We start from the raw sequence: 55,707 nt of genomic DNA on the forward strand, positions 1-55,707 counted from the left end.
CCCACCCAACCCGCGCCGCCACCCACCCCCCCCGCCCCCCGCCCCCCCCCCCCCCCCCCCCCCCCCCCCCCCCCCCCCCCCCCCCCCCCCCCCCCCCCCCCCCCCCGGGGCCGGGGGGGGTGTCCGGCCGGTGCTCGTGCTCTGCGTGCCCGGTGCACGCAGGGCACGAGCACGCGCAGGGGACCACGTCACCCGGCGGCGCCGGGGACCTCTCTCAGCCGGCGGCGCCGGGGGCCCCCGCGAAGCGGACCTCGACCTGTTCGACCCCCAACGACTGCGCCAGGGTGGTCAGCATGCTGCGGGTGTTGTCCTCCGCGCGGGCGACGAGGTCGCTGGCGGCGGCGGCTCCGGCCAGCTGGTCCTCGGCCAGGGCGTACAGCTCCGTGTCGTCCACCGGGTCGTCACCGATCGCGTCCCCGACCCGGTCCAGCAGCCCGCGGTCGCGGTCGAGCACCCGGCTCTGCGCCGGGTCGATCCGCACCTCGTCGATCGTCGGGGCGGGCAGCTCGATGGTGGCCGAGGTCCCGTCCGGGGAGAGCTCGACCCGGCCGGCGTCCAGCCCGGTGAAGTCGACGGAGGCGTCCGCGGTGCCCGTGGCCAGGAAGCTGACCCGCTCGCCGCTGATCACCGACGGGACGTACCGGGTGTCGACCTCCCGGTCCACCACCACCTGGAAGGTGCCGGTGGCCGCGTGGTACTCGTGCAGGTCGTCCAGAGCCAGCAGCAGCGGCGTCGTGCTGCGGTCGACCACCTCCTGCTCCAGGGGGTCGCCCGGCAGCCAGTCGCGCACCTGCGCGGCGACGGGGACCAGCACGGCCACGCCGACCCCCGCGACGACCAGTCGGCGGAGGAGCCGCCGGCGGCGGCGCGGCGTCCCCTCCGTCGCGGCGGGCGTGGGGCGGTGCTGCAGCAGTGCGGGCATGCGCGACCTCTCACGTTCGGGGGGGGGGTGCCCCGTCCAGCGACGGCCGCGGGCGACCCATTCCCGACACGCCGGCCGGCGTGGAGGTCAGCGGGCCGGCCGGCGCTCGTAGTCCCGTCGCCCCCACAGGTAGCCGACCAGCGCGATGGCGGCGCACCAGCCGACCGAGACCAGCGCGCTGGACCCGATCGCCGTCCCGGTGAGCAGCCCGCGCAGCGTCTCGATCAGCGGCGTGAAGGGCTGGTGCTCGGCGAACCAGCGCAGGCCGGCCGGCATCGACTCCACCGGCACGAACCCGCTGCCGAAGGACGGCAGGAGCATCGGCGGGGTACCGGCAGTGGCCATGAGAGCTGTCGGAGTGACCGAGTACGGAGGCCCGGAGGCCCTGCACGTCGTCGACGTCCCCGCGGAGCCGCTGGGGGCGGGGCAGGTCCGGCTGCGGGTGACCGCCGCGACGGTCAACCCCACGGACACCTACGTCCGCAACGGCGTCTACGCCGACCGCGACCCGGTGGCTGAGATGCCCAAGGTGCCGGGGATGGACGCCGCCGGCGTGCTCGCCGAGATCGGCCCGGGGGTGGACACCGACCTGCAGGTCGGCGACCGGGTGATGGCGATCGTCCTGCCCTCGGGCGCGCACGGGGGCTACCGCGAGGACCTCGTCGTCCCGGTCGGGTCGGTCGCCCGCTCGCCGAAGGACAGCACCGACGCCGAGGCCGCGACGCTGCCGATGAACGGGCTCACCGCCCGGCTGGCCCTCGACCGCATGGCGCTGCAGCCGGGACAGGTGCTCGCCGTCACCGGGGCCGCCGGCGCGTTCGGCGGCTACGTGGTCCAGCTGGCCAGGCACGAGGGGCTGACCGTCGTCGCCGATGCGTCCGAGGACGACGAGCAGCTGGTCCGCGACCTCGGCGCCGACGTCGTCGTCCGGCGCGGGGACGACGTCGCCGACCGGATCCGCGAGCGGTACCCCGACGGGGTCGACGGCCTGGCCGACGGGTCGGTGCAGGACGAGCGGGTGCTGCCCGCGGTGCGCGACGGCGGCACGGTGGCCACGGTCCGCGGCTACCGGGGGGACGGGCAGCGGGGGCTGCGGGTGCACCCGGTGCTGGTCCGGACCTACGCCGAGGAGCAGGCGCGCCTCGACGGGCTGCGCGAGCTGGCCGAGCAGGGGGTCGTGTCGCTGCGGGTGGCGCGCACGTTCCCCGCCGAGCAGGGCGCCGAGGCCCACCGGCTGCTCGAGGGCGGCGGCATCCGCGGCCGGCTGGTCATCACGTTCTAGAGGTCGCGGGAGTGGCCCCGCTCCTGCCAGGGTGGGGGCCACTCCCGGGCAGCGGGGCCCGGGCCGGATGGAGGTGTCCAGATGGTGCACAGGCTCGTGGTCAGCTACGGACAGCCCGAGGACCCGGGGGCGTTCGACGAGTACTACCGCGACACCCACGTCCCGCTGGCGATGGAGATGCCGGGCGTGCTCAAGTTCACCGTCGGCCACGCCCAGGGGATGGACCCCTCGCAGCAGGCGCCCTACCTCGTCGCCGAGCTGGACTTCGAGTCCGAGGAGGCGATGGGCAAGGCGTTCGCCTCCCCCGAGGGCAAGTCCGCCGCCGCCGACGTCGCCAACTTCGCCACCGGGGGCGCGACGATGGCGCACTTCGAGGTGCGCGAGATCCAGGCCGGTATGCCGAACCTGCCGTGACCGTCGCGCAGCGGGGTCGTGCGGGGCGGGTCCGGTGAACGGCGCCCAGGCGCTCATCCGCACGCTCGTCGGGGCCGGGGTCGACGTCTGCTTCGCCAACCCCGGCACCTCCGAGATGCACTTCGTCGCGGCCCTGGACGACGTGCCGGAGATGCGCGGCGTGCTGACCCTCTTCGAGGGGGTGGCCACCGGTGCGGCCGACGGCTACGCCCGGATGGCCGGCCGCCCCGCGGCGACCCTGCTGCACCTCGGGCCGGGCCTGGGCAACGGCCTGGCCAACCTGCACAACGCGCGGCGCGGGGGCGCGCCGGTGGTGAACGTCGTCGGCGACCACGCCCGCTCGCACAAGCGGCTGGACGCGCCGCTGGAGTCCGACGTCGACGCGCTGGCCGGGGTGGTGTCGGGGTGGGTGCGCCGCTCGCTGTCCCCGGCCGACGTCGCCGCCGACGCGGCCGAGGCGGTCGCCGCGGCGGCCCGCGGGGCGGTCGCCACGCTCGTCCTCCCCGCCGACGTCTCCTGGGAGGAGGGCGCGACGCCGGCCGACCCGGTGCGGGTGCGGCCGGCGCCGCAGGTGCCCGCCGCCGTGGTGTCCGACGTGGCCGCCGCGCTGGCCACCGGGGAACCCACGGTCCTGCTCCTCGGCGGCGACGTCGTGGCGAGCGAGGACGGGCTGCTGGCCGCGGGGCAGGTCGCCGCCGGCACCGGCGCGCGGCTGCTGGCCGAGACGTTCCCCACCCGGATGGTCCGCGGGGCAGGCCTGCCCGACGTCGGCCGGCTGCCCTACCCGCCGGAGATGGCGATGGCCGCGCTGGCCGGGACGGCACACCTCGTGCTGGCCGGGGCGACCGCCCCGGTGCACTTCTTCGGCTACCCCGGGGTCCCGGGGACCCCGGTGCCGCAGGACTGCACGGTGCACGTGCTCTCGGCGCGCGGTGAGGACGGCGTGTCGGCGCTGCAGGCCCTGGCCGAGCTCGCCGCGCCGGACGCCAAGCCGGACCTGCTGGAGGCCTCCCGCCCCGAGCTCCCGTCGGGCGAGCTGACCCCGCGGTCGATGGCCGCGGTGGTCGGGGCGCTGCTGCCGGACGGGGCGGTCGTGGTCGACGAGGCGCTGACCTCCGGCGTGGGCCTGGCCGAGCTGACCTCGGGGGCGCCGCGGCACGACTGGCTCTCGCTCACCGGCGGCGCCATCGGTGACGGGCTGCCCATGGCGGTCGGTGCGGCGGTGGCCTGCCCGGACCGGCCGGTGCTCGCCCTGCAGGCCGACGGCAGCGCGATGTACACGATCCAGGCGCTGTGGACGATGGCCCGCGAGCGGCTCGACGTCACGGTCGTCGTCTGCGACAACGGCTCCTACGCGATCCTCGAGAACGAGCTGTCCCGCGTGGGCGCGCGGGGCGACGGCGAGCGGGCCGGGCAGCTGCTGCACCTGGGCGGCCCGGGCCTGGACTTCGTCGCCCTGGCCACCGGCATGGGCGTGCCGGCCACCCGGGCGACGACGGCCGAGGAGCTGGCCGACCGGCTGCGCGCGGCGCTGTCCGAGCCGGGCCCGCACCTGGTCGATGCCGTCCTGCCCGGCCGCCGCTGACCGACACCAGTGGTCGACCAGTGGTGACACGCGCACGCCGTGAGACGGAACGCGGCGGTTCCGTACTGCCGGGTCCCGGATGGGGGCCGGGTGTGGGCGCCGTGTCTAGGCTGCGCCGCGCACGGGGGCATCCGGAGAGGTGTGGTCCGCGTGCGACGAACCTGGGTCGGGGCGGTGACGACGGTTCTGGTGCTGACGACGGGTGGAGGTGCCTCCGCGACGGAGGAGCCCGACCCCGCCGACGGCGGCTGGGAGCCCGTGCCCGAGGAGTACTACGCGCCTGTCGACGTCGCGGCCTGCGGGTCGGTGGTGACGCTCTCCTCAGGTGACGTGCGGGAGGTGGAGCAGCGGGAGCGGACCCTCTCCGACGGCAGCCGGCACGTCGAGGTGCGCGGGAACCAGACCGTCGACCTCGCCCGTCAGTCGGACGGCGCCACCATCGACGAGCTCGACATCTCCGGGCCCGGGTGGGACCTGCTGTCGGCCGACGGCTCGGAGGACGTCTTCCAGTGGGAGGGACCCTCCATCTTCCTGCCCTACGACGCCGTGGACAGAGAGGCCTTCCTCCGGGCCGGGCTGCCCGAGCTGTTCTTCTACGAGGAGGGTGTCGTCCTGGGGCGGGTCGTCTTCGACCCGGCGACCCAGGCCGTCGTCGCTTCCGACATCCTGAGCGCCGAGGTCGACGCGGTGGACCTCTGCGCCGTGCTCGACGACGCCGCGGAGGCGGAGTCCGGGGACGACGGCTGACGGCAGCGGGCGGCGTGCCGGGAGACGGTCGGACAGGTACCGCGGTCGTCGGCTCCATCCGGAGGGAGCGGTGCGTGCACTCCTGCGGGCCGGGGTGGTCGTCCTCGCGGTGCTGGCCGTGCTGACCGGTCTGCTGTGGGGGCTGCAGCGCCGGCTGGTCTACCTCCCCGACGACGGTCCCCTGCCGGCCGCCGCCGCGGTCCTGCCCGGCGCGCGGGACGTCGTCCTGACCACCGCAGACGGGCTGGCGCTGGGCGCCTGGTTCGTGCCCGGCCCCGACCCGGCCGCGCCCGCGGTGCTGGTCGCCAACGGCAACGGCGGGCACCGCGGGCTGCGCGCCCCCCTCGCCCGGGCGCTGCACGACCGCGGGCTGGCCGTGCTGCTGTTCGACTACCGCGGCTACGGCGGGAACCCGGGCAGCCCCAGCGAGGAGGGCCTGGCCGCCGACGTCCGCGCCGCCCGCGCGTACCTGGTCGAGGAGGCCGAGGTCCCGCCGGAGCGGCTGCTGTACCTGGGGGAGAGCCTGGGTGCCGCGGTGGTCACCGAGCTCGCGACCGAGCACCCGCCGGCGGGCCTGGTGCTGCGCTCCCCGTTCGTGGACCTCGCCGCCGTCGGCAGCGTGCACTACCCCTTCCTGCCGGTGCGGGCGCTGCTGCGCGACCGCTACCCGCTGGCCGAGCAGATCGCCGCGGTGCGGGTGCCGACGACGGTCGTGCTCGGGGACGCCGACTCGATCGTGCCGCCGCAGCAGAGCCGCGCCGTCGCCGCCGCGGCGGCCGGCCTGCACCGGCTGGTGGAGGTGCCCGGGGCCGACCACAACGACCGGGTGCTGCTGGACGGCGACGCGCTGGTCGACGCGGTCGCGGAGCTGGCCGGCTGACCGGCGCCCGGGCTCAGGCGGTCGCGCGGTAGACGGCGAACCGGCCGATCCGGCGGTGCTCGCCCGAGCCGGTCTCGGCGACGTCGGTGAAGCCGGCCCGCCGGAGGAGGTCCGGGATGCCGTCGACCGCGTGCGGCCCGGCGTGCTCGTGCCGGTGCCCGCGGTGGGCGCGCCGACCCTCGGCGGGCGTGACCCCACCGGCGACGTCGAGCAGGTGCAGGGCGCCGCCGGGCCGCAGCACGCGCAGCACCTCCCGCATCGCGGGCTCCCGCTGGTCGTCGGGGAGGTGGTGGAGCATGAACGACGAGAGGACGGCGTCCACGCTGTCGTTGCCGTAGGGCAGCTCGTCGGCGTAGCCGCGGTCGAGCTGGACGGCCAGCCCCCGGCGGCGGGCCTTGCGGCGGGCCCGGGCCAGCGAGCCCAGGTCCGGGTCGAGCCCGACGAGGACGGCCGCGGGCTCGGCCCGCTTCGCGGCGAGCAGCAGGTTGCCGGTGCCGCACCCGATCTCGAGCACCCGCTGCCCGGGGCGCAGGCCGGCCTGGTCGACCAGCCGCCGGTGCAGCCGGTCGACGCCGAACAGCCGGGTCATCGGGTCGTAGAGGGGGAGCAGCCACTCCCGGGCCATCCCGGGGAGGAAGGCGCGCTCCTCGCCGGTCACCGCGGTCCGGGTGCTGACCTCGCTCATGGGGTGCCTCCTCGGCGGTCGGCCCGCCACCGCGGACGGGACCATCTTCGGGATCCTCTCCGCTACCCTCGGCCGCTCAGGACGTGCGGACAAGGGCGGGACCTCGGGCGGTATGGGACGTTCTTCCGACGATCCGGCGCCGGTCGGCCGGGTGCTGCAGGGCCGGCAGGTCGACGGCGCACCGGTCTACGGCTACGCGCGCGAGGCGGGCGCTCCGCCGGTGACCGTCTCCCGGTTCGAGGGCGCCCACGCGCCCGCGGGTGCCCCGCCCTCCCATCCGCACGCGCACGACTTCCTCGTCCTCAGCTACGTCGAGCGGGGCGCCGGCCGGCTGCGGGTCGACGCCCGGACGTGGGAGGTCGGGGCCGGGGACCTGTTCGTGGTGGCCCCCGGGGAGGTGGTCGTCCCGGAGCTCTCGGCCCACCTCGCCGACGCCGTGGTGTGGTCGGTCTACTTCCCGCCGGACGCCGTCGAGCGGCGCAGCCCCGGCAGCTTCGGGTCCTGGCGGGCGCACCCGCTGCTGTTCCCCTTCGTCGGCGGCCGGGCCGGCGGCGTGCAGCGGCTGAGCGTGCCGGAGCCGGAGCGGACGGCGTGGTCGCGCCGGCTGGCCGACCTCGAGCGCGAGCTCCGGGAGCGGCGGGAGGGGTACGCGGAGGCGGCGCTGGCCATCCTGACGCTGCTGCTGGTCGACCTGGCCCGGCTGGCCGCCGGCGTCCCCGGGCACCTGCGGCTGCGGGACGAGCCGCTGCTGGCCGCGGTCTTCGACGTCGTCGAGCGGCGCTTCGCCGAGCCGATGTCGCTGCGCGAGGTGGCCGACGCCGTCGGGCTCTCCCCAGGCCACCTGACCACGGTGGTCGGCCGGCGCACCGGGCGGACCGTGCAGCAGTGGATCACCGAGCGCCGGCTCGCCGAGGCCCGGCGGCTGCTCGCGGAGACCGACCTCACCGTGTCGGCCGTGGCCGGCCGGGTCGGGTACGCCGACGCCGGCTACCTGATCCGGCGGTTCCGCGCCGCGCACGGCGTCCCGCCGCAGGAGTGGCGCCGTGCGAGCCGGGGGCGCTGACCAGCAACCCTGCGGCTCGTCGGCGGCCCGGCGGTTCACGACACGATCGCCCTCCATCTGGTTGCGTGAGACACATCTGGGCGGGGTAGGGCGGCGGGGTCCCTCAGCGGTGCTGGGCAGGAGGCGCCCCGGCCGTGACCCGTTCGACCCATCGGAGCTCACCCGGATGCGCAGACTGTCCCGTCTCGTCCTCCTCCCGGCGGCGGTGCTCGGCACCCTCGTCCTGACCTCCACCCCCGCCCTGGCCGCACCGTCGGACCAGGACGTCACCTGGATGCAGGCCGCCCACCAGAGCAACCTCGCCGAGATCGCCGCCGGCAACGCCGCGCAGCAGTCGGCGACCACCCCCGAGGTGCGGGACCTCGGGGCGATGTTCGTGCAGATGCACACCCAGCTCGACCAGCAGCTCACCCAGGCCGCGCAGCAGTTCGGCGTCGAGCTGCCCGGCGGGCCGACCGCCGAGCAACAGCAGCAGCTGGCCGCGGTGCAGCAGAACTCCGGGCAGGCGTTCGACACCGCCTGGATCGCCCAGCAGATCGGGTCGCACTCGACCACGCTGGCCGCCACGCAGCGCGAGCTGCAGAACGGCTCCGACCAGACGGTGCTCCAGCTGGCGAACGCGGCCACCCCGGTCGTCGAGCAGCACCTGTCCGAGCTGCGGGCCGCGGCCCAGCAGTACGGCGTCCCGACGTCGGTGCCCGGTGGGACCGGCGGCCAGGCGGCCGACGACGGCCTGGGCGCCACCGGCTGGGCGCTGACCGGCATGGGCGCGCTGGCGCTCGTGGCGGGGGCCGTCGGGCTGGCCCGCCGCCGGGCGACCGCCGCGTGAGAGGCCCGCGGCTCCGGCACCTGGTGCTGGTCGTCGCGGGCGTGGTGCTCGTCGGCTCGGGGCTCGCGCTGACCCGCGTGCAGCCCCGGGCCGACGCGCCCGACATCGGGCCGCCGGTGGCGGCCGTGGCCCCGGCGCCGGGAACACCGCCGCCGGCCGTCCCGTCCCCGCCGCCGGCCACGCCCACCGTGCCGCCGGCCTCCCCGGCGCCGGTGGCGCTGTCCCTGCCGTCGGCCACGACCCCGGACCCGGTGTCGCTGGTGCCGGTCGGGGTGCTGGCCTCCGGTGCGTTGCAGCTGCCCGAGCGGCCGACGGTGCTCGGCTGGTACGCCGGGGGAGCGGTGCCCGGGGACGCGGCGGGGACGGCGGTCGTCGCCGGGCACGTCGACTCGGCTCGCTACGGCGCCGGCCCACTGGAGGGGCTGCTGTCCCTGCGCGAGGGGGACGTCGTCGAGGTGGCCGACGCAGCCGGCGGCAGGCACCGGTACGCGGTGGCCTCGCGGACGTCGATCCCGAAGTCGGCCCTGCCGCCGGAGCTGTTCCGCACCGACGGGCCGCCCCAGCTGGCGCTGGTCACCTGCGGCGGGGCCTTCGACGAGCGCACCGGCAACTACGCGGACAACGTCGTGGTGGTGGCCGTCCCCGTCCCCTGACCCCGGGTCTCGTCTCCCGAGCCGGGGGGCCGCCCCGTGACCCCGGGCGCCGTCCCCGGACCCGGGCGAGGCAGGTCGCTCTGCGGGTGCTCGTGCTCTGCGTACCGCGGGGATGCAGAGCACGAGCACCCGCCGGCACACCCTCCCCGCGGGGTCGCTCCACGGCGTGACCGTCGGCGGCGGGTGACACCCGACCGGGTGCCGTTCCAGCGGCGTCGTCCACAGACCGTCTCTCACGCGCCCCGCGGACGGTTGCGTTCTCCTACAGTCCGTCGTCCTGAGATCCGGAACCGGACAGGCCGACGGGGGTGGGCGTGCCGACTGCGACCAGTGCGCTGGAGGTCGTCGACGGCGAGGTGCGCGAGCTCATCCGCCGTCGCGGGCTGGACCCGTTCATCGACCCGGCGCCGGTACGGGTGCTGGTGCGCGACGTCGTCGCCGACTACTCCGAGCGCTCGCTGACCTCGGCACTGCCGCCGATCGTCGACCCGGAGTCGGTGGTCCGGGACGTGCTGGACCGGGTGGCCGGGTTCGGCCCGCTGCAGCGCCACCTCGACGACCCGGAGGTCGAGGAGATCTGGGTCAACGAGCCCGGGCGGGTGTTCGTCGCCCGTCGCGGCCGGTCGGAGCTGACCACGACGATCCTGGGCGCGGGCGAGCTGGCCGACCTGGTGGAGCGGATGCTGCGCACCTCGGGACGGCGGATCGACATGTCGACCCCGTTCGTGGACGCGACCATGCCCGACGGGTCACGGCTGCACGTGGTCATCCCGGACATCACCCGCCGGCACATGGCGGTCAACATCCGCAAGTTCGTGCTGCAGGCGCACTCGCTCGACGAGCTGGTCGGGTTGGGCACCCTGACCGGGCAGGCGGCGCGGTTCCTCGAGGCGGCGGTCGCTGCCGGGCTCAACATCCTCGTCGCCGGGGGCACGCAGGCGGGGAAGACGACGCTCCACATCTGTGTGATCCGACATGGGTTGGCTGCACGGGACCGTTGGTGAGGCCACCCTCCTGAGGCCGACAGCCGCGGCTGGTCCGGTTCCTTCTGGGATGGGCGCCATTCTGGGTGCGGTGGTCGTGGTTGGTGGTGACGCGTTGGTGACGGGTGGGCTGTCAGGCTGACCTTCGATCTGTGCGCAGGCGTGGGGAGGGCGGCCGTGGTGGATCCGTTGTCGCTGGGTGCGCTGGGTGGGGCGGCGTTGACCGGGGGAATCACGTTCCTCTATGGGCAGGTCACCGAGCTGCTCAAGCGCCGGCGGGACCGGGCCGAGCAGGCCGCGGCGGCGCCGCCGACGGTGCCGACCGGGCCGGTCGAGGTGCTGGACGGGTCGCTGGTGGAGCGGCCGGTGGACCTGGACGTGGTGGCCGGCAACGAGGCGCGGCTGCTGGAGCTGCGCCGGGAGCTGACCGACTACGCCGACGGGCTGACACGGCCGGATCCGGCCGATGGGCGGCTGCTGGAGCAGGTGGCGGCGCTGCGCGGGCTGCTGGAGCTGGCGTACGGGCAGCACGTGACCTTCCGCGGCGAGCAGCGCCCGGCGACCGGCAGCCCACTGGAAGCGGGGGCGTCGACGGCGGTGGGCAGCTACGTGGCCACGGTGACCGCCAGCGGGCCGGGCGCGGTCGCGGTCGGTCGGGACAACACCGGCAGCATCAGCACCACGACCTACGCGCCGGCGCCGTCGCCCGCGCCGGGTGCGCCGCCGGGAAGCTGAGCCGCCCGTGATCGGGCACGTGCAGGTCACCGCCGTCGGTGCGGGCGCGGTCGCGATCGGCCGGGACAACTTCGGGACCGTCACCACCCACGTCAGCTATGCGGGGCGGCCGCCGGTGTCGTGGCCGCATCGGGTGGGCGTGGTGCCGCCGGTGGCCGCCGGCTACCTGCCGCGGACCGACCCGGGCGTGGATCTGGACCGGGTGCTGAGGGAGGCGTCGGGGACGGCGGTGCTGACCGGGGTGGTGTCGGGGATGGGCGGGGTCGGCAAAACGCAGTTGGCCGCCGCCTACGCCCACCGGCTGTGGGACGCCCATCAGCTGGATCTGCTGATGTGGTTGACCGCCACGAGTCGCGACGCGATCGTCACCGGCTATGCACAGGCCGGCGAGGACGTGGCGCACCCAGTCGAGGGGGATGACACCGAGCAGGTCGCCGCCCGCTTCCTGGCCTGGCTGGCGGCCACGGATAAGCGGTGGATGGTGGTCCTCGACGACCTGGTCAATCCCGCCGACCTGCGCGGCCTGTGGCCGCAGGGCCGCACCGGGCGGGTGCTGGTGACCACCCGCCGCCGGGACGCCGCACTGGCGGACCGCGGCACCATCATCGACGTCGACCTGTTCACAGAAGCCGAGGCGACGGCCTACTTGACCGGCCGGCTGAACGCCGACGGCCGGCATCCCGAGCGGCTGGCGGAGGCCGGCGAACTGGCCGAGGACCTGGGCCGGCTGCCGCTGGCGCTGGCCCACGCCGCCGCCTACATCCTCGACCAGCAGCCGCTGACCTGCGCCGGCTATCGCAAGCTGCTGGCCGAACAGCAACTGAAGACCGCGCTGCCAGCCACCTCCGGCAACGACTACGCCAGCACGGTGGCCGTTACCTGGGCGTTGTCAGTTGCGCTGGCTAGCAGGCTGCCTCCGACCGGGCTGGCCGGGGCGCTGCTGACGCTGGCCGCCGTACTGGACCCGCACGGCATCCCCACCGGCCTGTTTACCACCAAAGCCGCCCGCGCCTACCTGTCCGTCGCCCGGGGCCCGGCGGGTGCCACGCTCGCCGTGAGCGGCCATCGGACGGCGCAGCGTGCCGAGGTCATGTCGACGGTCCCGCGTCGCGGCGGGCTGCTGCGCCGGCTGCTGCATCGCTCGTCAGCGCCGGTCTTCCCACCATCCGACGTAGCGGCCCCGATGGCAGTCGAGGACGTCGAGTTCGGGCTGCGCAACCTGCACCGCCTCAGCCTGGTCACCTTGACTTGGGACCAAGAGAAGGCCGGCGCGGGCTCGGTGCTCGTCCACGCCCTAGTTATGCGGGCCACCCGGGAACAGGCCCGTCCGCCTAACCTCGAGGCGGTGGCCCGGACCGCGGCGGACGCACTGCTTCAGGCATGGCCCGAACAGGACTACCAGCCCGAGCACGCGCTGCTGACTCAGAGCCTGCGCGACAACACCGACGTCCTGGCTCGCGCCGCCACTACCCCGCTGTGGTGCCCCGGTGCCCACCAAGTGCTGTTCCGCGCCGGCCGCAGCCGCACCGATGGCGGGCTGATCGCTCAGGCCGTCGCCTACTGGGCCACCCTGACCGCCACCGCCGAACGGATCCTCGGCCCGGAGCATCCCGACACCCTCGCCAGCCGGAGTGCCCTCGCCGGTGCCTACCGGGACGCGGGGCGGCTGGCGGAGGCGGTGCCGCTGTTCGAGCGCACCCTCGCCGACCGCGAGCGCCTCCTGGGCGCCGACCATCCCGACACCCTGACCAGCCGCAACAACCTGGCCTACGCCTATCGGGCGGCTGGGCGGCTGGTGGAGGCGGTGCCGCTGTATGAGAGCACCCTCGCCGACCGCCAGCGGATTCTGGGCGCCGACCATCCCGACACCCTGACCAGCCGGGCCGGCCTAGCCGGTGCCTACCAGGACGCGGGGCGCCTGGCGGAGGCGGTGCGACTGCACGAGCGCACCCTCGCCGACCGCGAGCGCCTCCTGGGCGCCGACCATCCCGACACCCTGACCAGCCGCAACAACCTGGCCTACGCCTATCGGGCGGCTGGGCGGCTGGTGGAGGCGGTGCCGCTGTATGAGAGCACCCTCGCCGACCGCCAGCGGATTCTCGGCCCTGACCATCCCCATACCCTGGGCAGCCGCAACAACCTCGCCGACGCCTATCAGGCGGCCGGGCGGCTTGTCGAGGCGCTGCGACTGCACGAGCGCACCCTCGCCGACCGCGAGCGCCTCATGGGCGCCGACCATCCCGCCACCCTCGCCAGCCGCAATAATTTGGCTGACGCCTATCGGGCGGCCGGGCGGCTGGCGGAGGCGGTGCCGCTGTATGAGAGCACCCTCGCCGACGCGGAGCGGCTGCTCGGCCTCGAGCATCCCGACACCCTCACTATCCGGAACAACGTGGCCTACGCCTATCGGCTGGCTGGGCGGCTGGCGGAGGCGGTGCCGCTGTTCGAGTGCACCCTCGCCGGCCGCGAGCGCCTCCTGGGCGCCGACCATCCCGACACCCTGGCCAGCCGGGCCAACCTGGCCGACGCCTACCGGGCGGCTGGGCGGCCGGCCGAGGCGGTGCCGCTGTTCGAGCGCAGCCTCGCCGGCCGCGAGCGCCTCCTGGGCGCCGACCATCCCGACACCTTGGCCAGCAGGGCCCACCTGGCCGACGCCTACCGGGCGGCTGGGCGGCCGGCCGAGGCGGTGCGACAGTTCGAGCGCACCCTCGCCGACGCGGAGCGGCTGCTCGGCCTGGACCATCCCGCCACCCTGACCAGCCGCAATAATTTGGCTGACGCCTATCGGGCGGCTGGGCGGCTGGCGGAGGCGGTGCCGCTGTACGAGCGCACGGTCGGCGACGCCGAGCGGCTGCTGGGCCCCGCGCATCCACAGCTGGCCCTGGCTCTGTGTCGACTCGGCCAGGCGCAGGCCAAGCTGGGGAACCTAGCCTCGGCGGCGGCTGCGTTCGGTCGTGCGGTGGAGGTCGACACCGCCGCCTACGGGCCGCAACACCCAGAGATCGCCCCTAACCTCGAGGCTCTCGCGGCAGTGCTCGAGCAGCAGGGGCAGCCTAAAGAGGGGGCGGCGGCTCGGGCGCGGGCACAGCGCATCCGCGACCTGGAACAGCGGTATGGACCAGACGCGGAAGAAGCAGGCTCCTCACATCCCGGGACTGAGCCTCGGTGATCGAGCAGCCGGAGGTCAACGCAACCGGGACCGGAGCCGTCGCGTCGGGGCGGGACAACCTCGGGATCATCGCCACCGGGCTGGGCGCGCAGATTCACCAGGTCATCAACTATTCGGAGCGGCCGCCGGTGTCGTGGCCGCATCGGGTGGGCGTGGTGCCGCCGGTGGCCGCCGGCTACCTGCCGCGGACCGACTTTGCGGTCGATCTTGAGCGGGTGTTCGGGGTGGCGTCGGGGACGGCGGTGCTGACCGGGGTGGTGTCGGGGATGGGCGGGGTCGGCAAAACGCAGTTGGCCGCCGCCTACGCCCACCGGCTGTGGGACGCCCATCAGCTGGATCTGCTGATGTGGTTGACCGCCACGAGTCGCGACGCGATCGTCACCGGCTACGCGCAGGCCGGCGCGGATGTGGCGTCCCCGCCGGCGGGGGAGGACACCGAGCAGGTCGCCGCCCGCTTCCTGGCCTGGCTCGCCGAGACGGACAAGCGGTGGTTGGTGGTGCTCGACGGCCTGACCGACCCGGCCGACCTGAAAGGCCTGTGGCCGGAGGGTCGCACCGGGCGGGTGCTCGTGACCACCCGCCGCCGGGATGTCGCACTCGCCGACCGCGGCACCGTTGTCGACGTCGACCTGTTCACCCCCGACGAGGCCATCGCCTTCCTGAACGGCCGGATGGACCCCGACGGCCAGCATGACGAACGCCTTGAGCAGGCCGGGGAGTTGGCGGAGGACCTAGGCCGGCTGCCGCTAGCGCTGGCGCAGGCCGCCGCCTACATGCGGGACCGCGACTTGACCTGCGCCGCCTACCGCCGCCGGCTGGCGCAGCGCCGCCTCGAGCTAGCCCTGCCACCGGACGCAGCCGCTGGCGACTACGCCGGCACCGTGGCCACCACCTGGTCGCTGTCGATCGAGCTGGCCGACCGGCTGGCCCCGGCCGGGCTGGCCCGCCGGCTGCTGACGCTGGCCGCCCAGCTTGACCCACACGGCATCCCCACCGGCCTGTTCACCAGCAACGCTGTACGCAGCCACCTCGCTGCATTGAAGGAAAAGCGGGTTCTGCGCCGGGCCAACTCGTCGACCGCTGAGGTGCCCGTGGACGAGGTGGAGGATGCACTAAGCAACCTGCACCGGCTCAGCCTGATCACCCTGGTATCCAGCGAAGGTGGCAAAGGCGGTGGCGGCGGTGCGGTGCGGTTGCACGCGCTGGTGCAGCGCGCCGCCCGCGAACAGGCCCATCCGGCGGAGGTCAACGCCGCCGCCCACACCGCCGCAGCTGCGCTGATCCAGGTCTGGCCCGAACAGGACTACGAACCCCGTCACGCCCTGCTGGCCCAGAGCCTGCGCGACAACACCGACGCCCTCGTCGCCACCAGTCCAGGCCCGCTATGGACTCCGGACGAGCATCCGGTGCTGTTCCGCGCCGGCCGCAGTCGCTCTGCCGGCGGGCTGTTCGGCCAGGCCGTCGCCTACTGGACCACCCTGCTCGTCACCGCCGAACAGGTCTTGGGTCCCGACCACCCCGACACGTTGGCCAACCGCAGCAACCTCGGGCTCGCCTACCAAGATGCCGGATGCCCCGCGAAGGCGCTGGCGCTGTTGAAGCCCGCGCTGGCCGACGCCGAGCGCCTTCTGGGCCCGGGCAACCCTGAGAGCCTGGCCATCCAGAGCGTCCTGGCCCTCGCCTGCGAGGACGCCGGGCGGCCGGCGGAGGCGCTGACGCTGTTGGAGCGCGCGCTCGCCGACGCCGAGCGGATTCTGGGCCCGGACGACCTTGAGTGCCTGGACATCCGAAACAACCTCGCCGTCGCGTACCAGAACGCCGGGCGGCCGGCGGACGCATTAGCGCTGTTAGAGCACACCCTTCCAGACCGTGAGCGCCTGCTGGGCTTGCAGCATCCCGACACCCTGGACAGCCGGCACAACCTCGCGGTCGCCTATCGGGACGTCGGCCGGCTGGCGGAAGCCGTGGCGCTGTTGGAACGCACGCTCGCCGACACCGAGCGGCTCCTGGGCCCGGAACACCCCGACACCCTGGCCAGCCGGCACAACCTCGCTATCGCCTACCGGGACGCCGGGCAGCGGGACGAGGCGGTGGCGTTGTTCGAGCGCACTCTCGCCGACCGCGAGCGGATTCTGGGTCCGGAACACCCCGACACGCTGACCAGTCGCGGCAACCTTGCCTCCGCCTATCGGGAGGCTGGGCGGCTAGATGAGGCGCTGCCGCTGTTCCAGCGCACGGTCATCGACTCCGAGCGGGTGCTGGGGGCGGTGCATCCGCTGCTGGCCGCTGCGCTGTACCGGCTCGGACAGGTGCAGGCCGAGCTCGGCGATCTAGCTTCGGCAGCAGCCGCGCTCGGCCGGGCGGTCGAGGTCGACGCCACCGCCTACGGGGTGTATCACCCAAAGGTCGCCATCAAGCTCAATGCCCTCGCGGCTGTTCAGGAGCGACAGGGGAACGCCGAGGCCGCAGCGGCCAGCCGGGCGCAAGCCCGGCGCATCCGTGAACAGCAGCAGGCGCTTGGCTCCGCCGGATCATGAGTGATAGACGCCTGGAGCTGCACGCCCGTCGTTACGTCACCCCAGCACACAGCGGTCAACATCCGTGCGTTCGTGGTGCAGGCGTACAGCCTCGATGGACTGTCGCCCTCGGCACGCTCACCAGGCAGGCCCGCGGCTCCTCGAGGCCCGCGTCGCCGCGGGGCTGAACATGGGTCTGGTCGCCATGGGGATACAGGCGGGCAACACTCGCTCCCTTATCTGTACGAAGTGACATACTTGGTGCGTGACCGCCACCCTCAACAGGCCCGGCCGGATGCCCTCGGAGGAGCCGGCCGACGTCCCCCGCGCCGCCGTCTACTGCCGGATCTCCTCCGACCCCCGAGGTCTCGGTCTTGGAGTCGAGCGGCAGCGCCAGGACTGCACTGACCTGGCCCAGAGGCGCGGGTGGGCGGTCGTGGGCACCTTTACGGACAACGACACGTCGGCTTACTCGGGGAAGGCCCGACCGCAGTACGCGGCGCTCATGGCCGCCGTGGAGGCCGGCGAGGTCGACGTGATCCTCGCCTGGGACCCAGACAGGCTGCACCGATCACCGGCCGAGCTGGAGGGGTTCATCACCGCCGTGGATCGGGCGGGGGTGGAAGTGATGACGGTGCAGGCCGGGACGGTGGACCTGGCCACCGCCAACGGGCGGCTGATCGCCCGCATGTTGGGCAACGTCGCCCGCCACGAGTCCGAGCACAAGTCCGAGAGGGTGCGCCGCGCCATGCAGCAGAACGCCACCGCCGGGCGGTCACACGGCCGCCGCGCCTACGGCTGGACCCGCGAGCACGGCAAGGACGGCACTGTCCGTGAGGTGATCGAGCCCGCCGAGGCCGCCGTCGTCCGGCGCATCGCAGACGCCCTCCTGTCCGGGGAGTCCCTCCGGTCCGTCACCGCCGCCCTCAACGGCGAGGGGGTGCCGTCGCCGACCGGGAAGCCGTGGGGGAAGAACATGGTCCGAGCCCTGGTCCTGCGCGAGCGCAACGCCGGTCTGCGCATCCACCGCGGCGAGGTCGTCGGGGAGGGTGCCTGGGAGCCGATCCTCGACCGGGGCCACTGGGAGCAGCTCCGCGCCGTCCTGTCGGATCCCCAGCGGAGGACCAGCACCGGTACGGCCGCCGCGCACCTGTTGTCCGGGATAGCCCGCTGCGGGGTCTGCGGCGCCAAGCTGCGCGTCGCCCAGAACCGCGGCGTCCCGTCCTACCGGTGTTCCGCCGACGGCTGCGTGATCCGCCGGAAGACCGACCTGGACGACCTCATCGTGGGGCTGGTCGCCACGAGGCTGGCGCGGCCGGATGCCGTCGGCATGTTCGCCGTCGGCGACAGCGCCGAGCGGTCAGCGGCGCTGGAGGAGGCTGAGCGCCTGCGTGGGCGGCTCGATCACGCCGCCGACCAATACGCCGAGGGCGCCATTGACGGGCGTCAGCTGGAGCGAATCACAGCCAAGCTGCGGCCCCTGCTGGCCGAGGCCGAGCGGCGGGCCCGTGTCGTGGACCCCGCGCCGCTCCTGGACGGGCTGGTCGGGGCCACAGACGTGGCCGAGGTGTGGGACAAGCTCCCGTTGAGCCGCCGTCGGGCCGTCGTGGACACACTCATGGACATCACCGTCAACCGAACTCGGCAGGGTGCGCGAACGTTCGACCCCGAGGCGGTTGCGATCGGATGGAAGGGAGCGGCCGCGTGACGACCCGTCGCGACGTGGATCCCCGGCCAACGACAACGCCCATGCTGTCCTCGGGGCCAGGTGCACGTGCGGGCGCGAGCCGGCGGGACTTGGAGCACGCTCGCTGGCGGAACCTTGCCCTGACCAGGACCCACGTCCAGGTGCCCGGCGATCCTCCGCTCACCGTCGGTCCGCTTCTGAGGCAGGGCGAGATCCACTACCGCCCGTTCCTCATCCGCTGCGGGGAGTTGGGGTGCGGGGACCAGGTCGGTGAAGTCCTGGCGGCGCAGGAAGACTGGGAGGGGCGCCCGTTCATCTGGGCGGAGTGCTGGTGGATCACCGACCGCCAAGCCAGGCCGGCGCGGATCACCCGCTACTCGATGATCTTGGACAGTCGAACGCAGGACAGTCTCGTCGACACGGAGTGCCTGACCCACGGTGTCGTGTCCGTGGCGGTGCAGCACCTCCTCGATCGGCTCCCTGCTGCCCTCGACCGCCTGGTTAAGAAGGGGCGCTCCACCACGGTGATCGCTCGCAAGGCCGGAGCCGAGGCCGGTCCGGGTCGGTAGGGGCTCGCCCGCCGCGGCACGGACCTCGTGGATGCTGAGCCGCTCGCGTCGAACGGTCGACTGTCGTAACGTTCCGCAGGGTATGCGATACTCATCGCAGCGCCCCGGTTAATCCGAAACATCGTGCGGGCTGGGCGGCCGCAGACCACCATCGCGTCACGCGAGGTCTGCCTTGGCTGCCCAAGATCCTGTTCTTCGTCGCCTCTCCGCCCAGAACGCCGCCCAGCGGCGCTGGAAGCGCCCCACCCCCGGAGTCGCCGCCCAGCTGGCGGAGGCCCGTCTCGCCCGGTACATCGAGCAGGTCGTTGACGCTGCCCCGCCCCTTTCGGCGGAGCAGTGCGAACGCCTGTCCGCACTCCTGCGCCCCAGCGGATCGCTTGGCGGTCGTCGATGAGGGCAGACGAAGGGCGGCCCGCCACAGGCCGCCCCTCCGAGTCCGCCACCGCCAGGAGGCTCCTCGCCGTCGATTCTACGGCTGTCGGTGACACTTCCGTCCTGTTCGATGCCGTCGTCGACTCCCACACCGACGGGCGGACGACCACGCTCATCTCGTCGGAGTACGTCACCGGACCGGGGCCCCGTCCGGCGACGGTCGGCCCGGAGGGCGCCGGGGCGCCGGACTGGTGGTGGCGCGAGGCTGAGGCCGCGGTGCGCGACCTGCTCGACCGCAAGGGCACCGTCACCTCAGATGACCTCCACGAGCGGTTCCCCGACGAGCCCTCGGCATCGGGTGCGGCCATCGGCGGACTGTTCGCTCGGCTGGCCCGTGCCGGGGCGCTCCGTGAGGTCGGCATGGTCAAGAGCCAGCGCCCGGAGGCGCGGCGCCGCCGGATCATCCTGTGGGGGCGGCCATGACCGCCGACCACCGCAGGCACGCCTTGGCGCTGGCACGGAACGGATGGGAGGTGCTGCCGCTCCGCGGCAAGGAACCGTTGCTCCGCGGCGGCCGTGGTCACCTGGACGCAACCAGCGACACGCAGACGGTCGACCGCTGGTGGACCGAGCATCCGGGCGCCAACATCGGCGGGCGCGTCCCAGAGACCGCCGTGGTGGTCGATGTCGACCCGCGGGCAGGCGGCGCCGAGCGGATGAACGAGCTGGTCCGCCGACACGGCCGACTGCCGGCGACGCTGACGATCGTCTCCGGGCGCGGGGATGGGGGGCGGCACTACCACTTCCGTCGCCCCCCGGGGGTGCTCTCCTCCATTCGCCTGGGCCCCGGGATCGACCTCAAGACGCACACCGGGTACGTGGTGCTGCCGCCGTCGATCCACCCGGACACCGGGCGGCCCTACGTCCTCCAGGACGGTCCCAAGCACCCGCAGGCGATGCCGCGATGGCTCGCCGACCTCCTGGCCCCCGCCGTCCTACCGGTGGTCTCCCGGGCGATCCCACCCGGCGTCACGTCCAGCGTCGACCGACTGGTGGGGTGGGTGTCGCGCCTCGAACGGGGGGGACGTAACGACGGCCTCTTCTGGGCCGCGAACCGCGCCCTCGACCGAGGCGCCACCGTTGCCGACCTCGACCAGCTCGTCGCCGCCGCGATCGCTGCGGGGTTGTCCGAGGTCGAGGCCCGGCGCACCGTGGCGTCTGCCCGTCGGCGGACCGGGGTGGCCGCATGAGGGGGCGGCGCCCGACCCGCAGCCGGGTCATCAGCATCGAGGTCGGCCCACGAAACTTGAGCTACCTGCAGGGGACCGGGCTGACCGCGGTCCTCGACGAGCTGGGTGTGCCGTACATGCGTGACCCGCTCCGCCAAGTCCTGTGCTGCCCGTCGAACCGGCTCGACGACGTCCTCGCGGTGCTGGAGCACCGCGACGGCCGGGCCGTCGAGCTCCTGGCGGTGGACTGATGAGCCGGCGGACGGTCCGCGAGGCCTGGCTGGCCGTCGTGCTGTTCACCCCGCGGCTTCCGGACGGGTGCCGGCGCGTCCTCGTCGCGCTGGCCCTTGGACAGGACAACCGCGGGCCATGGATGAACGACAAGGGACGGGTCCGGCCGGTCAAGCACGACGACGTGGGCGCGGCGCTGTGCCTCTCCGGCAAGACGGTGGCCAACCGCATCGCCGAGGCGACGAAGCACGGGCTGCTGGCGAAGGACCCAACGACCGGGTATCGAGGCAGGCCAGCCGCGTACCAGGCCCAACTTCCGGTGCGGGAAGGGGCCGCCGCTGACCGCCCCGGATCGCTCCGTGCCCTGGTCGCCGGCTACGTGAAGGTTCCCGGGATCGAGGAACCTTCCGCGCCCGGATCACGGGAACCTTCCCCGCCGTGGACGCGCGGACAGGTTCCCGGATCACGGGAAGCTCCACACGCGCGCGTTACAAGGGAAGGCCCCGACGACGGCACGCCATCGGCCGTGAGCCGGGACGCACCCGAGCAGGACTCGGGTGATTGGAGCAGCGCCGCCCCGCCGCGCCCGGTGCTCCGAATGGCGTCCCCGGTTCGGAGGGCGAGCGCATGACTGCCTCCCTGCCGCGCTCCCATGGGCACCGTCGGGGGGATGGTGTAGATGACTCGGCCATCGCTGGCGCCTAGAACGCTGACCTCTGCCCGAGTCGGCCGTGCGCCTAGCCTACGACCCGTGACCAACCCCGCACCCAACGTCCTGCGCGGCGCGATCGAGGCGTTCGTCGACTACCGGAAGCAATACCTGTCCGGAGACGAGAAGGGTGAAGCGCAGGTCTTCTGCGACCGCCTGTTCCGGGCCTTCGGGCACGAAGGGGTCCGCGAGGCCGGCGCGACTCTCGAGATGCGGCTGAAGAAGAACGACGCCAGGGGCACCGCCTTCGCCGACCTGATGTGGAAGCCGCGCTGCCTGATCGAGATGAAGAAGGCGGGGACCGACCTGTCACGGCACTACCGGCAGGCGTTCGACTACTGGGTCGCCGCGGTCCCCGACCGCCCCCGATACGTGCTCCTGTGCAACTTCGACGAGATCTGGATCTACGACTTCGACAACCAGCTCGACGCCCCGGTCGAGCGGGTGCGGCTCGAGGACCTACCGCAACGCTCGGAGGCGCTCGCCTTCCTGCTGCCCGAAGCGGCCCGGCCCGTGTTCGGCAACGACCTCGTCGCCGTCACCCGCGAGGCCGCCGCCAAGGTCGCCCTGCTCTTCCGGGAGATGCACGAGCGCGGCGTGGATCGGAAGATCGCCCAGCGGTTCGTCCTGCAATCCGTGATGGGCATGTTCGGTGAGGACATCGGACTCCTCCCGAACAAGATTTTCACCCGGGCGCTCCAGGACGCCACGACCGGCGGCGATGCCTACGACCTGCTGTTCGGGCTGTTCCGGGAAATGAACACGCCGGGGGAGACCCTTGGGGGGCGCTATCGCGGAACGCCCTACTTCAACGGCGGCCTGTTCGCCCAAGTCGACCCAGTCGAGCTCACCACCCCTGAGCTCGAGCTGCTCCGCGAGGCCGCGGTCACGAACTGGTCGGCGGTCCGACCGGAGATCTTCGGCACCCTTTTCGAGGGGTCGATGGATGCCGGCGAGCGGCACGCCCAGGGCGCGCACTTCACCAGCCAGGCCGACATCGTGAAGATCGTCGGCCCGACCATCGTGGCGCCGTGGCGGCAGCGGCTGGCCGCCGCGGGCTCGATCGGCGACCTCGAGCGCGTCCTGGCCGACATGTACACCTACCGCGTGCTCGACCCGGCCTGCGGATCGGGCAACTTCCTCTACGTGGCCTACCGGGAGATGCGCCGCCTCGAGCATGAGGCCCTGACCATGATCACCGAGCGTCGACGCTCGACCGGAGCGGCCGCCCAGCGTGCCCTGGCCTACGTCAGCCCGGACCACTTCTACGGCATCGACATCAACCCCTTCGCGGTCGAGATGGCGAAGGTGACCATGATGCTGGGGAAGAAGCTCGCCGCCGACGAGCTCGGCGATCACCAGGACGTGCTGCCGCTGGACAACCTGGACGCCAGCATCGTCGCGGCCGACGCGCTGTTCACCGACTGGCCTCGCGCGGACGCCATCATCGGGAACCCGCCCTTCATGGGTCGTCGCAAGATGGTGACCGACCTCGGGGCGGGCTACACCCAGCGGCTGGCCGAGGCCTACCCGAACGTCGGCGGCGTCTCGGACTTCGTCTGCTACTGGTTCCCCCGGGCACACGATCACCTGGCGGCCGGTGGACGCGCCGGGCTGGTCGCGACCAACAGCATCCGGCAGAACGAGTCCCGCGAGGCCACCCTGGACTACGTCGTCGACAACGGCGGCGTCATCGTGGAGGCCGTCTCCAGCCAGGAGTGGTCCGGGGATGCCGTCGTTCACGTGTCCATCGTCAACTGGGTCAAGGGCGAGGCGCCCGACAGCAAGGTGCTCTGGCTCAACGACGCGCAGCTGCGCCTGGAGACCGAGTACATCAACAGCGCGCTCGCGCCCCGGGTAGACGTGCGGTCGGCGCACGCCCTCCCGGTGAACCAGAAGCCGCCGGTCTGCTTCCAGGGCCAGACCCCCGGGGTCACCGTGGGATACGTCGTGGATCACGAGGCGCGCTCGGCGCTCGTGGCCAAGGGTGCCGGCGAAGCGCAGGTGATCCATCCGTTCCTCGGCGGAAAGGAGATGCTGGAGCGCCCGGTGATCGACCGATGGGTCATCGACATCCCCGACCGCGACCTGCTCACCGCCCGCGCCGTCGCGCCAGCGGCCATGGAGCACCTCGCGGAGCACGTCCTGCCGGTCCGGCAGAAGGCCGCCGACGACGAAGCGGCCCGGACCGCCGAGCTGCTCGCGGCCAACCCCAGGGCCAAGGGAAACCGGCACCACGCCGGCTTCCTGGCCCAGTGGTGGCAGCTCGGGTACCGCCGCGAGGAGATGCTGGCGGCGCTGGGCGGGCTCGACCGCTACATCGCCACCAGCCGCGTGGCCAGCGAGCGGCGGGCGACCGTCTTCACCTTCGTGGACTCAGCCGTCCGCCCCGGCGACTCCCTGCAGGTGTTTGCGCTCGACGACGACTACTCCTTCGGCGTGCTCTCCTCGGCGGCTCATCGCGCGTGGCTCGAGGCGCGCTGCTCGACGCTCAAGGCCGACCTCCGCTACACCCCGACGACGGTCTGGAACTCCTTCCCGTGGCCCCAGTCGCCCAGTGAACGCTGCATCCGCACCGTCGCGGAGCTCGTGGCGAAGATGCTGGAGATCCGGGGCCAGTACCTGGAGCGGGGGATCAGCCTGAAGAAGCAGTACGACGCCCTGCGGCAGCCGGGCCGAAGCGCGCTGCGGGACGTCCACGAGGCGCTGGATGCAGCGGTGCTCAAGGCGTTCGACTTCCCCTCGGGCAGTGATGTCGTCACCCAGTTGCTCGCCCTCAACCAGGCCGTGGCGGCCGATCCAGACCTCGCCCGCGGTCCCGGCAGCGACCTGTCCTGCGCACGGGCAAGTACATATCGGTTGGAGCCCCCGCCGGCGTAGCCCTTCGGGCGACGCCAGGAGCATCCGTGGGGCGGTGGCCTGGGACTGACCGCGCCCAGGGGGGCCGTGACGACTGTCAGGCCACTGCGGGACTTCGGAGGGCGGGGGATGGCGTCATCGGCCTGGAGACGTCTGATCGCGCACGCGCGCGAAGCGGTGTCCCGAAAGTCCCGCTACTGCTGGCCCTTCGCGCGCCCGCGCGTGAGGGGATGGCGCGAAATGCTCGGAACTCTGTCCCAAGTGACCCGCTCATCAGCGAGTGGACGTCAGCACCGGCTACCGCGGCCGCGACGGGGCGCAGCTTCTGGGCGTGGACCGACAGGCTGTCGGTGTTGATGTACGCCGTCACGGTGACGCCGGTCGTGGACTGCGTCAGCAGCCGGAGGTAGGGCTCGAGACTTTTGCCCTCATTCCGGACCGTCGGCGCCACGACCCCGAGATCGCGCTCGCGCAGGGCGTCGACGGTGCCGCGGCAGGTGGCCGAGGCGCGCCGGCGGACGCCGGCCGAGGTGGTCAGTTGCCCGCCGCGGTGAGGCGCCAGCGCCGGAAGACGGGGTGGCCTCGCCGCACTGCGGAGGCCCGTCAGAGGCCTGGCAGCTCCATGCCAGCCTCGCGGGTCTCCTGGGCCTCGCGGTTCTCTAGGACGTCGCGGACGATGTCGCTTTCGCCGAGGATGCGAAAGGCCTCGATGACCTGCCCGTCGCGAGTCGCGACGATCATGCCGCCCTTCACGTCCCGCTTGGTCAGAGCCCAGTAGCGTGTGTCGGCGTTGTGCCGGGCGCGCCACTTGCGGACATGGGCTCGCACGGACGGCAGCTTCTCCTGAGACGACCGCGCGATCGCGCTCTCGATGACCCTCTCAGCGACACTCTCGCTCGGAGGACTCTTCACAGGTGTGACGTCGGCTGGCACGGGCTCCGCGTTCGCCAGGACATGCAGTCGCGGGTCCACGGGACGGCCGAGTCGCTGGAGCAGCTGGATCTCGAGCTTCGCCGCGGCGACCTCGTCCTCGGTGACGCGCACGTGCCCGCTGTTGACGTACGGCACGGCCATCACCTCTCCCTAGCTAGGTTGCCTGAGCTTCCCCAGCCTCCCCGGCTCTTGGTAGCTGTGCAACGTTTTCAGGTGCCGAGTCGCCCAGTCGATCGAGGGCCGGCGCGGTCGCGGACTGCACGACGCCCAGGGCGGCCGCGACGTGGGTGGGTGCCAGGTTGGGGTCCTGCAGCATGGACTGGAGGACCGCGATGCCCATGAGGCGCTTCCTCGGCTCCTCGGAGGCCACTTGTTCGGCGGCCCACCGGAAGTGCGCGAGGAACTCCTTGTCGGCGCTCTGCTGCGCGCCGAGGGCGGCGACGTCCCGGGTCGCCTGGGCGGTGATCGCGGCGGAGTCCCGGGCGGCGTCGGCCGCCTTCTCGGCCGCCTTCTCGGCGCCCTGGGCGGCCTTCTTGGCGGCGTTCACGGTCGCGCGGCCGGTGAGCCAGACACCGAAGGTCGTCAGAAGGGGGGTGAGCACCGTGACGACCAGGCCGACGATGATGACCGTGGTGTCCACGCTGTTGCCCCCTCCTCGTAGTCCGTGCCGTGCGGGTAGAGCAGGACCCGCGAGGGCGACGGTAACTGGCGGGTTCGACAGCGATGCCGAACGTGTCGAGCGTGCTGGACGGTCCTGAACGCTTCGGAACGCGTCTGGACGCGGCCGCACGGGTGGGCCTGGGGAATCGTTATCCCGCCGTGACCTGCCGCCACCGGGCCAGGACGGAATCGGCGTCGTAGCGGTCCCGGCCGAACTTCGGTGCAGCTCGGTGAGCCGACCCTCGAAGCCGAGGCGGGTGGCCCACTCGGCGAAGACGCCGCGGTGGCCGTGCTCGCAGTCGTCGGCGGCGTGCAGCAGCTCATGCAGCAGGACGGCGAGGACTTGGGCGGTGTCGCGTTGATCTCCGGCGAGACGAACACGTGGTGCACGCCGTCCTCGCTGGCCCGCTTGGCCTACGTCTGACCGAGGATCTCCCGGCTCCCGGCTCTCGGCCTCGTGCCGAAGCCGAACCCGACGGAGACGTGGATGCGGTCGGGGAGCGCGGCGCCGACATCGGCGAGGCGGGGGCGCAGGGCGTTGATCGCGGCGGAAGCCATGCCTCTCGGGTAGCGGCGGGAGCGGTCACCGGGGGCCTCCGCCGAGAACCGGCACGACGTCACCCGCGAAGGACCCTCCGTGGTGCCCTACTGAGGGTGACTCATGTGTGTTCGCGCATTTGTCGCTGCTGAACTGCCTGTGCGCGGCCATCCCCGCCCGGGAGCGGGTGATCACCTGCGAGGAGGTCTTCGAGCTCCCGAAGACCGTAACGTTGCGCATGTGGGACCTAACGATGCGCATGTGCGTGCCGCTGTCTACCTACGCCAGTCCCTCGACCGGGACGGCACGGGCTTGGCCGTCGCTCGACAGCGCGAGGACTGCCTAAAGCTCTGCGCGGACCGCGGCTGGGAGCCCGTGGAGTATGTCGACAACGACACCTCGGCGTCGGGTAGGAAGGTGCGGCCCGCATATGCGCGGATGTTGGCCGATGTGGAAGCCGGTTGCGTCAGCGCGGTCGTCGCCTGGGATCTCGACCGCCTGCATCGGCGACCGGTCGAGCTTGAGCACTTCATCGACCTCGCCGATACCCGCAAGCTCGCCCTTGCCACCGTCGGCGGAGATGCGGACCTGTCGACCGACAACGGGCGCCTATTTGCACGGATCAAGGGTGCCGTCGCCCGAGGGGAGATCGAGCGCAAGTCAGCCCGCCAGAAGCGGGCCAACCTGCAGCGCGCGCAACTCGGTAAGCCCCCGCCCGGCGGACGACGCGCGGTGGGCTTTGAGGTCGGCGGCATGGCGCTCCGGGACTCCGAGGCGGCACTGATACGAGAGGGCTATCGACACCTGCTCGGCGGGTCGAGCCTGCGCGGTATCGCTGCACACTGGAACGCCGCCAGCTTCACCACCGCCGGCGGGGGAGTGTGGCGCCCCGATGCTGTGCGCTACACCCTGCGCAACCCGAGGAACGCTGCCATCGTCGTGTACTGCGGTGAGGAGATCGGCGTTGGCTCGTGGCCAGCGATCGTCCCTGAGCACACGTACCGAGCGGCTGTGGCCCTACTGGACGACCCATCACGGCGAACGACCCCCAGCACCGCCCGCCGATACCTGCTCGCCGGCCTGGCGTTGTGTCAGTGCGGCGCCCACGTCATTACCGGCAGAACTCAGCACGGTCAGCGCACTTACCGATGTGGGCGAACCCGCGGACACCTGTCGCGTGCTGCCGCGCCCGCCGACGAGTTGGTCGTGACTCTTGTCGTTGCCCGCCTGTCGCAGCCGGACGCGGCGGACCTGCTTGTCACTCACCAGGGCGGACCCGACGTCAGTGCTCTCCGTGAGGAGGCGGCGGCGCTGCGGACCAGGCTCGGCGAGCTGGCCGACCTATTCGCCGACGGGGCGATCACAGCAGCGCAGCTCAGTCGAGGCACCGAACGCACGCGCCAAGCGCTCCAAGCGGTCGAGGAGCGCCTGGCGGACGCAGGGCGAGTGTCGGTGCTCGGGGAACTCATCGCGTCTGGTGAGGTCCGCGCCGTGTGGGACGGACTCGACCTCGACCGCCAACGGGCTGCCATTGACGCATTGATGACGGTGACTCTGCTGCCGCCAGGCCGTGGGGCCCGCACCTTTCGACCAGAGACCGTGAACATTGAGTGGAGGCAGGCGTGACGGTGGTGGAGAGCCTGGCGGCGTTCTACTCGTCTCCGGCTGGACTGAGGGCCCGTGAGGTCGCGCAGCGCCGGGAACTCGGAGACATCGCCGCCCTTGAGTTGGTGAAGCGCATGAAGCGCTCACCAGGTAGCCGGCCCCAGGTCTCGTATCGCTGCACCGTGGATGGATGCGCTCTCCTCGAGGCGTATGTGACGCCGGCCGGCATTGCCTGTCGCCTTGGGTCGGCACGCATCTCGATTCGGCACGCGGGCGAAGTGAGGGGCGGATCGCGCGGCCAGGAGGGGCGCTCGATGGACGATCAGACGTTCCGCCTGCCTGTGCGCGGCATCCTGCTGAGCTTCGAAGAAATGCGTGAAGCCGAACGCCTGGCCACATCAGAGGGCTTTCGCGCCGACGGTGGCGTTGTCGTGGCCTGCCGTCACCAGTGGGGCGCCGTGCCGATGCGTCTTATCAGAGCCGACGCGGAGAGCGGCAAGCGAGCCACCAAGTCCCGACTCTTCGAACCCAGCGTGACCGCGTAGTCTGCTAGAGTCACGAGCAGAGCCCCCGCCGGAGGCGGGAGCCCGGGAAGATGGGCAGCCCGGTGAGACCCGAGAGGGGTCCACCAACCGTGCCCGGAAGCCCATCGGCACCCGTAGCAATCGCACGAGCCACCAAGGCTGGACTTGCGCGACGAAGGGCCGCCAACGACCCGGATCTGCTCGCCGCAGACCGCGAGCTTCGTGCCGCTCGCCTCGCGGAGTACATCGCCAAGACTCTCGCTTCGGCACCGCCGCTGACCAACGAGCAGCGCGAAAGGCTTGCCCTGCTGCTCGGTGGCCCTTACGCACGCCCGCAGAGGCCACAGGCAAGTGTGTCTGTGGCCCTCACCTCCACCAGGGAGGTCGGTGCGGCGTGAGAGCAAGCGAAAGGCCGGCCCCGTTGCCCAACGGAACCGGCCCCTCCGAGAACTTCCTGGCCCCCAAGCCGCTCATCCTCGTTGCGCATTCTACGGGTGGTAACGCCCGATGAGGGTGCACGGCATCGTCGTTGTCGACCTCACGTCGATCACCAGTGCGTCCGCAGCCAAGACGGTCATTTGGGAAGCGCTCTGCGACACCCCCGTCGGCGCTGACGTCCGGCTCTTCCTCCCGCGATGGGACTGGTGGGCGCCCTTCGCCATCGACACGCTCCTCGAGCTCGGCAACCACCTCGGATCTGTGACCGTCGAGTCCGACGCGCAGACGGTCCGCCGCTGGGTCGTAGCCCTCCGCGAGGGCAGTCGGCACTTGCACGCGGTGGCCGACAGGTGACCGCCATGCACCTCGTCGACCCCTGGGACGGCAGCCCCCTGGTGCCCGTCGACCCCTACGCAGACGTGCCCCCGCCGGACGTCGCCCCCTGGGAGGACGCCGAGCCAGTCCAGGCGCGACGACAGTCACCGCTACGTGAACGGCTGCTCTCCCGCGCAGGACTAGCGAACCTGCCCAATCCCGAGCCGCTGATTGCCGACACCATCGACCGCCGCACGGTCGTCGTCGTCGCCGGCCACTTCGGCTCCCTCAAATCCTTCGTTCTGCAGGCATGGGCGGCCAGCATTGCCACAGGGAGTTCCTGGCTCGGTCGCGAGGTCCAGCAGGGGACGGTGCTCTACGTCGCCGCAGAAGGCGCACAGGGCCTCCACCCCCGGTTCACCGCCTGGGAGTACGGCTGGCAGCAGCGCATCCCTGACGATGCCCTGGCCGTGCTTCCCGAGCCGGTCAACCTCTTGGATGCCGCCGCCGTCTCCGACCTGTGCGAGCTTGCAGCCGGGAGGTCGCTGGTCATCCTCGACACCCTCGCCCGCTGCCTCGTCGGCGCAGACGAAAACTCGGCGAAGGACATGGGCATCGCTGTGGATTCCCTGTACCGGCTTCGAAACGCCATAGGGCACGGCACCGTCGTCGTCGCCCACCACACCGGCAAGGATCGCAGCACCATTCGCGGCTCGTCGGCGCTTGAGGCGGGTGTGGACACCGTCTACACGGCCGAGGGCGACGCCCGCCTGGTCTACCTCAAGCGGACCAAGCGCAAGGACGGCCCGCGTGAGGATCACCTGCAGATCAAGCTGAGTCCGGTTCTCGACAGCGGCGTGATCGTGTCCGCGCTCGCCGCGGACATAAAGCCCAACGCCCGCGAACTCATGTCCGTGTTTATGTCCGCGTTCGGCGCCACTGGAGCCTCCAAGGCGGACCTTCGCGCCGTCGCCGATATGCCGCCCGCAAGCTTTCATCGCTCCCTGAACGAGCTGGTCGACGCGGGAGTCCTGGTCAACGAAGGCAGCGATGCCCGCCCCTTTTATCGGCAAGGGGAAGCCCAGTGATGTCCGCATGTCCGCGGATGTCCGCGACCCAACGGACATGTCCGTCCGTGTGTCCACCCCGTAGGGGTGGACACGGACAGTTGGACGTCCGGTCACCTGCATGAGCGATCAGTGGGACGCCACCGGACCGGAGACCTGCGTGGACTGCGGCCGGCCGTGCCAGTGGCTCCGCTGCGCCGTCTGCACCGTCGCCCACCTCCGGGCCTACGACCAACCGTTGAGGCCGCCACAGGCCGCACACGACGCCAGTGGCCCTACAGCAAGAGCCGCCTGAACCAACCCAGGAGACCCATGTCTACGCACTGCCCCGACTGCCTCACCGCCGTCATGCCTCGGAAGCCGAGCAAGGACGGCCGCTGCGATCTCTGCCGCGCCCAGGTCGGTGGGCGGCACAGCTACCAACCGATCCGACGGCGACAGTCCACAGAGGGCTTCGACCTCCTGCTCCTCGCCGAGCAACCCGACGACCCCCAGCCGACCCCGGCGCCCAAGCCCACCAACCACGTCCACAACTAACAGGCAGGAGCCACACCGTGATGAACCTGACCGTCGCCAACCACTTCCGCACGATCCACACCGCCGCCGAGCAAGTCGGCGCCAAGCTGCCCACCAACGTCCTCGAAGCGTGGGAGCGCAGCAACCGCATCACCGAGGCCGTCGAGCAGCTCTACCCCCCGCAAGGCGCCCTCGTCACCGCCGTCATCGCCGCACTCGACGCCGACCGCGACCCCGCCACCGACAAGACCGTCCAGCGCGTCCTCACCGCGCAGCGGCTCGGCAGCAGCAGCGGCCCGGTCCACAACGGCGCCCGTACCGTCCTTGACGCCGATCTGGTTCGCGTCCTGCGCGCCAACGTCGACGGCATCCTCACCGCTCTGGCCGGGCCGTTCAACGCCGCCGCCGCGACCCTCGCCGCCTGCCACGCTCGCCTCGGCGACGTCGACCTTGACGACACCACGACCATCGTCCGCCAGGGCGGCGATGCGGCAGCCGTGTGGGCCGAGGCCCGCGCCGCGGTCACCGTCATCGAGCGCGTCGACCTCGCCTGGTCCACCCTCGCGATGGCCACCATGTTCGCCCCGGTCGGGGGAAACCACGCCGCGCTGCGGATCACCGAAGCCACCGCCGAGCAGTGGCACAGCCTCGACGAGCTGCGCCGGTCCAGGGTCAATCCCTGGTTCGTGGTCCGCGCCGGCCTGCCGCTCACCCTCGCCAGCGGCGCTGACTACGCCCGACGCATCGAGGCGGTCCACCCGCAGCCGGACCCCGACGAGGCCCGCCGCCAGCGCTCCACCATCGGCACCCCCGCGGAGCAGGCCCGCCGCATCGCAGCCGTCCGCCGCCTCGCCACCCTCTAACCCCGTTCAGGGCAAGGCCCCTAGCCGCACCGCGCCCACCACGCGCGGGCGCCGCCGTTACGAACGCCTGACGCCCAGCTCCCCCTGGGGCGGCGCCCCCCCAGCTCCTCCCCAGGGGACAGCAGGCCCTAGAACCGATACCCCCCCGACTACCCCCTTCCACAGGGCTGTGGAAAAGCGGCGGGGAGAGATTCGACCTCTGCCCTGGGGTCCCCTGGCAGACCTGGGGACGAGTCCCCTCCCCACCCGGGCTGGGACCGCAGGGCCTACAGACTCGGGCTGCCTACGGGTTCCGGAGTCGCGGGCGCGCGCTCATCGCTGGGCTGTTTATGCCTCGTGCGGCCTCCTGCGAGCCCTATGGGGGCTCTGAGGATCGGACCCCGGTTACTGCTGGCACTGCCTTTGTGCGTAAGCCGCGGGCAGGTCCGTGCGCTTGACATTCCGGTCGGGGGGTGGGCTGCCGATGAGAGACAGCAGCGACTCGCTTCGACTTAGGGGGCCCACCATGCTTCGCCGTACCTCGTCCGCCGTTCTGGCGGCCGCTGCCTACCTCGTCCTCACTGGGTGCAGCGGCGGGGACGATGACGGAGGAACCGCTACGACAGCGCCAATCCTAGATGCGGACGTAGCTAAGGCAGTCACGTCGCTTTGTGATCAGCACTGTGAAGGGCTCGAGCGGCAAGCGCAGGCCTGTCCGAACGTGGACCAGAGCCCACCGGACCTGTTCACGGGCGCCGGGCTCGCGGGGCCGGGCTACGGCACCAACTGCGACATGGACATGGCCCACGGCATCGAGCTGGTCCACGTGGTTGAGGACGAGATCCTCAACGTGGCGCCTGCAGCCGCGGAGCAGGACGAGCTCGCGGACCTCTTCGCAGCGATTAGCAAAGCCGATGCGGCCTACGACGACTACACGGGAGGCCCCGTGGGCGGCTGCTTGGGAGTCGGACTAGCGCCGGAGTTCGCTGAGCCGGCGGACGTTAGTCGGTGTGCGGAGGCGGTCCGAGAGTCGGTGCGGTGGCAGCCGATCATTGCTGAGCAACTACGCGAGCTGGCAGGCTGAGCGTGACTCGATCCGCGTCGTGGGACCCGGTGGTAGCCCTTTACTTGAGCGGCAGGGCCGGGCGCGGGCGAGCGATCCGCGATTGCGGTGACGATCACGCTCCGAGTGCTGGGTCGGTAGCGCCCGTGTCGGTGAGACCATCCCGGTATTGGTAAGCCGGCGCTGCAGTGAACGGGATCCGGAGCCGCGCGTCAGCCATCACGTCGCCCGCCGAAGGATCTCGTCCTCCCAGGGGCTCGGCGCGGTGCTCAACACCAGCGACGCGGCGTGCTCACGGCCATCCGGCAGCGTCACCCGCAGAAAGACCCTGGTGCATGTCCTCGGCCGGCCCGTGACCGACAGGGCCGCTGCACCGCACTTCCCTGCCTGGGCTGACGGTGACCCGCGCCGGGCAGCGCCGGGGATTCATCCCGCTTCCACGGTGGCGCCCCATTCGAACCAGACGCGCCCACGCCCGTCTGACGCCTCTCTCGGCCCCTCGACAGTGAACGTCGTCCAGTCCGGCGTGACCCTGGCTGAGGCCGTCACGAGGCGGAGCTGTCCGCGAAGGCCAGCGGTGGCCCTGTCCCGGTCGCAGTACGGGAGCGCGGCGGCGGCCTGGTAGATCACGAGGGCAGTTTCCCGATGACGGTGGTCGCAGGGTGGTTCCGGTACGGGCCTATCCCTCGTACGTGCGACCGCTTCGCTCGCCCGGGTCGGGCTGGCATATCGCATCCATAACGACCCGCCACACGTCTGGGTGGAGGTCATTAACGCAGCGTGCTGGGTTCTCATACGCTCCCGCGGCCTGCGGGGGGTTGCGCCTGGCCGCGTGACCGTCCAAAGGGCGACTACACCGACCGTGAACCGGGAGCATCCGCATGTCCAAGCACGGGCAACAGAGACGCAGCAGCCGGCGGCTGGCGCGCACGGCCTCTCTGGCAACCGCCATGGCCCTGTTTCTGTCGGTGCTTACTTCGCTGGCTTCTCCGGCGCAGGCGGCGACAAGCACCGCTCGAGCCCTCCTCAGCAAGGTCTCGGTGGCCGCCGAGTCCTGGTCGGCAACCTACGATCGCGCCCGTTTCACGCATTGGAGCGATGACAACCGCGACTGCCAGGACACCCGTGCCGAGGTCTTGATCGCCGAGTCGCGAGTGACGCCGCGCTACACCACGACAAGGCGGTGCGCGGTGCTGTCGGGACGCTGGATCAGTCCATACGACGGGGTCACCTGGACGCTAGCCAGTGACGTGGATATCGATCACCGCGTTGCCCTCAAGGAGGCCTGGGAGTCTGGCGCCCGAAGCTGGAGCGCCGCGGATCGGCAGCGCTTCGCCAACGACCTCAGCTTCGGCGCGACCCTGGAGGCGGTCACCGACAACGTCAACTCGTCCAAGGGCGACCGGGACCCGGCCCAGTGGCTGCCGCCTCTGGCGTCCAACCGCTGCGACTACGCGATCAAGTGGGTCCAGGTGAAGTACCGCTGGCGGATGAGCATGGACACCGTAGAGCGCAACAGACTGAACACCATCCTCACCGGCTCATGCGGGGCGAAGGTCGTCACGATCCCTGCCCGAGCGCGCTAACGACTGACCCGCCAGCGGGCCCCTGAGACCGTCAAGACGGCCCACGGGGCCACTGCTGTTACAGGGCCAGGTTGTTCATCACCTCGGAGATCCACTCGTAGGTCGCGGCGAGGTCGTTCATGCAGCGAACTGCGCGCAGCCCCCGGCGGAGGACGTCGGCGAAACGGAGAAGGAGGGTCTGGTACGTGGTCACACCGGCCAGGTCTGCGAGCCGCCGGCAGCTTGCTCGTCCTGGCCGTGCAGGCCGATAACGTCTGGTCACACGTACCGGGCGCCGCCGCTTCACAGCCCTGCAAGCGGGCTACACAAGAGGAGTGGCAGTCACCATCCGCCTCGTCGAGGAACGCCGGTACGACCCACCCCGCTCGGTGCTTGTCGAGCACGACGGCGAGTGGTGGCCCGGGCTGCAAAGGGCCTGGAGGTTATGTGACGACGGGCGCGGGTGGATGGCCGACGTCGAGTACTCGGTGCGGCATGACGGGGGTATCGGGAAGCACCTGCCGTGCGTGCCGCCGGAGCGGGTCCGCCTGGCCGGTTGGTCTTGACCGGTCGTCCGTGTTTCCGTCCGAGCACGCTCAGTCATTGGCGTACGGAGACACGCCGCCGGCCAGGATTACGTGGTGGCCGACCCGGTTGTCGACCAGAGGTGCGCCCAGTAGGCACAGCCACCCAACAGGCACCACTGGACGGGCCTGGGAATCAAGGGGGAGTGTCATGCGTAGAGGCTTGAGGTGGGGGTTCATGGTGGCGGCTGCGGCGGGGCTGATTCTCGCTGGGGTGGCGACACCGGCAATGGCGGATCCGGGATGTACGGGGCAGACCGCAAGCACGCAGGCGAAGGACGCCCCTTTTGGGGATCGGGTCTCGGACAGGGCTAGTGCCGATGACAACTTCGGCCAGGTGGTCATCAAGCCGGAGGCGACCCGCTCCCACGACGAGTGCTAGCCGTGACCGGTTCGCTTCGGCGCTGAGCCCCGCGGCTCCGTTGTAAACAAGAGGCCCTGCCTTCCCGCGTGAAGGCAGGGCCTCTTCGCGGTTCCGTACTTCTCCACCGCCTGTGCATAGGCCTGTGACGACAGGCCCTACGGCTGAGTAGGGGCCCTGCTATCTCCCCGCCAATGCGCTGTCGGCGTACCTTCGTGGCTGCCGCGGCTACTTCCCGATGAGCAGGACGCACGTTCCCGCTCACCCCGAGGGCAACCAGAACCTTCGGAGGGTCGTAACCGTGAGCGTCGAGAACCGGCTCACCGCCGACCAGCTCGCCGCGCTCGAGCCGGGTGACACCGTCACCATCGAGTCTGAGGTCAGCATCGGCCGTCCACGCCACGCCGCGGGCACCGTGGCCCGCGTCACCGGGCCAGACATCCTCGTGAACGTGAAGAGCCGGCGCGGCCTCACGCATCAGGAGCGGTACCGGCGCCGCGACGGCACCCGCATCGGCGGCGTTTCCCGAGCCGAGCTTGTCAACGCTGACGATATCGAGCGTGGAGCAACCCCCGTGGAACGACAGCAGGTGCAACGCATCCACGGCCTCTATCGGACCTGGATCCGCAACCGCGGCGACGTCGAGGCGCTGCGGGAGTTGCATGCCGCGATCGGCGACTACCTGATCGCGAACGAACCCCAACGGCACAAGTGCTGAGGCTAGGGCCTCCGTTGAACCGACTCTTGCCCGAAATAGAAGCCTACGACTGTGCCGACGAGGCCCACCACTGGCCCAAGAAGCCCGGATAACAGAAGTCCGAGGACTTCGGTGTTGAAGGGGCGCACCAGCGCCAACGCTGCGCCGAGGATCGTGGCGATAACAACGAAGAGCACGCCAAGAAGCGCTAGAGAAATCCGCCCGCGCGCCCGCTCCCGGGACTCCTCAAGGTTGAAGGGATGGAGTTCACCGACTAGCTCAGAGGTCGGGACGCTCATCGTTCCGCCTCGCCGTCACGTCGAAGCCGCGCCTTCGGTTCAGCTTGTGAAGGCGTCTCCGGACTGCGGGGTTGGGGAACCTCTGCCAACTGGTATACCTCCCCAACCCCGCTTCCTGCCTGAATGGGATGCAGGGCGATCTCCTGCATCGAGCCATCTGGTGACCTCAACAGTATCTGGCCACGCTGCGACAGTTCGCGCACCCAAAGGCCATCGGCTAGCGCCTGCAGGGCCCGGTCAACTGGGCTTGCCGCCCCAGGCTCAGCATCCTTACGGGGCCACACGCCTCCCAATCGCTCTATATCGGAATCGCTGAGCCGCAAATACAGGGCGAAATGGGAGGACGTTGCGTCTGTCATGGGGCATCAGCGTAGTGAACGCGGATGCGCTGATGAACCTCTATCGCCTCATCATCGCGACCGTGGGTGGAAGGCGCGCCCAAATCTCGATCCTGCGGCTGCCGAAGTGCGGACGGTGTCTCAGTCCGTACACGGTCCGCATGACGTCCGCATCCGACCGTCAACCACCAGCAACCGTCAACAGTCGTGTGTAGGTCAGGCAGTCAGCCTCGGATGTCCGGTCGGGTCAGCCGCATCCCCGAAGGTCATGTCCGGGATGACGGCGCGCCCGTGGCTTCGTGGCGTCCACAACCGAGCACTTGTGCAATGAGGATTGCTTCGAGCTCGGACTGCCGCTGCCTGACGTCGTGGCGATGCAGACCCGCCAGCCGAACCTGGAGGGAGCGGGGGAGATCCCGCTGCGCCGGCTGGTGAAGGAGGCGCTGCGGATGCGGCCCTCCCGGATCGTCGTCGGCGAGGTGCGCCAGGAAGAGTGCCTGGACCTGCTGATCGCGCTGAACTCCGGTCTGCCCGGCATGTGCACGCTCCACGCCAACAGCGCCCGTGAGGCCGTGGTGAAGATGTGCACCCTGCCGCTGCTGGCCGGCGAGAACATCGGGCACGCCTTCGTGGTCCCGACCGTGGCGGCCAGCGTCGACCTGGTGGTCCACGTGGGCACCGACCCGGACGGCCGCCGGCGGGTGCGCGAGATCGTGGCCGTCCCCGGCCGCACCGAGGACGGCGTCATCGAGCTGGCCGACGTCTTCACGACCCGGGAGGGCCGGCTGGTGCGGGCCGACGGCTACCCGCCGCACGCCGAGCGCTTCGCCGCCCGAGGCCTCGACCTCGCGGCGCTGCTGGACGACGTCCGGTGGGCCTCGTGACACTGACCGGCGCGCTGCTGGGCCTGCTGCTCGGGGTCGGGCTGCTGCTCATGTGGCGCAGCGGCCCGCGCGCGCCCCGGCGGACGGTCCGGCCCCGCGGGGCCTCTCGCCTCCAGCAGCGGCTGGCCGCGGCCGGCTTGACCGGCATCAACGCCGCCCAGCTGGTCGCCCTGCAGGTCGGGCTCGGCCTGCTGGCGTTCGTGGTGGTCCTGCTGACCACCGCCACGGTGACGGTGAGCCTGGTCTTCGGTGCGTTCGCGTTCGCGCTGCCCGCCGTCCAGGTCCGGCGGCTGGCGGTCAAGCGCCGCGCGGACCTGCGGGAGGTCTGGCCCGAGGTCGTGGACAACCTGGCCTCCGCCGTCCGCGCGGGCCTGTCCCTGCCGGAGGCGCTGGCCGCCCTGTCGACGCGCGGCCCGGAGGTGCTCCGCCCGCCCTTCGCCCGCTTCGCCACCGAGTACCGCTCGAGCGGCCGCTTCGGCGTCTGCCTGGACCGGCTCAAGGACGACCTCGCCGACCCGGTCGGCGACCGGATCGTCGAGACGCTGCGCGTGGCGCGCGAGGTCGGAGGCAGCGACCTCGGCCGGGTGCTGCGGACCCTGGCCACCTTCCTCCGCGAGGACGCCCGTGCCCGCGCGGAGCTGGAGACCCGGCAGGGCTGGGTGGTGCAGGCGGCGCGGCTGGCGGTGGCCGCGCCCTGGGTCGTGCTGCTGCTGCTCGCCACCCAGTCCACGACGCTGGAGGCCTACGACTCCCCGGTCGGCACGGTGCTGCTGCTCGGCGGCGCCGCGGTCTGCCTGGCCGCGTACCGGCTGATGCTGCGGATCGGCCGGCTGCCGCAGGACCTGCGGGTGCTGCAGTGAGTGCGTCGCTCGCCGGGATGCTGCTCGGGCTGGCCGCGGCGGCCGGTCTGCTGCTGGTCGTCAGCTTCGCGCCGCCGTTCCGGTCGGTCCGGTTGGTCGACCGGCTGGCGCCGTACGTGCACGACACCCCGCCCCCGTCCCGGCTGCTGGGGACGGCGACGGAGGCCGGCCTGCTCACCGCGGCGCGGCGGGTCTTCGGGCCGGTGGTCGCCGACGGCGCCCGGCTGGTGGACCGGGTGGTCGGCGGCCGGACGGCGGTGCGCCGGCGCCTGGACGCCCTCGGCGGGGACATGACGGTCGAGGACTTCCGCATCGAGCAGGTCGTCTGGGGCGGCCTCGGGCTGCTCGGGACCGCGCTGCCCGCGGCGGTCGGCTCGCTGCTGGCCGGGAGCGTCAACGTGCTGTCGGTCGCGCTGCTGTGCCTGGCCGGGCTGGTCGGCGGGGTGCTGGGCCGGGACTGGTGGCTCACCCAGCAGGTGCGCCGTCGCGAGGAGCTGCTGCTGGCCGAGTTCCCGGTCGTCGCCGAGCTCCTGGCGCTGGCCGTGACGGCGGGGGAGAGCCCGACGGCGGCGATCGCCCGCGTCACCCGGCTCTCCGGCGGTGAGCTGGCCCGCGAGCTGGGGTCTGCCCTCGGCCGCGCCCGGGCCGGGGTGTCACTGGTCGACGCCCTGCAGCAGGTGGCCGACCGCACCTCGCTCGACGCGCTGGCGCGGTTCATCGACGGCCTGCTGGTCGCGATCGAGCGCGGCACACCACTGGCCGAGGTGCTGCGCGCGCAGGCGGCCGACGTGCGCGAGGCCGGCAAGCGCCGACTGCTGGAGGCCGGCGGCCGGAAGGAGATCGCGATGATGGTCCCGGTCGTGTTCCTGGTGCTGCCGGTCACCGTTCTCTTCGCCCTGTTCCCAGGGTTGATCAGCATCGTCTCGCTGGCGCGATGAGCCCGCGGACACGACAGGAAGGACGACGGATGCCGGGCTTCACGGGGGTCCTCGCGGCGCTGGCCGCACTGGCCGACCGGGTGCGGGGGGAGGACCCCGAGCGGGGCGACGTCCCGGGCTGGGTGATGATCACGGTGATGACGGCGGCCCTGGTGCTGGCCATCCTCATCCCGTTCCGCGAGGCGATCGTCTCGGCGGTGACCAACGCGCTGGACTCCGTCACGAGCGGTGGCTGAGGAAGGACCCCTCCGGCGGGACGACGGGGAGCGCGGTGCCGCGGTCGTCGAGTTCGTCTTCGTCTCGGTGCTGGTCGTGGTGCTGCTGCTGGCGGTGCTGCAGGTGGCGGTCTACGTGCACACCCGCAACGTGGTGACCGCCAGCGCCCAGGACGGGGCCCGGTTCGCGGCCAACGCCGACGTGCCGTCGTCCTCGGGTGCCGACCGCACGGTGGCGATCGTGGCGCGGGCGACGTCGGTGCAGACGGCCGAGGGGCTGGCGTGCACCGCGGGCGAGGAGGCCGACCCCAGCGGTCTGACGCTGGTCGTGGTCCGTTGCTCGGGGACGGTGCCCACGCTGCTGGCCGGGCTGGGCAACCTGCTGCCGCTGGAGGTCACCGGCCGGGCGGTCAAGGAGACCGCGGCATGAGGTGGCTGCGGGCGCGGCTGGGTCAGCTCGAGGGGGAGCGCGGCTCGGCGCTGGTCGAGTTCGTGTTCATCGCGATCGTGGTGTTCGTGCCGCTGGTCTACATCGTGGCGGGGTTCTCGGCGGTGCAGCGCGGGGTGTTCGCCTCGACGGCGGCGGCGCGGGAGGCCGGGCGGGCGATGGGCACCGCGCCGGACCCGGTCAGCGGCGCAGCCCGGGCCGAGGCGGCGGCGCGGCTGGCGGTGGCCGACCAGTCCATCGACGCCGCCGACGTCCGGGTGGCCTACGCGCCGGCCGGTGCCGGGTGCGACGCCGCGGGGGGCTACTCGCCGCGGTTGGCGCCGGGGGAGGAGTTCGCCGTCTGCGTCACCGTGACCGTGCGGATCCCGCTGCTGCCGGAGTTCATCGACGCGAACACCGCGACGGGGCAGTTCCTCGTCGAGCGCGACCGCTACGTCGACGGCTGACGCCTGATGGGGTGCGCAGGAGGACCGGTCGGCGTTAGAGAGCCCGGTCGCACCGGAGGTCCGCCGGTGGGTCCGTGCCGACGAAGCGTCGCCATTCCCCGGTGGTCAGGTCTCGACCGGCCGTCTGGCAGGCATGGTGGAGCCACGCCGCCTCGGTCATGTCCCAGCGGGTCAGCCTCCCGCCCGTCGTGCCCACCACCAGGTACCTGCCGTCCTCGGTGAAGGCGAGGTTGGTGGCGCTGCCCTGAGTGGGCGGTAGCGGCAACTCACCGAGTGTCGTCCCCGATCCCGTCAACGTCAGGACCACGGAATCGTCGGAGCGCAGGCGCGCCAGTACGTGGCTGTCGTGGGGCGCTGCCAGGGGCAGCGCGTAGTCCCCGCCTGCAGTGGTGCGCAGGACGCTCCGCCCGTGTGGATCCCAGACGTCGACGGTCCTGTCCGGGCGCAGGACCAGCAACTGGTTTCCGGTGAAGAGCACGCCGTCCGCGGGACCCCCAGGGAGGGGGCGGCGCTCTCCCGTCCTGATGTCCAGCAGGTGCACGTCATCCTGCTCGACCAACGCGACCGTGGTGAGGTCGGGGCTGACCGCAGCAGCCGTCGGCGGCGGTGGCCAACTGAGCCTGTCCAGCTCGGCGCCCCCCGGGATGGTCTCCACTGCCGTGCCGTCGTGGACGTCGCGGACCACGACGGTTCCGTCGGCGTAGACCACCAGGAGCCGGCCACCGTCGGCGGAGAGCCGTGCGACGAGCGGATCAGCCGAGGAGTAGGCGGGAGGCCAGCGGACAGGCGGCTGGCGGAGGTCCTCGGCATCGAACGAGAGGGCGGTGTCGTCTCCCGGCCCGAGGAGGACGAGCCGCCGGCCGTCATGGCTCCAGACCGGCACCACGGCGTCGAGCCGGAAGGAGCCGTCCGCCGGGGCCGAGGGGTCGCTCAGCAGCTGGGGATCACCCTGGCCCTCGAGGCGGTACACCGTCGCCAGACTCTGGCCGGAGGACGCGCCGTCGACGTAGGCGACCAGGCGCCCGTCCGGCGAGGGGCTCAGCTGTGGCTGGCATGCCCGGCAGCCGAACGGCAGGTCCACCCCGACGTCGACGCCGGTGCGCCCGACCGCCGCGAGGTCCCATGATGCGATCGACGTCCCCGTCGCCGACACCAGACGAGTGCTCCCGACGAACGCAACGGAGCCCGTGGTCACCCGGCTGCTCCCCGTCAACTCGTCGAGGACGGGCTCGGTCGAAGCGTCGGTGGTGGCGCTGGCCACGTGGACCGTGCCCGCCGCAGCAGTCGCCAGCAGCGACCCGTCGGGACTGACCGCGACCGCCTCGTAGAAGGACTGGGTCGCGCCTGTGGTCGCGTGGTGATCAGGAGCGTCGGCGTCAGAGCCCCCAGCCGAGTGCGCGACGTCCCAGGCGTTCAACTCCCCGAACGCTCCCCAGAGGAAGAACGACCCGTCACCGGAGAACCCGCTGGTGCCGTAGTTCCTCGTCAAGATCGAGTCCGATGAGGCCGCCGCCCCGAGATCCGGGATCGATCGGCGCTCTCAACGCCCGCCCCCGCTGATCAACGTCACCGTCCTGTCGTCAGGCAGACCGGCCTTCTCGTAGAGGTGGTCGATCGGGACCTGGTTGAGCTGTTGCCCGGCCTCGAGGTCGAGGAGGGTGAGCCGGGCCGGCTCATCCGCGCCGTCCGATCCCGGTTCCGGCCCGAGGATCACGGCCGCGCGCTGACCGGACGGCGAGACACCGACGGATCGGGCTAGCCCGGTGGCGACGACGCTGTGCTGTCCGGTTCGTACGTCCCACACCACAGCCGTCTGGCCGTCCGCGCCGATGACCCGACTGCCGTCCTGGTTCACGGCCACGCTGGTGACCGGCCGGTCGCCCATGCGGATCCGCTCACTCGCGCCGGTGGAGAGGTCCCAGGACAGGAGGTGCCCGTCCTCAGTCCCGGCCACCGCGGCGTTGCCGCCACCGGCTCCGTTGAGGACGCTCACCTCACTGCCCGCGTCGAGGTACTGCACCAGCCGGGGGCTGGCCGTCACCGCGTCGAAGAGGGCTGACTGCGTCTGCGGGTCCGGGAAGATGCGATGGGCCTCGGCCGCCAGCAACTGGGCGAGCTGCAGGTCGGTGTCCAGCTCGGCGACCGCCGTGGCGGCCAGTTGCCGCGCCGTGGCGACGGTCTCCCGCTGTGACGCGATCCGCTGCTGAACGAAGGCCACGCCCGCCGCGGTGAGCGCAAGCACCAGCAGGACGGAGAGGATGGCGACAGCGCGTCGGCGCCGGATCCGGTCACGCCGGATGCTGGCGTCCAAGAAGGCGCGGGCCGTGGCGGTGAGGTCGACGCGGTCGGTGGTCAGTGATCGCTGGCCAGGGAGCCATCGCCGCACGGTCCTCCAGCCTGCAGGGCCCCCCGCGGCGGTTCGCCGAGCCGCCTCGTACCGCGCCCCCGTGTCGGTGACGGCTGCGGCGAGCTGACCTCGCTCCCACAGCTGCACTGGCGGCCGCCCGTCCTCGTGCCACGTGGCGGCGGCGGGCTCCACCCGTGCGCGGGCGCGCAGCCCACCAGCGGCGCCGCTGATCGCCCGAGCCAGCGGCGGCCAAGCGGAGAGAAAGGCCTCGTGCGCGACACCGAGGACGGGCCGCCCGTCCTCGGTGTCGGAGGTGAGCAGGCGCCGCCGGACGAATGGCTCCAGTTCGATGCCCGCTGACCCAGGGAGCTCCTCGGCGGCCACCCGACGCCGGGTGGGACGGTCCTGCTCGTCGACGGTGACCAGGGAGAGGAGCTGCCGGATCACCTGCTCCTCTGTCCGACCCCCATCACGGACCGCTTCGGCGAGGGCGGCGTCCGCCTGCCGTCGCAGCGCCCCTTGGACGCCGCCGAGTTCGTCGTAGCGGCTGCCCAGCAGTCGGCCGCCTCGCCCGATGCCCCGCGCCAGCTCGGCGAGGGTGTAGGCGAGCAGCGGCAGGGCGTCCCCGCTGTCCGTGTCGGCGACCAGCCGGGTGACGAGGTCGTCGTCGACCGCGATCCCTGCTACGGCGGCAGGCTCCACCACCACACTGCGGATGGCGTCTCGGTGCAGCGGACGCAGCGTGTAGACCTGAGTCGGCAGGGCAGACAGCGACTCGTCGACGAGGAGGCGGTCGAGGAACTCGGGGCGGAGCGTGGCGACGACTCGGGCCGGGCCGGGGAGTGCGCATCGCAGGAGTCGCGCGAAGGCCGCCCGCTCCTCGGGTGGCGCGAGGGTCACCAGTTCCTCGAACTGGTCGACGACGACGAGCAGGTGCCGGCGCCGCCGCCCGGGCGTCGCGAGCAGCAGGTCGTCCGCCAGCTCGGCCAGACCGCGGTGCGCCAGCCGGTCGCGGACGTCCGTGACGGTCCAGTCCAAACCCACCTGGCGCGCTGTCGTGGCGAGCTCTCGAGCCAACGCGGCGAAGGGATCGCTGGCAGGGATCATCGGCGGCACGGTCCACCAGTCCGGCTCCGCCGCGACCACCGGTAGCAGCCCGGCCCGCACCAGCGACGACTTGCCGCAGCCGGACGGGCCGACCACCAGCAGCACAGTGGCTTCGGCCTGCTGCGCAGGGGACCTCAGCAGCGCAGCCAGTTGCTCGGTCTCGTGGCCGCGGCCGAAGAAGACGCGATGGAGATCGGTGTCGAACGGCCGAAGGCCGGGATAGGGCGATCGGTCGTCCGGCCAGCCCAGGCCACCGATGGCGTCCACGCCCCGCAGCGCCTCGGACAACTTGGCTCGGGCCGTCGCCGGGTCCGAGTCGAGGTCGACCTGCTGGAGTGTCCCGAGGAGCGGGTGGCGGACGCCGGACTCGGCACCGACCGGAAGGATCCGGCTGCCGCGCGCGCGGGCGATCCCCACCTCGGCCGTGCACCAAGCCGACGCCACGTACGCCGACGTCAGGACGCAGACCACGGCGTCGGCCCAGCGCAGCCGCTCGTAGAGCCGCCGCTCCCACTCCTCGCCGACGACGATGCCGTCCCGCACGCCCTGATCGAGGAACACCTCATGTCCGTCGTCCGCGAGCCAACCGCGGACGGTGCAGGCTTGCACGGAGTCCCGGCTCGAGTGGCTGACGAAGACCTTCGCCACGGCACCTCCTCGGCTGCCGCCACCGCCACCGCCCCCGCACCGGCCCGGTCACGGGTCGGCAAGAACGGCGTCTGCTCCGATCGAGGACACGCTCGGTGCGCCCGCCGCCACCGTAGGACGTCCGCGGCCCAGGCGGGGTTGATCCAGGCGCACTCTCGCGCGGGGTTCACCAACCCGCCGTGCAACAGGTGCCGGTTCGAACCTGTGTCGCTACCCCGAAGTCTTCACGCCACAGGCTCACCGAGGGCTGACTCGGCAGGGGGACCCTCGCTACGGTCGACCCCCCACGAGCTGGGTGGGTCAGCGGACTCGAGGTCGGTGTCTCCAGTCGCCAGGCCATCACCACCGCCAGAAGTGGAACGGTACGTCACCGTTCCGTGACGGCCCTCAGACTGAATCCGCAGGTCAAGGGTCCGTAGCCTGTGGTCGGGCTCGATGCGGTCCGGGATGCTGCTCGTGTCACCCGACGCCGCAGCCCAGACGCGGCCGAGCCGAATGGAGTGGTTCCCATGCGAATCCTTCGCCGTCTGACCCGGAAGTTCTTCAGCGACGCGGGCATCAAGCACGACGTGCGCCGCACCACTCGGAAGTTCTTCAGCGACGCGGGCATCAAGTACGACGTCCGGGCGCTGCACGGCTGACCCGTTCCGCTCTCGGGGGACGGTCGCGGCACGCCGCGGCCGTCCCGGGCTGTGTGTGGGGGTAGGAGGGGTCTCCACCGTGGAGTCAGCAACCAGGCAGCAGCCGGATTCGGTGAGCTGGGTGCTCACCGACCGCACCGCGGCCGAGGCCCGCCGCACGGCCCGACGTCGCCATCCGCTGCTCTGGCTGGTGCGGCGGGTGCGGCGCCGCCGCGGCCTGTCCACGGTGGTGCAGCCGCCGACCAGTGAGCAAGAGATCCTCGAGCGGGTGGCCGAGCTCCCACTCAGCGTCTGGACCTACGGCTTCGACGACGCCTCGGTGCGGCACCTGGGGCCGATGTCGCAGGACTTCGCGGCGGCCTTCGGGCTGGGGTCCTCGGACCGGAGCATCGACGTGGTGGACGCCAACGGGGTTGCGCTCGCCGCGATCAAGGCGCTGTACCAGCGCGTGGTGACTCTGGAACGCGAAGTCGCCGAACTCCGCAGGCCGGGCAGGGGCGCGTCGGAGACCGGGCGGTGAGTGCCTCACCGGCCCGGCCGGCGCCGCCGGCCGGGCCGCGGCTGGCTGCAGGGGTGGAGTGGCGCACCACCGCACGGGGGCTGGTGCTCGCCGCGCCCGGCGGCCGGTCCTACTGCGAGTTGGAGAAGCCCGCCGTCCCGCTGCTGGACGCGATGACCGGCACAGCGACCACCGCCGAGCTCACCGAGCGCTTCGGCGATTTCGTTCCGTCCCTGCTCGACGATCTCCGGGCGGGCGGCTACCTGGCCGACTCGCCGCCGGCGCCGCCGCAGCACCGGATCACCGTCACCGGCAGCGGTGTGGAGTTCGCCGGCGCCGACCGGCTGGCCTCCGCGATGGCGCGCCTGTTCCGCCCGCTGTTCACTCCCGTCGGGGTGGTCCTGCTGGGCATCCTGACCACCGTGGGCCTTCTGGCCCCGGCCGTGGGCCTGCTGGATCTACGCGCGGCCGCTGGCGCCGGCAACGCGGCCGGGACGGCGCTGCTGCTGCTGGTCCTCCTGGCGGTCATCACCGCGGTGCACGAGTTGGGCCACGCCGTCGTGCTGGCCCACTACGGGCGGCGGATCGGACGGGTTGGCTTCGGCCTGTACTGGGGTGGCCTGTCCCTCTACGTCGACGCCTCCGAGGCGCTGTTGCTGGAGACCCGGGCCCGCAGAGTCCTGCAGTCCGGCGCGGGTCTGCTCGTCGAGGGAGCCCTGGCGGGCGTGTTCGTGCTGGCGGCCCAGGTCGTCCCCGATCCGGGTGCGGCTCAGCTACTGAGCCAGGCCGCCGCGCTGGCCTGGATCGGGGTCCTGCTCAACGCCACGCCGCTACTGCAGCTGGACGGCTACTGGATGCTCTCCGACCTCCTGGATGAACCGGACCTGCACCGGCGGGCACTGAGCACGCTCGCCCGTCGGGATCTGCCCTCCCGCGGCAACCTGCTGCTGGCCGGTTATGCGGTTGCCGGGCTCCTCTTCGGCGTGACGCTCTTGGCTGGAGCCGTCGGTATGTGGACGTCGGTGTTCGGCGTCCTCATCGTCGACCTGTGGGACGGGGCGGTCGTCGAGAAGATCCTCGCCGCCGTACTGCTGCTCCCCGTCGTCGGCCTGGTCCTGCAGTTGCTCGTCCTCGCCGGCACCTGGCTGGGCCGGAGCGATCAGGGTCCACGAGGAGCCGCGGATGTCGGTACCGCGTGACACGCGCTGAGGGAGCCGAGCGCCGGCCGACCCGCTTCCAGTGACGGGTGCGGCTGATGAGAGACAGCGCCAGTAGCGGAGCCGTTCCGGCAGGGGACGAATCTCGCGGTAGGACACCTACATCGCATCTCGCGCGCGCCGCGGGTTCCGCGGAGAGTGTCGCCGGGTGCCGTGACGACTGGTCCCAGTGGGCTCGTCCACGCGACATGTGAACATCGTCGAGCAGCCCGCTCGGCGCTGTCGTAGTGAGCGCCGTCGATTGGGTCAATGCGGTCGGAACCTGGGCGGGCGCTCTGGGTGCAGGAGCGCTGCTGGTGTCGCCGCCTGGATTGCCATCCGCGACGGCCGTGAGCGCGATGCTGCCAGGCGGGACGACGAAGCGGCGCAGGCTCGCACGCTCACCGTCGAGACCCTGGACAAGTACGGCGACGACCTCGCTGTAGTCCGTGTCACCAACCACGGGGCCCAGCCGATGCTGGCGGTATCTCGCGGGGCACACGCAGGTGACGACCGTCGAGCCGGACCACCCGAGCGACGGAGGCGTCGGTCGCCAGCGCGGCTGACAGGACGGGCAGGACAACCAGGTTCTCGACCTGCTCGGAGGCGAGCAGTGCGCCGGCGTTGGCGCGGGTGTTGACCATGAGGATTCGGCTCCTGAGGTGAGCCCCGGTCGACCGGGGGACTGCGTCGGGCCACGGACCCTCGGGTGCGCCACGGGCGCGGGTGGAGCGGCCAGCTACCGGCCACGGACCCGCGTAGATCTCGGCCGCTCTACCCCAACGCTAGCCAGCGCCATCGGCTTCAACCGACGCCGGCCCCGACCTTGCTGGCCAAGAAGTCGGCGGCAATGGCGGCACTAATCTCGTACTCCCAGTGATTACCGATATCGGTGGCTAGTGTTGCAAGTTTCCCGTCCCAGGAGCAGATCGGGTCCCAGCCATCTGTCACGGGGGGCGTTGGCCCCATGCAGATGCTTTCTAGCGCGGATCCGATGCCGTGATCTCGATACTCCTCCTCGGTCTCATATCCCCGACCGTGGGCGGTGAAGAGACCCTGTCGCTCAACCCCATCGATCTCCCTGGGGGGGAACACGGGGTCACCCATCAAGAAGGCGCCTTTGATGATAGGCAAGACTTGCGGTGTCTCCCGCTTCAAAGTGCGAAGCGCGATGTCGACAGCCCATGCGCCTTGCGAGTAACTCGCGATGACGACGTTCGTCTGGTCGTTGCAGTTCTGAATCTGCCGCCGCAGCCTGTCGACTAGGTGTCCCGCTGCTTCATGCGCGAACGCCTCCGTCCCCAGTAATACATCTGCGAGACCTCTGCGAGTTGGCACGGCCTCTGCTATTGCAATAGGTCGGCGGGTTGCAAATTCTGCCCAAACCGCATCGATTGTCGCGCCCCAGTGATCTTCATCGGCCTTACTGGGTGTGGGGTCGTCATGAATGACGGCGCCTTCGCGGGCGCCCCGCAGACCGAGGAACAATATGAATGGGCAGGACGGGTCTGCCTGTGCTGGTGCAGGTACCGCCACTAGTCCCAGCAGCAGTGCGGCTCCCATTCCCACCGCGCTCAATTTTCGTCTAAGCATCACGATCACCCGCCCGTGATCCGGTTGGCACCTAGGGCGGTCAGCAGGGGGCTCGTCTTAGTCTGGCGGCTCAGACCTTTGCCATCTGTACGTCGAAAATTCGCGGGGCGCGTCCTTCGTCGTCGACGCACAGTTCTTCCTGCTGCCTCGTGGAAGTTTGCTCCCAGGGCGGCCCACCGAGCAGGGCCGATGGTCATCGACCCCATGCCCGAATTCGTCCCCAGAGCAGCTGTAGGGCAAAGGTGCTTGGCTGGGGCGCTACGAGCCGACCTCACTTTTCAGCACCTCGGCCTGACCAACGCGCTGGACTCCGTCACGAGCGGTGGCTGAGGAAGGATCCCGTCCTCCCCGCCGCTGGCTCCGCTCGGGGCGGGCCCCGGGACGGAGCCGTTCCCTCACCTCACCGGACGACGGGGAGCGCGGCTCGGCGCTGGTCGAGTTCGTGTTCATCGCGATCGTGGTGTTCGTGCCGCTGGTCTACATCGTCGCGGGGTTCTCGGCGGTGCAGCGCGGGGTGTTCGCCTCGACGGCGGCGGCGCGGGAGGCCGGGCGGGCGATGGGCACCGCGCCGGACCCGGTCAGCGGCGCGGCCCGGGCTGAGGCGGCGGCGCGGCTGGCGGTGGCCGACCAGTCCATCGACGCCGCCGACGTCCGGGTGGCCTACGCGCCGGCCGGTGCTGGGTGCGACACGGCCGGGGGGGTACTCGCCGACGCTGGCGCCGGGGGAGGAGTTCGCCGTCTGCGTCACCGTGACCGTGCGGATCCCGCTGCTGCCGGAGTTCATCGACGCGACCACCGCGACGGGGCAGTTCCTCGTCGAGCGCGACCGCTACGTCGACGGCTGACCGCCGCCGCACCACGGTCATCCGCGCGCGATGGCCTCCTCGGGACTGAGCACGGGACAGCGGGGACCGTCGGCACGGCGCAGCCGGTCGTCCGCCGTGACCAGGGTCGCGTCGAGAGCCTCGGCCAGCGCGACGTACCAGGCGTCGTACACGGTCACGTTCTCGCGCAGGACCCACACCCGCTCGAGGAAGGGCTCGAACGGGTAGTGCCGCGAGCGCAGCCGTGAGGCGCGGACCGCGGCCGCACGGGCGTCGCCGGCGCTGAGCAGGCCCCGGAACGCCATGTTCCTCAGCGCGGAGGTGATCTCCGCACCGGCGACTGCCGGCAGGTGCAGCCAGGACTCCTCGGCGACGAGGGAACGGGCGCGATCGCCGGCTGCCCCGCTGACGGCCATCGCGTCGGTCACGACCGACGCATCGAGCACCCTCACCGGCTCTCGCGGTCGGCCCGGACGAACTCGGCCGAGGAGCTGCCGCTGAAGCCCTGCCCGGCGCTGCGCTCGAGGTGCTGTCGCACCTCGGCGACCACCTCGGCCGGCGTCTGCGCGCGGGCGCCCTCGACGAGCTCGGCCAGGAGGAACTCCTGCAGGCTCATGCCGGCGTCCGCGGCCCGACGCCGATACGTCCGGTGGACGTCCTCGGGGACGTCCCGGATCTGGATCGTGGACATGCATGCAGAGTAGCGCTGGACGCGCCACTCTGCCTGCCGCTGTCCCCGCAGGGGAAGCGACGCCCGTGAGCAGGGGGACCGGCCGGGGGACGGCGAGGCGGCGGGCTACCCGCCGCCCCCCGGGGGCTCCGGTTCGTCGTCCTCGGTCGGCGGCCGGGCCCGCATCTGGGCCACGTACTGCGCTGCTGTGGCCCAGCGGTCGACCCGGGCCAACCGCCGCCGCTCCAGCTCGCGGAGCCGGCTCTCCGGCGCGGCGACGACGAGGTGGTCGGCGGAACGCTCCCAGACGTCGAGTCCCAGGGGCATGCCGAGCAGTTCCGCGACGGTGTTGCCGGCCTCCGGCGTCACGCGCGCGACCACCGGCTCGTCGCCCTCGCCCGTGTTCACCGGCCTGCGGCGTCGGGGGCACGCCTCGCCGCGAGGCTGCACGTGGGCTCTGGCCGGGTCACGGCAGGTCAGTGCTCCGGCCGGTCGAGGGTGTGCCGGATGAACTCCAACGCCGCGGGGCGGTTCTCCTCCCAGCAGGGCTGGATCTGGCTGGCCGGCAGGATGAACCCGCCCTCCTGCGCCGAGGCCGGGCGCAGTTCGACGGTGACGGACACGGCGTCGTACTCGCCGTAGGTCCAGTCGGTGGTGTCACCCGCCGTCGGGTACAGCTCCGAGGCCTGCTGCGCGGTGTAGGTCCTCCCGTGCACCTTGCGGATCAGCTGCTCCATGTCCTGGGCGAGGTCGCGGTGCTCACCCAGGTCGGCCTCGTCCTCGATCGGCTCGGACGTGTAGCCCCACGGGTACAGGATCAGCTGCGAGTAGCTGTGGTAGGTGAGGACGCCGCTGAAGAGCTGCCGGGCGACGAGGTCCCGCACCGCGCGCACCTCGGGCTCCGAGAAGGCCCGGGGACCGACGTACGTCTCGTCCGAGGGGACGTGACTGGAGGTGCTGACGTCGAGCGTGCCCCACATGTAGCCGTAGTTGCGGTTGGGGTCGACGCCCACGCTGCCGTCCCGGTTCCGCCGCCGGTTCTTGCGCCACAGCCGGAAGTCGGTGCGAGAGAACTCGTGGCCGTCCGGGTTGACCATCGGCGCCACCCACACCTCGCCCCGCTGCAGCCAGTCCTGCACCGGGTCGGACGACGAGTTCTCCAGCAGGTGCTCGGCCAGCCGGTAGGGGACTTCGACGGAGATCCACTCCCGCGCGTGGTGACAGCCGAGGAAGGCGACCTTGCGGGTGCTGCCCCGGCGCTCACCGATGCGCAGAGCCCACAGCGGCCGCCCCTCGACGCTGCGGCCTATCTCGTGCAACTCGGCGATCTCCTGGTGCTCCTCGGCCAGGCGCCGCATGTCCTGCTCCAGGCTCGCCGCCGTGTGGTAGCCGGTCGCGGTGGCGTCGGTCGCGAAGGTCGACAGGTAGGGCTCGAGCATCTGCACCTGCTCCACGCCGTACCCCATGGCCTCCAGGCGTGTGGCCTGGGCCTCGTCGGCCTGCAGCACCAGGTGGTCGGACTTGACCTCCCACACGTCCAGGCCGAGGGGTGCGGTGAGGAGCCGAGCCAGCGGGGCTCGCGCGCTGGTGGACGTGACTCTCGCGATCAGGCGCGCCATCGGTCTCTCCTGCTCTGTGGAGGGGGGCCCGCGGGGTGCGCGTCTCCTCAGCCTGACAGCACGAGCTCGTTCCCGGGAGCCCCACCGGACGAGGAGCCGCAGCGCCGTGCGCGTGCACGGAGCAGAGGCCGACGACGCCGCGCGAGATACACCTCCGACTGCACCGGCGCGGTCGGACGGCTCGCGACCAGAGCGGTGGGATGCACACGTGATGGCCCCGTGACGGCGCGAGGGTTCGGTGCTGTGCATGACCGAACTCCTGGGACAGGCGATCTCGCGCACCCTGACGACGGGCCCGATCGACGAGGCAGGGGCGCACCACGTCGGCCGGACCTTCCTCGTGGGTGTCCGCGCCGGCCGGAACAAGGACTTCGACCGGCTCGTCTTCGACTTCGAGGGTCCGGCCCCCGGGTTCCGCGTCCAGTACGTGGACCAGCTGATCGAGGACGGTTCCGGTCGGCCCATCCCCCTCCGCGGTCGGGCCGTCGTCGAAGTCACCCTGCAGCCCGCGGCCGCGCACCGGGACGACGGCACCCCGACGCGGACCGGTCCGCTCCCCGACGTGACGGGGTTCGCGGCGTTCCGCCAGATCGCCGACGCGGGTGACTTCGAGGGCGTCCTCACCTGGGGGATCGGAGTGGCCGCCGAGACCGGGCTCCGAGCCACCACGCTCAGCGGCCCGACCCGTGTCGCCGTCGACGTCGTCCACGCGCAACCGGGGACGGGGGACCAGCGGCTCCGCCGCGGTGACCGCGGAGCTGCGGTGGCGACCTGGCAGTGGCGTCTCGTCCAGGTCCTCGACCGGCGGCTCGACGTCGACGAGGTCTTCGGGTGGATGACGGAGCAGGCGACGCGCGACTTCCAGAGCGCTCAGGGGCTCGCCGACGACGGTGTGGTCGGGCCGCGCACTCGTGCCGCGATGGTGCGCGCCCTGGGTCTCTGACGCGTGCGGGATGGCGCGCCGGCAGCGCGGGGTGTCCGCCTCGACGGCTGCGGCGGGGGCGGCCGGGCAGGCGATGGGTACCGCGCCGGACCAGCAGAACCTCTGGCTCTCGAGGTGACAGCAGATAGTGAGGCGCGGTTGACGGCCCTGCCGACGTCCCAGACGCCCGTGGCCGCGTCTGGTTTGAGTGGGTGGGAACCATGGAAGGTCGGACCGGGGAATGGGCACGCCTCTGGGTCACAGCTGACCGCATTGGCCGACGTACTCCCAGGCGAATCGACCGCCGCACGTGGCGCCGTAAGACTCGTACTCAGTGCCCACCGGCGATACCCAGTACAACGTGTCGCAGGACTGCCCGTCGCCGTCGAAACACTCCTGCGCGAGACCGTTCAGCACGGACGTGCAGGCATCCACATTACCCGCCGCGCAATCCTCGATGAGCGCGCCATCTTGCTGGCCGACGAGCGTGGAAGACCCCTGAACTTTGCTTAAGCTGCCCTGAAGCCTCGTGACATCAAGCTGCGTATCGGCGGATGGAACCGGAGGTGGGGCGGCCATCGCTGAGGGTGCTCTATCGGCAGGGGGGGCATTTCCAGCGGTTCCATCAGAGTTGCTTCGGGCGATGATCAGGCTACCTAGGACTACCGCCAGAATGCTTGCTGCACCAAGGGTTCCGAGCAGAGCAGTGCGTGAGCTGAGCCCGCCACCGCGCCGTAATTCCCCCGCTGGCGAGCCCGCCCGCACTGCCGTCGCTGGTGGGCCCAGCGACGAGTCGGCATTGAGGCCGCTGCGCATCCAGTCGCCTTGGCTAGAGACATCGCCTTCGCCTTGTCCGCTTGCACTCGACATATCGATCAGCCCCGAGCCAAGATCATGATCAGGACAAGCAGAGCCACCTGTCCCAGCAACACCACTACCGTGACGCGATAGGCGGTCATCCGTTGCCGAAGGTGACGGTCGTTCGATGCTACGGCCGCGAGCATGGCTTGGGTAGCCGCTCGCAGGACCGCATCGGCGTCCGCCCCAGCACTGTTGAGCAACTTGCCGGCGTTCGGCCCGAACATCCAGTCTGGTGCCGGCCACAGGACGACCATGACTCCGGCTCCCACCAAGGCGACGGACGACAGCAGCATCCATCCGGCCCAGTGGGGGAACACGGCACCGCGGCCAGGATCTACGTTCAGGAGGCCGACAGTGGCCGCGAACGACGTGCCGACCGCCGCGGCCGCCAGCAACGCCGTGGCCCGGTTGCGTACGTTTGCCAGCGTCAAGTCCTGCTCACGCAGCGCAGCACGCGCTTCGTCGTAAGCAAGTCGGATCACCTCGTGGGCCATGAGGCATTTTCCTCGCCTCGGTCCTCTCGTCCGACGGCCGTTACGCGTGGGCCGTGGCATCGCGACGACCTCGTCGGGGTGGGGAACTCCTCCAACGTCGCGATCGACGGGCCGCGCAGGGCTTGAGCAGAAGCTGACGGTGGACAGGTCGCTGTGGGAACGAACGCCGGGGAGCCGTGGGTCCACCAGGTTCCGCCGTGGCCGTCGAGGATGACGAAGCTCGCGCCCGGGCGCTGGGCCAGCAGGTGATGGCTGGCGCCGGTCCCGGAGATCCTCGCGCCCGCGTCGAGCACCTTCACGCGCTCCGCCGCCGTCTCCGGCTCCCGGGTCATGGGTACGTGCTGGCTTCCTCGGTGCGTCCGCGGCGCAGGTCCACCACCGGACGCGCACCGGTCGTGCCGTGCACCACGACACCGGCGCCGGGTGTGCACGGAAGGAGCCGTCGCGGTCCCGTCCGGACGCCGGAGCGCAGGTGCTGGCCAGCCGGCGCCGCAGCGGCCACAGTGGCGCGGACCCCGGGAGGCAGGAGGCCACAGTGCCGAGGATGCTCAGCGCGCGGGCGACGGTGCAGCTGCTGCGCGTCGGCGACCTGCGGGCCCGGCTGCGGGCGACGCGCGAGGGGCTGGCCGCCGTCCGCCTCTCCCTGGTCGCCGCCGCACTGGAGACCGGCGTGCTCGACGCCCTCGCCGACCGGCCCGGCTCCACCGACGACCTCGTCCGCCGCACCGGCGCGGGCGATCCGGAGCTGTGCGCGGCGTTCCTGCGCGTCGTCGCGGCGGCCGGCCTGGTGCGGGGGGACGACGCCGCCTGGGAGCTGACCCGGCAGGGCCGCGCCGTCGTCCGCGACGACCTGGTGCGCGCCACGTACGAGGCGTTCGCCGGGTTCCACTCCGGCGTCTACCGGGAGCTGCGGACCCAGCTGGCCGGCGGCCCGGCGCGCCGTGACGTCGCCGAGCGCGGCGGGCTCATCGCCCGCGTCTCCGCCGCCTTCGAGCCGTTCGTCCACGACCTGCTCACCCGCACCGTCGCCGAGCGGCGGCCGCGGCGGGTCCTCGACGTGGGGTGCGGCGCCGGGCTGGAGCTGGCCGCGATGCTGGCCGCGGCGCCGGAGGCCGTGGGGGTCGGGGTGGACGTCGACGCCGACGCCGTCCTCCTGGCCGAGCGCACCCTCGCGCGGCGCGGGCTCGACGACCGGGCAGAGGTGCTGCGGGCCGACGTCCGCGAGCTCGCCGGGCGGGTCGACCCGGTCGACCTGGCCCTGCTGGCCAACGTCGTCTACTACGTGCCCGCCGACGAGCGGGTGGCGCTGCTGCGCGCGGTCGCCGACCTGCTCGTCCCCGGCGGGGTCCTCGTGGTGATCACCACCGTCGCGACGCCGCACCTGTTCAGCCGGCACTTCGACCTGCTGCTGCGGGCGCAGGAGGGCGCCATGGAGCTTCCCGACACCGGCGCGCTGCTCGCCCAGCTGACCGCGGCCGGCCTCCGCCCGGGGCCCCCGCGGCGCCTCGCCCCTGGCACCCCGCTGGTCGCCGTCGTCGCCACGGCACCGGGTCACCCGCGGGTGTGAGGTCCCGCCCCCACCGGTACAGCCGCCCGGCCGCCACGTCGATGCCACCGCCGACGGACGTGGGAGAGGCGGTGGCGCGTGAACGCAGGAGTGCTCCGGCACGGGAGCCGGCGGAGGCCGGCGTCGCGGGTCTGGCTGGCCCTGGTCGCGGTCGCCCTGGCCGCCCACGCCGCCTCCTACGGGACGGGGACGGCCGACGGCATCTACCTCGCCGTGATGACCGCGGCCTCGCTGCTGGCCTGGTGTGGCGCGCTGCGGCAGGGCCGGCGCTCGGCCGCCGTGCTCGTGGCCCTCGGCGTCACCCTCACCACCCTCGGCGACGTGGTGTGGTTCTCCTACAGCTGGGCGGGACAGATCCAGGACGTCTCCGTCGCCGACGTCGCCTACCTCGGCGGCTACCTCGCCCTGGCCCTCGGCCTGGTGCGGATGGCCAACAGCGGAGGCCGCTCGCGGGGGCAGCAGTT

The 55,707-nt window shown here is 72.1% G+C and carries 62 protein-coding genes (1 of these 62 only partly in view); 43 read left to right on the forward strand and 19 right to left on the reverse strand.

What is annotated here, in order from left to right; genetic code table 11:
• Positions 1-214: 214 nt before the first annotated feature.
• On the reverse strand, positions 215-922 hold the full coding sequence (locus ACI79I_RS17730; protein WP_456993637.1) for a DUF4230 domain-containing protein: 708 nt from the start codon (positions 920-922) through the stop codon (positions 215-217).
• A gap of 87 nt (positions 923-1,009) precedes the next feature.
• Entirely contained in the window at positions 1,010-1,267 is a 258-nt protein-coding gene (locus ACI79I_RS17735) for an ABC transporter permease (protein WP_456993638.1), read from the reverse strand.
• A gap of 13 nt (positions 1,268-1,280) precedes the next feature.
• Here ACI79I_RS17735 and ACI79I_RS17740 point away from each other — a divergent pair, with 13 nt between their 5' ends.
• The 5 genes from ACI79I_RS17740 (at position 1,281) to ACI79I_RS17760 (ending at position 5,830) form a co-directional block, all read left to right on the forward strand.
• On the forward strand, positions 1,281-2,204 hold the full coding sequence (locus ACI79I_RS17740) for a quinone oxidoreductase family protein (protein ID WP_456993639.1): 924 nt from the start codon (positions 1,281-1,283) through the stop codon (positions 2,202-2,204).
• 81 nt (positions 2,205-2,285) lie between these two features.
• Positions 2,286-2,618: an EthD family reductase gene (locus ACI79I_RS17745; protein ID WP_456993640.1), complete on the forward strand. Its 333-nt coding sequence runs from the start codon at positions 2,286-2,288 to the stop codon at positions 2,616-2,618.
• A gap of 34 nt (positions 2,619-2,652) precedes the next feature.
• Positions 2,653-4,203 carry an acetolactate synthase large subunit gene (locus tag ACI79I_RS17750; protein ID WP_456993641.1) on the forward strand — a complete coding sequence of 517 codons (1,551 nt, stop codon included), beginning with the start codon at positions 2,653-2,655 and terminating at the stop codon, positions 4,201-4,203.
• A gap of 150 nt (positions 4,204-4,353) precedes the next feature.
• Positions 4,354-4,950 carry a hypothetical protein gene (locus tag ACI79I_RS17755; RefSeq protein ID WP_456993642.1) on the forward strand — a complete coding sequence of 199 codons (597 nt, stop codon included), beginning with the start codon at positions 4,354-4,356 and terminating at the stop codon, positions 4,948-4,950.
• A 70-nt stretch (positions 4,951-5,020) separates the two neighbouring features.
• A complete protein-coding gene (locus tag ACI79I_RS17760) occupies positions 5,021-5,830 on the forward strand; it encodes an alpha/beta hydrolase (protein WP_456993643.1) in 810 nt (269 codons plus the stop codon).
• A gap of 13 nt (positions 5,831-5,843) precedes the next feature.
• Here the strand turns inward: ACI79I_RS17760 and ACI79I_RS17765 are convergent, their stop codons facing one another.
• On the reverse strand, positions 5,844-6,515 hold the full coding sequence (locus tag ACI79I_RS17765; protein WP_456993644.1) for a class I SAM-dependent methyltransferase: 672 nt from the start codon (positions 6,513-6,515) through the stop codon (positions 5,844-5,846).
• A 112-nt stretch (positions 6,516-6,627) separates the two neighbouring features.
• Between ACI79I_RS17765 and ACI79I_RS17770 the strand changes: the two genes are divergently transcribed.
• The 14 genes from ACI79I_RS17770 to ACI79I_RS17835 all read left to right on the forward strand — a co-directional run bounded on the left by ACI79I_RS17770 (position 6,628) and on the right by ACI79I_RS17835 (position 24,140).
• Positions 6,628-7,578 carry an AraC family transcriptional regulator gene (locus tag ACI79I_RS17770; protein WP_456993645.1) on the forward strand — a complete coding sequence of 317 codons (951 nt, stop codon included), beginning with the start codon at positions 6,628-6,630 and terminating at the stop codon, positions 7,576-7,578.
• 166 nt (positions 7,579-7,744) lie between these two features.
• Entirely contained in the window at positions 7,745-8,407 is a 663-nt protein-coding gene (locus ACI79I_RS17775; protein WP_456993646.1) for a DUF4142 domain-containing protein, read from the forward strand.
• On the forward strand, positions 8,404-9,060 hold the full coding sequence (locus tag ACI79I_RS17780) for a class F sortase (RefSeq protein ID WP_456993647.1): 657 nt from the start codon (positions 8,404-8,406) through the stop codon (positions 9,058-9,060). Before ACI79I_RS17775 ends, ACI79I_RS17780 begins: the two co-directional genes overlap by 4 nt.
• A 314-nt stretch (positions 9,061-9,374) precedes the next feature.
• A complete protein-coding gene (locus ACI79I_RS17785) occupies positions 9,375-10,064 on the forward strand; it encodes an ATPase, T2SS/T4P/T4SS family (protein WP_456993648.1) in 690 nt (229 codons plus the stop codon).
• 156 nt (positions 10,065-10,220) lie between these two features.
• A complete protein-coding gene (locus ACI79I_RS17790) occupies positions 10,221-10,778 on the forward strand; it encodes a hypothetical protein (protein WP_456993649.1) in 558 nt (185 codons plus the stop codon).
• Between the two features lie 7 nt (positions 10,779-10,785).
• Entirely contained in the window at positions 10,786-13,947 is a 3,162-nt protein-coding gene (locus ACI79I_RS17795; RefSeq protein ID WP_456993650.1) for a tetratricopeptide repeat protein, read from the forward strand.
• Complete coding sequence (gene fxsT, locus ACI79I_RS17800) at positions 13,944-16,484, forward strand: FxSxx-COOH system tetratricopeptide repeat protein (RefSeq protein ID WP_456993651.1); 2,541 nt, start codon at positions 13,944-13,946, stop codon at positions 16,482-16,484. The genes ACI79I_RS17795 and fxsT overlap by 4 nt, the downstream gene beginning before the upstream one ends.
• A gap of 274 nt (positions 16,485-16,758) precedes the next feature.
• Positions 16,759-18,171, forward strand: coding sequence for a recombinase family protein (locus ACI79I_RS17805; protein WP_456993743.1), 1,413 nt, complete (start codon positions 16,759-16,761; stop codon positions 18,169-18,171).
• Between the two features lie 140 nt (positions 18,172-18,311).
• Positions 18,312-18,719 (forward strand): hypothetical protein, encoded by a 408-nt coding sequence (locus tag ACI79I_RS17810; RefSeq protein ID WP_456993652.1) that lies wholly within the window; start codon positions 18,312-18,314, stop codon positions 18,717-18,719.
• Positions 18,720-19,109: 390 nt separating this feature from the next.
• The gene (locus ACI79I_RS17815; protein WP_456993653.1) at positions 19,110-19,574 is read left to right on the forward strand and encodes a hypothetical protein; all 465 of its coding nucleotides are present in this window, start codon (positions 19,110-19,112) and stop codon (positions 19,572-19,574) included.
• On the forward strand, positions 19,571-20,341 hold the full coding sequence (locus ACI79I_RS17820; protein WP_456993654.1) for a bifunctional DNA primase/polymerase: 771 nt from the start codon (positions 19,571-19,573) through the stop codon (positions 20,339-20,341). Before ACI79I_RS17815 ends, ACI79I_RS17820 begins: the two co-directional genes overlap by 4 nt.
• Positions 20,338-20,571, forward strand: coding sequence for a hypothetical protein (locus ACI79I_RS17825; RefSeq protein ID WP_456993655.1), 234 nt, complete (start codon positions 20,338-20,340; stop codon positions 20,569-20,571). Before ACI79I_RS17820 ends, ACI79I_RS17825 begins: the two co-directional genes overlap by 4 nt.
• A complete protein-coding gene (locus ACI79I_RS17830; protein WP_456993656.1) occupies positions 20,571-21,182 on the forward strand; it encodes a hypothetical protein in 612 nt (203 codons plus the stop codon). Before ACI79I_RS17825 ends, ACI79I_RS17830 begins: the two co-directional genes overlap by 1 nt.
• A 120-nt stretch (positions 21,183-21,302) precedes the next feature.
• Positions 21,303-24,140: a class I SAM-dependent DNA methyltransferase gene (locus ACI79I_RS17835; RefSeq protein ID WP_456993657.1), complete on the forward strand. Its 2,838-nt coding sequence runs from the start codon at positions 21,303-21,305 to the stop codon at positions 24,138-24,140.
• A 582-nt stretch (positions 24,141-24,722) separates the two neighbouring features.
• Here ACI79I_RS17835 and ACI79I_RS17840 read toward each other — a convergent pair.
• On the reverse strand, positions 24,723-25,187 hold the full coding sequence (locus ACI79I_RS17840; RefSeq protein ID WP_456993658.1) for a hypothetical protein: 465 nt from the start codon (positions 25,185-25,187) through the stop codon (positions 24,723-24,725).
• Between the two features lie 19 nt (positions 25,188-25,206).
• Positions 25,207-25,692, reverse strand: a complete 486-nt coding sequence (locus ACI79I_RS17845) for a hypothetical protein (RefSeq protein ID WP_456993659.1) — start codon at positions 25,690-25,692, stop codon at positions 25,207-25,209.
• 303 nt (positions 25,693-25,995) lie between these two features.
• Here ACI79I_RS17845 and ACI79I_RS17850 point away from each other — a divergent pair, with 303 nt between their 5' ends.
• Positions 25,996-26,136 (forward strand): hypothetical protein, encoded by a 141-nt coding sequence (locus ACI79I_RS17850; protein WP_456993660.1) that lies wholly within the window; start codon positions 25,996-25,998, stop codon positions 26,134-26,136.
• On the opposite strand, the gene ACI79I_RS17855 is transcribed toward ACI79I_RS17850, so the two are convergent.
• Positions 26,127-26,270: a hypothetical protein gene (locus ACI79I_RS17855; protein ID WP_456993661.1), complete on the reverse strand. Its 144-nt coding sequence runs from the start codon at positions 26,268-26,270 to the stop codon at positions 26,127-26,129. The genes ACI79I_RS17850 and ACI79I_RS17855 overlap by 10 nt on opposite strands.
• Before the next feature lie 103 nt (positions 26,271-26,373).
• Here ACI79I_RS17855 and ACI79I_RS17860 point away from each other — a divergent pair, with 103 nt between their 5' ends.
• The 8 genes from ACI79I_RS17860 (at position 26,374) to ACI79I_RS17895 (ending at position 34,206) form a co-directional block, all read left to right on the forward strand.
• Positions 26,374-27,876: a recombinase family protein gene (locus ACI79I_RS17860; RefSeq protein ID WP_456993662.1), complete on the forward strand. Its 1,503-nt coding sequence runs from the start codon at positions 26,374-26,376 to the stop codon at positions 27,874-27,876.
• Positions 27,873-28,400 carry a hypothetical protein gene (locus tag ACI79I_RS17865; RefSeq protein ID WP_456993663.1) on the forward strand — a complete coding sequence of 176 codons (528 nt, stop codon included), beginning with the start codon at positions 27,873-27,875 and terminating at the stop codon, positions 28,398-28,400. The genes ACI79I_RS17860 and ACI79I_RS17865 overlap by 4 nt, the downstream gene beginning before the upstream one ends.
• A gap of 492 nt (positions 28,401-28,892) precedes the next feature.
• Positions 28,893-29,171, forward strand: coding sequence for a hypothetical protein (locus tag ACI79I_RS17870; protein ID WP_456993664.1), 279 nt, complete (start codon positions 28,893-28,895; stop codon positions 29,169-29,171).
• A gap of 5 nt (positions 29,172-29,176) precedes the next feature.
• A complete protein-coding gene (locus tag ACI79I_RS17875) occupies positions 29,177-30,220 on the forward strand; it encodes an AAA family ATPase (RefSeq protein WP_456993665.1) in 1,044 nt (347 codons plus the stop codon).
• A gap of 291 nt (positions 30,221-30,511) precedes the next feature.
• Positions 30,512-30,736 carry a hypothetical protein gene (locus ACI79I_RS17880; protein WP_456993666.1) on the forward strand — a complete coding sequence of 75 codons (225 nt, stop codon included), beginning with the start codon at positions 30,512-30,514 and terminating at the stop codon, positions 30,734-30,736.
• A gap of 20 nt (positions 30,737-30,756) precedes the next feature.
• Entirely contained in the window at positions 30,757-31,578 is an 822-nt protein-coding gene (locus tag ACI79I_RS17885) for a hypothetical protein (RefSeq protein WP_456993667.1), read from the forward strand.
• A gap of 772 nt (positions 31,579-32,350) precedes the next feature.
• Entirely contained in the window at positions 32,351-32,641 is a 291-nt protein-coding gene (locus ACI79I_RS17890; RefSeq protein ID WP_456993668.1) for a hypothetical protein, read from the forward strand.
• An 860-nt stretch (positions 32,642-33,501) separates the two neighbouring features.
• Entirely contained in the window at positions 33,502-34,206 is a 705-nt protein-coding gene (locus tag ACI79I_RS17895; protein WP_456993669.1) for an HNH endonuclease family protein, read from the forward strand.
• Positions 34,207-34,264: 58 nt separating this feature from the next.
• On the opposite strand, the gene ACI79I_RS17900 is transcribed toward ACI79I_RS17895, so the two are convergent.
• Positions 34,265-34,399 (reverse strand): hypothetical protein, encoded by a 135-nt coding sequence (locus tag ACI79I_RS17900; RefSeq protein WP_456993670.1) that lies wholly within the window; start codon positions 34,397-34,399, stop codon positions 34,265-34,267.
• A gap of 121 nt (positions 34,400-34,520) precedes the next feature.
• On the opposite strand from ACI79I_RS17900, the gene ACI79I_RS17905 reads away from it, so the two are divergent.
• Positions 34,521-34,751 (forward strand): hypothetical protein, encoded by a 231-nt coding sequence (locus ACI79I_RS17905; RefSeq protein ID WP_456993671.1) that lies wholly within the window; start codon positions 34,521-34,523, stop codon positions 34,749-34,751.
• Positions 34,752-35,431: 680 nt separating this feature from the next.
• The gene (locus tag ACI79I_RS17910; protein ID WP_456993672.1) at positions 35,432-35,848 is read left to right on the forward strand and encodes a hypothetical protein; all 417 of its coding nucleotides are present in this window, start codon (positions 35,432-35,434) and stop codon (positions 35,846-35,848) included.
• 2 nt (positions 35,849-35,850) lie between these two features.
• On the opposite strand, the gene ACI79I_RS17915 is transcribed toward ACI79I_RS17910, so the two are convergent.
• Positions 35,851-36,126, reverse strand: a complete 276-nt coding sequence (locus tag ACI79I_RS17915) for a hypothetical protein (RefSeq protein WP_456993673.1) — start codon at positions 36,124-36,126, stop codon at positions 35,851-35,853.
• A gap of 637 nt (positions 36,127-36,763) precedes the next feature.
• On the opposite strand from ACI79I_RS17915, the gene ACI79I_RS17920 reads away from it, so the two are divergent.
• Genes ACI79I_RS17920 through ACI79I_RS17945 form a run of 6 tightly spaced genes read left to right on the forward strand, consistent with a single transcriptional unit; the run spans position 36,764 to position 40,255 of the window.
• A complete protein-coding gene (locus ACI79I_RS17920; RefSeq protein WP_456993674.1) occupies positions 36,764-37,348 on the forward strand; it encodes an ATPase, T2SS/T4P/T4SS family in 585 nt (194 codons plus the stop codon).
• Positions 37,336-38,208: a type II secretion system F family protein gene (locus ACI79I_RS17925; RefSeq protein ID WP_456993675.1), complete on the forward strand. Its 873-nt coding sequence runs from the start codon at positions 37,336-37,338 to the stop codon at positions 38,206-38,208. Before ACI79I_RS17920 ends, ACI79I_RS17925 begins: the two co-directional genes overlap by 13 nt.
• A complete protein-coding gene (locus tag ACI79I_RS17930; RefSeq protein WP_456993676.1) occupies positions 38,205-39,146 on the forward strand; it encodes a type II secretion system F family protein in 942 nt (313 codons plus the stop codon). The genes ACI79I_RS17925 and ACI79I_RS17930 overlap by 4 nt, the downstream gene beginning before the upstream one ends.
• A gap of 29 nt (positions 39,147-39,175) precedes the next feature.
• Positions 39,176-39,382 carry a hypothetical protein gene (locus ACI79I_RS17935; protein ID WP_456993677.1) on the forward strand — a complete coding sequence of 69 codons (207 nt, stop codon included), beginning with the start codon at positions 39,176-39,178 and terminating at the stop codon, positions 39,380-39,382.
• A complete protein-coding gene (locus ACI79I_RS17940; protein ID WP_456993678.1) occupies positions 39,375-39,791 on the forward strand; it encodes a TadE/TadG family type IV pilus assembly protein in 417 nt (138 codons plus the stop codon). The genes ACI79I_RS17935 and ACI79I_RS17940 overlap by 8 nt, the downstream gene beginning before the upstream one ends.
• Positions 39,788-40,255 carry a hypothetical protein gene (locus ACI79I_RS17945; protein ID WP_456993679.1) on the forward strand — a complete coding sequence of 156 codons (468 nt, stop codon included), beginning with the start codon at positions 39,788-39,790 and terminating at the stop codon, positions 40,253-40,255. Before ACI79I_RS17940 ends, ACI79I_RS17945 begins: the two co-directional genes overlap by 4 nt.
• Positions 40,256-40,289: 34 nt before the next feature.
• Here the strand turns inward: ACI79I_RS17945 and ACI79I_RS17950 are convergent, their stop codons facing one another.
• Complete coding sequence (locus ACI79I_RS17950) at positions 40,290-41,336, reverse strand: WD40 repeat domain-containing protein (RefSeq protein WP_456993680.1); 1,047 nt, start codon at positions 41,334-41,336, stop codon at positions 40,290-40,292.
• A 459-nt stretch (positions 41,337-41,795) separates the two neighbouring features.
• Positions 41,796-44,357 carry an nSTAND1 domain-containing NTPase gene (locus ACI79I_RS17955; protein WP_456993681.1) on the reverse strand — a complete coding sequence of 854 codons (2,562 nt, stop codon included), beginning with the start codon at positions 44,355-44,357 and terminating at the stop codon, positions 41,796-41,798.
• A gap of 509 nt (positions 44,358-44,866) precedes the next feature.
• Between ACI79I_RS17955 and ACI79I_RS17960 the strand changes: the two genes are divergently transcribed.
• The 3 genes from ACI79I_RS17960 (at position 44,867) to ACI79I_RS17970 (ending at position 46,696) form a co-directional block, all read left to right on the forward strand.
• Positions 44,867-44,998, forward strand: coding sequence for a hypothetical protein (locus ACI79I_RS17960; RefSeq protein ID WP_456993682.1), 132 nt, complete (start codon positions 44,867-44,869; stop codon positions 44,996-44,998).
• A gap of 121 nt (positions 44,999-45,119) precedes the next feature.
• Positions 45,120-45,518: a hypothetical protein gene (locus tag ACI79I_RS17965; RefSeq protein ID WP_456993683.1), complete on the forward strand. Its 399-nt coding sequence runs from the start codon at positions 45,120-45,122 to the stop codon at positions 45,516-45,518.
• Positions 45,515-46,696, forward strand: coding sequence for a hypothetical protein (locus tag ACI79I_RS17970; RefSeq protein WP_456993684.1), 1,182 nt, complete (start codon positions 45,515-45,517; stop codon positions 46,694-46,696). Before ACI79I_RS17965 ends, ACI79I_RS17970 begins: the two co-directional genes overlap by 4 nt.
• 449 nt (positions 46,697-47,145) lie before the next feature.
• Here ACI79I_RS17970 and ACI79I_RS17975 read toward each other — a convergent pair whose 3' ends face one another.
• The 3 genes from ACI79I_RS17975 to ACI79I_RS17985 all read right to left on the reverse strand — a co-directional run bounded on the left by ACI79I_RS17975 (position 47,146) and on the right by ACI79I_RS17985 (position 48,922).
• Complete coding sequence (locus ACI79I_RS17975) at positions 47,146-47,337, reverse strand: hypothetical protein (RefSeq protein ID WP_456993685.1); 192 nt, start codon at positions 47,335-47,337, stop codon at positions 47,146-47,148.
• A 160-nt stretch (positions 47,338-47,497) separates the two neighbouring features.
• Positions 47,498-48,295 (reverse strand): hypothetical protein, encoded by a 798-nt coding sequence (locus ACI79I_RS17980; protein ID WP_456993686.1) that lies wholly within the window; start codon positions 48,293-48,295, stop codon positions 47,498-47,500.
• 468 nt (positions 48,296-48,763) lie between these two features.
• Positions 48,764-48,922, reverse strand: a complete 159-nt coding sequence (locus tag ACI79I_RS17985; RefSeq protein WP_456993687.1) for a hypothetical protein — start codon at positions 48,920-48,922, stop codon at positions 48,764-48,766.
• Positions 48,923-48,960: 38 nt separating this feature from the next.
• On the opposite strand from ACI79I_RS17985, the gene ACI79I_RS17990 reads away from it, so the two are divergent.
• Positions 48,961-49,131 (forward strand): hypothetical protein, encoded by a 171-nt coding sequence (locus ACI79I_RS17990; protein WP_456993688.1) that lies wholly within the window; start codon positions 48,961-48,963, stop codon positions 49,129-49,131.
• 17 nt (positions 49,132-49,148) lie between these two features.
• On the opposite strand, the gene ACI79I_RS17995 is transcribed toward ACI79I_RS17990, so the two are convergent.
• From ACI79I_RS17995 to ACI79I_RS18010, 4 genes are all read right to left on the reverse strand, one after another.
• The gene (locus tag ACI79I_RS17995; RefSeq protein WP_456993689.1) at positions 49,149-49,562 is read right to left on the reverse strand and encodes a type II toxin-antitoxin system VapC family toxin; all 414 of its coding nucleotides are present in this window, start codon (positions 49,560-49,562) and stop codon (positions 49,149-49,151) included.
• Positions 49,559-49,801, reverse strand: coding sequence for a FitA-like ribbon-helix-helix domain-containing protein (locus tag ACI79I_RS18000; RefSeq protein WP_456993690.1), 243 nt, complete (start codon positions 49,799-49,801; stop codon positions 49,559-49,561). Before ACI79I_RS18000 ends, ACI79I_RS17995 begins: the two co-directional genes overlap by 4 nt.
• Before the next feature lie 105 nt (positions 49,802-49,906).
• A complete protein-coding gene (locus ACI79I_RS18005; protein ID WP_456993691.1) occupies positions 49,907-50,188 on the reverse strand; it encodes a hypothetical protein in 282 nt (93 codons plus the stop codon).
• A 68-nt stretch (positions 50,189-50,256) separates the two neighbouring features.
• A complete protein-coding gene (locus ACI79I_RS18010; RefSeq protein WP_456993692.1) occupies positions 50,257-51,399 on the reverse strand; it encodes a M14 family metallopeptidase in 1,143 nt (380 codons plus the stop codon).
• Positions 51,400-51,646: 247 nt separating this feature from the next.
• Between ACI79I_RS18010 and ACI79I_RS18015 the strand changes: the two genes are divergently transcribed.
• Positions 51,647-52,342 (forward strand): peptidoglycan-binding domain-containing protein, encoded by a 696-nt coding sequence (locus ACI79I_RS18015; RefSeq protein WP_456993693.1) that lies wholly within the window; start codon positions 51,647-51,649, stop codon positions 52,340-52,342.
• 237 nt (positions 52,343-52,579) lie between these two features.
• On the opposite strand, the gene ACI79I_RS18020 is transcribed toward ACI79I_RS18015, so the two are convergent.
• Both ACI79I_RS18020 and ACI79I_RS18025 read right to left on the reverse strand, forming a co-directional pair.
• Positions 52,580-52,900, reverse strand: coding sequence for a hypothetical protein (locus ACI79I_RS18020; protein WP_456993694.1), 321 nt, complete (start codon positions 52,898-52,900; stop codon positions 52,580-52,582).
• Positions 52,901-53,196: 296 nt separating this feature from the next.
• Positions 53,197-53,676 (reverse strand): hypothetical protein, encoded by a 480-nt coding sequence (locus ACI79I_RS18025; RefSeq protein WP_456993695.1) that lies wholly within the window; start codon positions 53,674-53,676, stop codon positions 53,197-53,199.
• Between the two features lie 544 nt (positions 53,677-54,220).
• Between ACI79I_RS18025 and ACI79I_RS18030 the strand changes: the two genes are divergently transcribed.
• Both ACI79I_RS18030 and ACI79I_RS18035 read left to right on the forward strand, forming a co-directional pair.
• Entirely contained in the window at positions 54,221-55,243 is a 1,023-nt protein-coding gene (locus ACI79I_RS18030) for an SAM-dependent methyltransferase (protein ID WP_456993696.1), read from the forward strand.
• Positions 55,244-55,321: 78 nt separating this feature from the next.
• A protein-coding gene (locus ACI79I_RS18035; RefSeq protein WP_456993697.1) for a putative bifunctional diguanylate cyclase/phosphodiesterase crosses the window boundary here: on the forward strand, positions 55,322-55,707 show its 5' end (the start). The gene runs 2,287 nt beyond the window's last position; the window shows 386 of its 2,673 coding nt (coding positions 1-386); the start codon lies at positions 55,322-55,324; its stop codon lies beyond the right edge, outside the window.

The organism is Geodermatophilus sp. SYSU D01105, from assembly GCF_054050095.1.

Coding starts and splice junctions, on each gene's coding strand:
- ACI79I_RS17820 (WP_456993654.1), top strand. CDS start 19,571: ATGACCGCCGACCACCGCAGGCACGCCTTGGCGCTGGCACGGAACGGA.
- ACI79I_RS17805 (WP_456993743.1), top strand. CDS start 16,759: ATGCCCTCGGAGGAGCCGGCCGACGTCCCCCGCGCCGCCGTCTACTGC.
- ACI79I_RS17825 (WP_456993655.1), top strand. CDS start 20,338: ATGAGGGGGCGGCGCCCGACCCGCAGCCGGGTCATCAGCATCGAGGTC.
- ACI79I_RS17830 (WP_456993656.1), top strand. CDS start 20,571: ATGAGCCGGCGGACGGTCCGCGAGGCCTGGCTGGCCGTCGTGCTGTTC.
- ACI79I_RS18015 (WP_456993693.1), top strand. CDS start 51,647: ATGACCGAACTCCTGGGACAGGCGATCTCGCGCACCCTGACGACGGGC.
- ACI79I_RS17895 (WP_456993669.1), top strand. CDS start 33,502: ATGTCCAAGCACGGGCAACAGAGACGCAGCAGCCGGCGGCTGGCGCGC.
- ACI79I_RS17730 (WP_456993637.1), bottom strand. CDS start 922: ATGCCCGCACTGCTGCAGCACCGCCCCACGCCCGCCGCGACGGAGGGG.
- ACI79I_RS17860 (WP_456993662.1), top strand. CDS start 26,374: ATGTGTGTTCGCGCATTTGTCGCTGCTGAACTGCCTGTGCGCGGCCAT.
- ACI79I_RS17945 (WP_456993679.1), top strand. CDS start 39,788: ATGAGGTGGCTGCGGGCGCGGCTGGGTCAGCTCGAGGGGGAGCGCGGC.
- ACI79I_RS17915 (WP_456993673.1), bottom strand. CDS start 36,126: ATGAGCGTCCCGACCTCTGAGCTAGTCGGTGAACTCCATCCCTTCAAC.
- ACI79I_RS18010 (WP_456993692.1), bottom strand. CDS start 51,399: ATGGCGCGCCTGATCGCGAGAGTCACGTCCACCAGCGCGCGAGCCCCG.
- ACI79I_RS17855 (WP_456993661.1), bottom strand. CDS start 26,270: ATGGCTTCCGCCGCGATCAACGCCCTGCGCCCCCGCCTCGCCGATGTC.
- ACI79I_RS18025 (WP_456993695.1), bottom strand. CDS start 53,676: ATGGCCCACGAGGTGATCCGACTTGCTTACGACGAAGCGCGTGCTGCG.
- ACI79I_RS17815 (WP_456993653.1), top strand. CDS start 19,110: ATGAGGGCAGACGAAGGGCGGCCCGCCACAGGCCGCCCCTCCGAGTCC.
- ACI79I_RS17735 (WP_456993638.1), bottom strand. CDS start 1,267: ATGGCCACTGCCGGTACCCCGCCGATGCTCCTGCCGTCCTTCGGCAGC.
- ACI79I_RS17975 (WP_456993685.1), bottom strand. CDS start 47,337: ATGGTCAACACCCGCGCCAACGCCGGCGCACTGCTCGCCTCCGAGCAG.
- ACI79I_RS17765 (WP_456993644.1), bottom strand. CDS start 6,515: ATGAGCGAGGTCAGCACCCGGACCGCGGTGACCGGCGAGGAGCGCGCC.
- ACI79I_RS17935 (WP_456993677.1), top strand. CDS start 39,176: ATGCCGGGCTTCACGGGGGTCCTCGCGGCGCTGGCCGCACTGGCCGAC.
- ACI79I_RS18020 (WP_456993694.1), bottom strand. CDS start 52,900: ATGGCCGCCCCACCTCCGGTTCCATCCGCCGATACGCAGCTTGATGTC.
- ACI79I_RS17985 (WP_456993687.1), bottom strand. CDS start 48,922: ATGGACTGGTCGGCCACCGCCAGCCGCGCCGCCGCCTCAGCCCGGGCC.
- ACI79I_RS17880 (WP_456993666.1), top strand. CDS start 30,512: ATGTCTACGCACTGCCCCGACTGCCTCACCGCCGTCATGCCTCGGAAG.
- ACI79I_RS17890 (WP_456993668.1), top strand. CDS start 32,351: ATGGACATGGCCCACGGCATCGAGCTGGTCCACGTGGTTGAGGACGAG.
- ACI79I_RS18000 (WP_456993690.1), bottom strand. CDS start 49,801: ATGTCCACGATCCAGATCCGGGACGTCCCCGAGGACGTCCACCGGACG.
- ACI79I_RS17745 (WP_456993640.1), top strand. CDS start 2,286: ATGGTGCACAGGCTCGTGGTCAGCTACGGACAGCCCGAGGACCCGGGG.
- ACI79I_RS17885 (WP_456993667.1), top strand. CDS start 30,757: ATGAACCTGACCGTCGCCAACCACTTCCGCACGATCCACACCGCCGCC.
- ACI79I_RS17775 (WP_456993646.1), top strand. CDS start 7,745: ATGCGCAGACTGTCCCGTCTCGTCCTCCTCCCGGCGGCGGTGCTCGGC.
- ACI79I_RS17770 (WP_456993645.1), top strand. CDS start 6,628: ATGGGACGTTCTTCCGACGATCCGGCGCCGGTCGGCCGGGTGCTGCAG.
- ACI79I_RS17960 (WP_456993682.1), top strand. CDS start 44,867: ATGCGAATCCTTCGCCGTCTGACCCGGAAGTTCTTCAGCGACGCGGGC.
- ACI79I_RS17875 (WP_456993665.1), top strand. CDS start 29,177: ATGCACCTCGTCGACCCCTGGGACGGCAGCCCCCTGGTGCCCGTCGAC.
- ACI79I_RS18030 (WP_456993696.1), top strand. CDS start 54,221: ATGCTCAGCGCGCGGGCGACGGTGCAGCTGCTGCGCGTCGGCGACCTG.